The 57,671-nt window shown below is 59.7% G+C and carries 46 protein-coding genes and 1 tRNA gene (1 of these 47 only partly in view); 28 read left to right on the top strand and 19 right to left on the bottom strand.

Annotation, left to right across the window (positions count from 1 at the left end; translation table 11 throughout):
- Positions 1 to 29: 29 nt before the first annotated feature.
- The 13 genes from WA225_RS27275 (at position 30) to WA225_RS27215 (ending at position 16,110) form a co-directional block, all read left to right on the top strand.
- The gene (locus tag WA225_RS27275; protein ID WP_422610345.1) at positions 30 to 3,776 is read left to right on the top strand and encodes a bifunctional diguanylate cyclase/phosphodiesterase; all 3,747 of its coding nucleotides are present in this window, start codon (positions 30 to 32) and stop codon (positions 3,774 to 3,776) included.
- A 15-nt stretch (positions 3,777 to 3,791) separates the two neighbouring features.
- Positions 3,792 to 3,868: transfer RNA gene (locus WA225_RS27270), tRNA-Ile, on the top strand.
- 145 nt (positions 3,869 to 4,013) lie between these two features.
- Entirely contained in the window at positions 4,014 to 5,090 is a 1,077-nt protein-coding gene (locus tag WA225_RS27265) for an acyltransferase family protein (protein ID WP_422610344.1), read from the top strand.
- Between the two features lie 119 nt (positions 5,091 to 5,209).
- The gene (locus WA225_RS27260) at positions 5,210 to 5,671 is read left to right on the top strand and encodes an Lrp/AsnC family transcriptional regulator (protein ID WP_422610343.1); all 462 of its coding nucleotides are present in this window, start codon (positions 5,210 to 5,212) and stop codon (positions 5,669 to 5,671) included.
- Positions 5,672 to 5,877: 206 nt separating this feature from the next.
- A complete protein-coding gene (locus WA225_RS27255; RefSeq protein ID WP_422610342.1) occupies positions 5,878 to 7,560 on the top strand; it encodes a flavin monoamine oxidase family protein in 1,683 nt (560 codons plus the stop codon).
- A gap of 12 nt (positions 7,561 to 7,572) precedes the next feature.
- Positions 7,573 to 8,367, top strand: coding sequence for a carbon-nitrogen hydrolase family protein (locus WA225_RS27250; protein ID WP_422610341.1), 795 nt, complete (start codon positions 7,573 to 7,575; stop codon positions 8,365 to 8,367).
- 38 nt (positions 8,368 to 8,405) lie between these two features.
- Positions 8,406 to 10,805: a pyrroloquinoline quinone biosynthesis protein PqqF gene (pqqF, locus tag WA225_RS27245; RefSeq protein WP_422610340.1), complete on the top strand. Its 2,400-nt coding sequence runs from the start codon at positions 8,406 to 8,408 to the stop codon at positions 10,803 to 10,805.
- Between the two features lie 170 nt (positions 10,806 to 10,975).
- Positions 10,976 to 11,050, top strand: coding sequence for a pyrroloquinoline quinone precursor peptide PqqA (gene pqqA / locus WA225_RS27240; protein ID WP_003422658.1), 75 nt, complete (start codon positions 10,976 to 10,978; stop codon positions 11,048 to 11,050).
- A gap of 80 nt (positions 11,051 to 11,130) precedes the next feature.
- Positions 11,131 to 12,042, top strand: coding sequence for a pyrroloquinoline quinone biosynthesis protein PqqB (gene pqqB / locus WA225_RS27235; protein WP_123594031.1), 912 nt, complete (start codon positions 11,131 to 11,133; stop codon positions 12,040 to 12,042).
- A 134-nt stretch (positions 12,043 to 12,176) separates the two neighbouring features.
- Positions 12,177 to 12,929: a pyrroloquinoline-quinone synthase PqqC gene (gene pqqC / locus WA225_RS27230; RefSeq protein ID WP_422610339.1), complete on the top strand. Its 753-nt coding sequence runs from the start codon at positions 12,177 to 12,179 to the stop codon at positions 12,927 to 12,929.
- Positions 12,926 to 13,201, top strand: coding sequence for a pyrroloquinoline quinone biosynthesis peptide chaperone PqqD (gene pqqD, locus WA225_RS27225; RefSeq protein WP_422610338.1), 276 nt, complete (start codon positions 12,926 to 12,928; stop codon positions 13,199 to 13,201). The genes pqqC and pqqD overlap by 4 nt, the downstream gene beginning before the upstream one ends.
- Positions 13,173 to 14,333 carry a pyrroloquinoline quinone biosynthesis protein PqqE gene (gene pqqE, locus WA225_RS27220; protein WP_422610337.1) on the top strand — a complete coding sequence of 387 codons (1,161 nt, stop codon included), beginning with the start codon at positions 13,173 to 13,175 and terminating at the stop codon, positions 14,331 to 14,333. Before pqqD ends, pqqE begins: the two co-directional genes overlap by 29 nt.
- A complete protein-coding gene (locus WA225_RS27215; RefSeq protein WP_422610336.1) occupies positions 14,299 to 16,110 on the top strand; it encodes a prolyl oligopeptidase family serine peptidase in 1,812 nt (603 codons plus the stop codon). Before pqqE ends, WA225_RS27215 begins: the two co-directional genes overlap by 35 nt.
- Before the next feature lie 117 nt (positions 16,111 to 16,227).
- On the opposite strand, the gene WA225_RS27210 is transcribed toward WA225_RS27215, so the two are convergent.
- The 3 genes from WA225_RS27210 to WA225_RS27200 all read right to left on the bottom strand — a co-directional run bounded on the left by WA225_RS27210 (position 16,228) and on the right by WA225_RS27200 (position 18,127).
- Positions 16,228 to 16,386, bottom strand: a complete 159-nt coding sequence (locus WA225_RS27210) for a YqaE/Pmp3 family membrane protein (RefSeq protein ID WP_003228885.1) — start codon at positions 16,384 to 16,386, stop codon at positions 16,228 to 16,230.
- 65 nt (positions 16,387 to 16,451) lie between these two features.
- Entirely contained in the window at positions 16,452 to 16,634 is a 183-nt protein-coding gene (locus tag WA225_RS27205; RefSeq protein WP_141126658.1) for a DNA-binding protein, read from the bottom strand.
- A gap of 209 nt (positions 16,635 to 16,843) precedes the next feature.
- The gene (locus WA225_RS27200) at positions 16,844 to 18,127 is read right to left on the bottom strand and encodes an aspartate aminotransferase family protein (RefSeq protein WP_422610335.1); all 1,284 of its coding nucleotides are present in this window, start codon (positions 18,125 to 18,127) and stop codon (positions 16,844 to 16,846) included.
- A gap of 169 nt (positions 18,128 to 18,296) precedes the next feature.
- Here WA225_RS27200 and WA225_RS27195 point away from each other — a divergent pair, with 169 nt between their 5' ends.
- Entirely contained in the window at positions 18,297 to 19,211 is a 915-nt protein-coding gene (locus WA225_RS27195) for a LysR family transcriptional regulator (protein ID WP_422610334.1), read from the top strand.
- A 227-nt stretch (positions 19,212 to 19,438) separates the two neighbouring features.
- On the opposite strand, the gene WA225_RS27190 is transcribed toward WA225_RS27195, so the two are convergent.
- From WA225_RS27190 to bioB, 11 genes are all read right to left on the bottom strand, one after another.
- On the bottom strand, positions 19,439 to 21,217 hold the full coding sequence (locus WA225_RS27190) for an acyl-CoA dehydrogenase C-terminal domain-containing protein (RefSeq protein ID WP_242208967.1): 1,779 nt from the start codon (positions 21,215 to 21,217) through the stop codon (positions 19,439 to 19,441).
- Positions 21,218 to 21,429: 212 nt separating this feature from the next.
- Complete coding sequence (locus WA225_RS27185) at positions 21,430 to 23,226, bottom strand: acyl-CoA dehydrogenase C-terminal domain-containing protein (protein ID WP_422610333.1); 1,797 nt, start codon at positions 23,224 to 23,226, stop codon at positions 21,430 to 21,432.
- A gap of 89 nt (positions 23,227 to 23,315) precedes the next feature.
- Positions 23,316 to 24,605, bottom strand: a complete 1,290-nt coding sequence (locus WA225_RS27180; protein WP_422610332.1) for a GGDEF domain-containing protein — start codon at positions 24,603 to 24,605, stop codon at positions 23,316 to 23,318.
- Positions 24,606 to 24,803: 198 nt separating this feature from the next.
- Complete coding sequence (locus tag WA225_RS27175; RefSeq protein ID WP_422610331.1) at positions 24,804 to 26,906, bottom strand: cytochrome-c peroxidase; 2,103 nt, start codon at positions 26,904 to 26,906, stop codon at positions 24,804 to 24,806.
- 273 nt (positions 26,907 to 27,179) lie between these two features.
- Positions 27,180 to 28,985 (bottom strand): phenylacyl-CoA dehydrogenase, encoded by a 1,806-nt coding sequence (locus tag WA225_RS27170; RefSeq protein WP_110720737.1) that lies wholly within the window; start codon positions 28,983 to 28,985, stop codon positions 27,180 to 27,182.
- A 275-nt stretch (positions 28,986 to 29,260) separates the two neighbouring features.
- Positions 29,261 to 29,557 (bottom strand): pyrroloquinoline quinone biosynthesis protein PqqE, encoded by a 297-nt coding sequence (locus WA225_RS27165; protein WP_422610330.1) that lies wholly within the window; start codon positions 29,555 to 29,557, stop codon positions 29,261 to 29,263.
- Positions 29,558 to 29,664: 107 nt separating this feature from the next.
- Entirely contained in the window at positions 29,665 to 30,345 is a 681-nt protein-coding gene (gene bioD, locus WA225_RS27160; protein ID WP_422610329.1) for a dethiobiotin synthase, read from the bottom strand.
- The gene (bioC, locus tag WA225_RS27155) at positions 30,342 to 31,151 is read right to left on the bottom strand and encodes a malonyl-ACP O-methyltransferase BioC (protein WP_422610328.1); all 810 of its coding nucleotides are present in this window, start codon (positions 31,149 to 31,151) and stop codon (positions 30,342 to 30,344) included. Before bioC ends, bioD begins: the two co-directional genes overlap by 4 nt.
- Positions 31,144 to 31,875 (bottom strand): alpha/beta fold hydrolase, encoded by a 732-nt coding sequence (locus WA225_RS27150; protein ID WP_422610327.1) that lies wholly within the window; start codon positions 31,873 to 31,875, stop codon positions 31,144 to 31,146. The genes bioC and WA225_RS27150 overlap by 8 nt, the downstream gene beginning before the upstream one ends.
- Entirely contained in the window at positions 31,868 to 33,046 is a 1,179-nt protein-coding gene (gene bioF / locus WA225_RS27145; RefSeq protein ID WP_422610326.1) for an 8-amino-7-oxononanoate synthase, read from the bottom strand. Before bioF ends, WA225_RS27150 begins: the two co-directional genes overlap by 8 nt.
- A 161-nt stretch (positions 33,047 to 33,207) precedes the next feature.
- Complete coding sequence (gene bioB, locus WA225_RS27140; RefSeq protein WP_422610325.1) at positions 33,208 to 34,263, bottom strand: biotin synthase BioB; 1,056 nt, start codon at positions 34,261 to 34,263, stop codon at positions 33,208 to 33,210.
- Between the two features lie 91 nt (positions 34,264 to 34,354).
- Between bioB and WA225_RS27135 the strand changes: the two genes are divergently transcribed.
- The 5 genes from WA225_RS27135 to rarD all read left to right on the top strand — a co-directional run bounded on the left by WA225_RS27135 (position 34,355) and on the right by rarD (position 40,231).
- Entirely contained in the window at positions 34,355 to 35,089 is a 735-nt protein-coding gene (locus WA225_RS27135) for a ComF family protein (protein ID WP_422610324.1), read from the top strand.
- Between the two features lie 184 nt (positions 35,090 to 35,273).
- Positions 35,274 to 36,038, top strand: coding sequence for a TOBE domain-containing protein (locus tag WA225_RS27130; protein WP_422610323.1), 765 nt, complete (start codon positions 35,274 to 35,276; stop codon positions 36,036 to 36,038).
- 70 nt (positions 36,039 to 36,108) lie between these two features.
- Positions 36,109 to 38,010 (top strand): PhoX family protein, encoded by a 1,902-nt coding sequence (locus WA225_RS27125; protein ID WP_422610322.1) that lies wholly within the window; start codon positions 36,109 to 36,111, stop codon positions 38,008 to 38,010.
- 166 nt (positions 38,011 to 38,176) lie between these two features.
- Positions 38,177 to 39,151, top strand: coding sequence for a serine/threonine protein kinase (locus WA225_RS27120; protein ID WP_016983182.1), 975 nt, complete (start codon positions 38,177 to 38,179; stop codon positions 39,149 to 39,151).
- Positions 39,152 to 39,343: 192 nt separating this feature from the next.
- On the top strand, positions 39,344 to 40,231 hold the full coding sequence (rarD, locus tag WA225_RS27115; RefSeq protein ID WP_158960502.1) for an EamA family transporter RarD: 888 nt from the start codon (positions 39,344 to 39,346) through the stop codon (positions 40,229 to 40,231).
- 223 nt (positions 40,232 to 40,454) lie between these two features.
- On the opposite strand, the gene WA225_RS27110 is transcribed toward rarD, so the two are convergent.
- Entirely contained in the window at positions 40,455 to 40,973 is a 519-nt protein-coding gene (locus WA225_RS27110; RefSeq protein WP_016983184.1) for a glycine cleavage system protein R, read from the bottom strand.
- Between the two features lie 509 nt (positions 40,974 to 41,482).
- Between WA225_RS27110 and WA225_RS27105 the strand changes: the two genes are divergently transcribed.
- Positions 41,483 to 43,660 (top strand): malate synthase G, encoded by a 2,178-nt coding sequence (locus tag WA225_RS27105; RefSeq protein WP_422610321.1) that lies wholly within the window; start codon positions 41,483 to 41,485, stop codon positions 43,658 to 43,660.
- 391 nt (positions 43,661 to 44,051) lie between these two features.
- Here WA225_RS27105 and WA225_RS27100 read toward each other — a convergent pair whose 3' ends face one another.
- Positions 44,052 to 44,498 (bottom strand): response regulator, encoded by a 447-nt coding sequence (locus WA225_RS27100; protein WP_422610320.1) that lies wholly within the window; start codon positions 44,496 to 44,498, stop codon positions 44,052 to 44,054.
- Positions 44,499 to 44,756: 258 nt separating this feature from the next.
- Here WA225_RS27100 and WA225_RS27095 point away from each other — a divergent pair, with 258 nt between their 5' ends.
- The 8 genes from WA225_RS27095 (at position 44,757) to WA225_RS27060 (ending at position 53,981) form a co-directional block, all read left to right on the top strand.
- Positions 44,757 to 46,691 (top strand): DUF294 nucleotidyltransferase-like domain-containing protein, encoded by a 1,935-nt coding sequence (locus WA225_RS27095; RefSeq protein WP_422610319.1) that lies wholly within the window; start codon positions 44,757 to 44,759, stop codon positions 46,689 to 46,691.
- Positions 46,688 to 47,395, top strand: a complete 708-nt coding sequence (locus tag WA225_RS27090) for a PolC-type DNA polymerase III (RefSeq protein ID WP_422610318.1) — start codon at positions 46,688 to 46,690, stop codon at positions 47,393 to 47,395. Before WA225_RS27095 ends, WA225_RS27090 begins: the two co-directional genes overlap by 4 nt.
- 336 nt (positions 47,396 to 47,731) lie before the next feature.
- On the top strand, positions 47,732 to 48,208 hold the full coding sequence (locus WA225_RS27085; RefSeq protein WP_253756929.1) for an RNA polymerase sigma factor: 477 nt from the start codon (positions 47,732 to 47,734) through the stop codon (positions 48,206 to 48,208).
- Positions 48,205 to 49,179: a FecR domain-containing protein gene (locus WA225_RS27080; RefSeq protein ID WP_422610317.1), complete on the top strand. Its 975-nt coding sequence runs from the start codon at positions 48,205 to 48,207 to the stop codon at positions 49,177 to 49,179. The genes WA225_RS27085 and WA225_RS27080 overlap by 4 nt, the downstream gene beginning before the upstream one ends.
- A gap of 156 nt (positions 49,180 to 49,335) precedes the next feature.
- Entirely contained in the window at positions 49,336 to 51,762 is a 2,427-nt protein-coding gene (locus WA225_RS27075) for a TonB-dependent siderophore receptor (RefSeq protein WP_422610316.1), read from the top strand.
- Positions 51,763 to 51,836: 74 nt separating this feature from the next.
- Positions 51,837 to 52,967 (top strand): PepSY-associated TM helix domain-containing protein, encoded by a 1,131-nt coding sequence (locus WA225_RS27070; RefSeq protein WP_422610315.1) that lies wholly within the window; start codon positions 51,837 to 51,839, stop codon positions 52,965 to 52,967.
- Positions 52,964 to 53,143, top strand: a complete 180-nt coding sequence (locus tag WA225_RS27065; RefSeq protein ID WP_311883871.1) for a hypothetical protein — start codon at positions 52,964 to 52,966, stop codon at positions 53,141 to 53,143. The genes WA225_RS27070 and WA225_RS27065 overlap by 4 nt, the downstream gene beginning before the upstream one ends.
- A 208-nt stretch (positions 53,144 to 53,351) precedes the next feature.
- Entirely contained in the window at positions 53,352 to 53,981 is a 630-nt protein-coding gene (locus WA225_RS27060) for a glutathione S-transferase (RefSeq protein ID WP_422610314.1), read from the top strand.
- A gap of 208 nt (positions 53,982 to 54,189) precedes the next feature.
- Here WA225_RS27060 and creD read toward each other — a convergent pair whose 3' ends face one another.
- The 3 genes from creD to creB all read right to left on the bottom strand — a co-directional run.
- A complete protein-coding gene (gene creD, locus WA225_RS27055; protein ID WP_422610313.1) occupies positions 54,190 to 55,560 on the bottom strand; it encodes a cell envelope integrity protein CreD in 1,371 nt (456 codons plus the stop codon).
- A 114-nt stretch (positions 55,561 to 55,674) separates the two neighbouring features.
- Entirely contained in the window at positions 55,675 to 57,093 is a 1,419-nt protein-coding gene (creC, locus tag WA225_RS27050; RefSeq protein WP_422610312.1) for a two-component system sensor histidine kinase CreC, read from the bottom strand.
- Positions 57,093 to 57,671, bottom strand: partial view of a two-component system response regulator CreB gene (gene creB / locus WA225_RS27045; protein WP_064119220.1) — the 3' portion only. Its footprint extends 102 nt past the window's final position; 579 of the gene's 681 nt are visible here — the last part of the coding sequence; its start codon lies off the right edge, out of view — the gene reads right to left on this strand; the stop codon is at positions 57,093 to 57,095. The genes creC and creB overlap by 1 nt, the downstream gene beginning before the upstream one ends.

Below are 57,671 nucleotides of genomic sequence, written 5' to 3'. Positions count from 1 at the left end.
AATCATCCCCGAGCCATAACGAGAGCGTTATGCCCAGATTGGCGTCCGTGCTTTTTTTGCTGTCACTGATGATCTGGACCGCAACGGCTGACGCGCTGACTCTGACCGATGAAGAACGTAGCTGGCTGGCGGCTCACCCGGACTTGCGTCTGGGTGTAGACGCGTCGTGGCCGCCCTTTGAGTTTCGCGACGATCAGAGCCGCTATCAGGGCCTGGCTGCCGACTATATCGACGTGATCCGCCAACGTCTGGCGGTCAAACTCACACCGATCGAGCCGGTGAGCTGGACGGTGGTTCTGGAACAAGTCAAACAGGGAAAAATCGACCTGCTGCCAGGCATCATGTCGACACCGGAGCGTCAGAACTATCTGGCATTTACCCGGCCTTATCTCGACTTCCCGATCGTTATCCTTGCCCACGTCGGCGGTGCACAGCCGCGCAAACTCGAAGATCTCTACGGCCTGAAGATTGCTGTAGTGGAAAACTACGCGCCGCATGAGCTCTTGCGCACCCACCATCCGGACCTGAATCTGGTCGCCATGCCCAATGTCAGCTCGGCTTTGCAAGCGCTGGCGACCGACGAAGTGGACGCCGTCGTTGGCGATCTCGCTTCCAGCGTCTGGAGCCTGCGCCAGCTCAAACTCGACGGTTTGTATGTCAGTGGCGAAACTCCGTACCGCTACCAACTGGCAATGGGCGTGCCGCGCGACAACAAGATGCTGGTGGGTATTCTGGATAAAGTCCTCGCCGACATGAGCCCGGATGAAATCAGCAGTATTCAGGAACATTGGGTCGGCAATGTCCTTGATCATCGGACATTCTGGTCAGATCTTTTGGTGTATGGATTGCCCGGCCTGACTCTGTTGGTGATCGTGCTGGCCGTGGTGATCCGCATCAACCGCCGTCTGAGCTCGGAAATCGCCCGACGTATTGATCTTGAACAGGAACTGCGCAGCAGCGAATACCACTACCGCGGGCTGGTGGAAAGCTTGTCGGCGATTGCCTGGGAAGCGCGGATGAGCGACTTCACCTACAGCTACGTGTCACCGCACGCTGAAGACTTGCTCGGCTATCCCCTTTCGCATTGGTTGATCCCGGGGTTCTGGCGCAACATCATCCACCCGGCCGATCTGACCCGCGCGCAAAGCTTCTGCGACCACGAAGTGCTGGCCGGGCGCGATCACAGCCTCGATTACCGGGTGATCACCGCCGATGGCCGCTGCCTGTGGGTACGCGACATCGTCAGCCTGATCGAACACGGCCATGAACCGGTGATGCGCGGATTGATGATCGACATCAGCGAAACCAAGCGCACCGAAGAAGCACTGCGCCTGTCCGAGCAGAAATTCGCCTCGGTATTCCAGCAATGCCCGGACATTCTGGTGATCGCGCGACTGTCCGATGGCTGCCTGCTGGAGGTTAACGAAGCCTTCGAAGAACAGATCGGACTGAAGGCCGAAGAAGTCGTCGGGCAAACCGCCACCGACCTGAATATCTGGGGCATCCCCGGCGTCGGGCCCGGGCTGTTGCAGCGTTTGCAGGCCGGCAGTATCCGCAACCTCGAAATGCCCTTTCGGCGCAACAACGGCCAACTGTTCACCGGCCTGATTTCCGCTGAGCCATTCGACCTCGATACCACACCGGCGCTGGTGGTCGTGGTGCGCGACATCACCCAGCTCAAGGAGACCCAGCAACAACTGCAAACCTCCGAAGAAAAATTCGCCAAGGCCTTTCATGCGTCCCCGGATGGCTTGTTGCTGTCGCGTCAGAGCGATGGCTTGCTGTTGGAAGTCAACGAAGGCTTCAGCCGTATCACCGGTTTCAACAGCGCCATGTCGGTGGATCGCTCGGCACTGGATCTGGGCATCTGGGTGAATCTCAACGAGCGCAAGCAGATGCTCGACCTGCTGCACCGCGATGGTTTCGTCCGCGACTTCACCTGCCACATCCGCCGCAGCGACGGGCAGATTCGCCTTTGCGAAGTGTCCAGCCGACCACTGCCGATCGGCGATGAGGACTGCATGCTGACCATCGCCCGCGATATCACCGAACGCCATCTGATGCAGGAAAAACTGCAACAAGCCGCGACCGTATTCGAAAGCACCGCCGAAGGCGTATTAATCACCGACACGCAACAGCACATCAGCGCGGTCAACCGTGCCTTTACCGAGATTACCGGTTACAGCGAAAGCGAAGCGCTCGGCCATACGCCGCGTCTGCTCGCCTCCGGCCTGCATGACAGCGCTTTTTATGCGGCGATGTGGCACCAATTGACCGACGAAGGTCACTGGCAGGGCGAGATCTCCAACCGGCGCAAGAACGGCGAACTGTACCCAAGCTGGTTGACCATCAGCGCCGTGCGTAACCGCGACAAATTCATCACGCACTTTGTCGCGGTGTTCGCCGACATCTCCAGCCTCAAACATGCGCAGGCGAAACTCGATTATCAGGCGCACCACGACCCGCTCACCGGCCTGCCCAACCGTACGCTGTTCGAAAGTCGCTTGCTGATGGCGCTGACCAGTCAGCAAGAAAATGGCGGTCAGGGCGCCGTGTTGTTCCTCGATCTCGACCGCTTCAAACACATCAACGACAGCCTCGGTCATCCGGTCGGCGACTTGCTGCTCAAGGGCATTGCGGTGCGTTTGAAAGAACAATTGCGTGACATCGACACCGTCGCGCGCCTGGGGGGTGATGAGTTCATCATCCTGCTGCCCGGCCTGCAGCAAGCCAGCGATGCCGACAATATCGCCACCAAGCTGCTCAATTGCTTTGGCGCGCCCTTCCAGGCGGGCGAGCATGAGTTTTTTATCAGCGCCAGCATCGGCACCAGCCTCTATCCGCGCGACGGATGCGACGTGGCCACGCTGGTAAAAAACGCCGACGCCGCGATGTATCGCTCAAAGGCCAAGGGTCGCAACCGTGTCGAAAGCTACACCCGCGACCTCACCGCCCAAGCCAGCGAACGCGTGGCTCTGGAGCACGAACTGCGTCGGGCCATCGAGCGCGATGAGTTGTTCCTCTACTACCAGCCGAAAATCAGCCTGGAGGACCACAGCCTGGTCGGTGCCGAAGCACTGATTCGCTGGCGCCACCCAACGTTTGGCGATGTGCCGCCGGAGCACTTCATTCCGCTGGCCGAAGAGAACGGCATGATCCTGCAAATCGGCGATTGGGTGCTGGAAACCGCTTGCCGGCAGATGTTTGAGTGGAGTCAGGTCTACGACAGCCTCGGCCCGCTCTCGGTGAACCTCGCCGGCGCGCAACTGCGCCAGCCGAATCTGCTCGGACGCATCGAACAACTGCTCAACGACAACGGCCTGATGCCGGATTTACTGCAACTGGAAATTACCGAGAATTTCATCATGAGTCAGGCCGAAGAGGCGCTGGCCGTGCTGCACCAACTCAAACACCTCGGCGTGCAACTGGCGATCGACGACTTCGGCACCGGCTATTCCTCACTCAGCTACCTCAAACGCCTGCCGCTGGACATCCTCAAAATCGACCAGTCATTCGTCCGCGGACTGCCCGATGACCCCCACGATGCGGCCATCGTCCGGGCCATCATCGCCCTCGGCCGGAGCATGCAATTCACCGTCATCGCCGAAGGCGTGGAAACCCAGGCACAACAGCAATTTCTCGCCGCCGAAGGCTGCGAACAGATCCAGGGCTACATCGTCAGCCTGCCGCTGCCACCGGAAGAATTCGCCGCGACGTTTCTTCGTGTAACCGTATCGGATTATTCGGATAGCACAGCCGAGAAACCGTCGCTATAATCCGCGGCCTACTGAGGGCCTATAGCTCAGTTGGTTAGAGCAGAGGACTCATAATCCTTTGGTCCACGGTTCAAGTCCGTGTGGGCCCACCAAATTGAAAGCCGCGCATTGCGCGGCTTTCGCGTTTCTGGCATTTGAAAGTAACTAGCCAACCACACCCTGCCGTACTTGCGCCCGTGAAGCGTAACTTCCAAAATGCCGGCACAGGATGTCTGTCGGCATTAGGGATAAATAACGGTGTACAAACTCTCCTCACTACAAGCTGCCAGAGGTCTGGCGGCGCTTTTTGTCGTAGCGTTTCACTCACTCTTCATCAATGCCAAATATGTGCAAGGCGAAAGCCTGTTACCGGAGCTATTTGTTTTTGGTCAAACCGGCGTGGATCTGTTTTTCGTCATCAGTGGTTTTGTGATGGTTCTGGCTTTTCGCAACAAGTTTGGTCTGAAAGGCCAGGTCGCTGGCTTTCTCAAAGGGCGATTCCTGCGAATTTATCCGACCTACTGGGTTTATTTTCTCGCCCTCTTCTTTGTCGCTCAGTTCAAGCCTGAACTGGTCAGCGGTTACAAAAATGGGGATGTCGACATGACGTCGTCATTTTTCCTGCTCCCGGATTCAGCGTTACCGCTATTGATGGTTGCCTGGTCGCTTATCCATGAAGTTTGGTTTTATCTTGTGTTTGCCTTGATCCTGATACTGCCGGCCAAGTGGATGACTCATGCATTTGCGTTCTGGCTGATCACGATCATCGGCGTTTCGATCTTCACCCATACGTCAGACAATCCCTATCTTCGAGTGATGTTCCATGAGTTCTCCATTGAATTCATCTTCGGCGCCTTGGCCGGAATCGCATATCTACGGCTTTCGTTGGTTACCCCGCCCCTTTTCAGCATTCTCCTGATGGTATTGGCGGGTCTGGCCGGCCTCGTTTACGCACTTGCTTCAGACGTAGTCGGCGACGCCGATGTCATTCAATCGATAACCCTGGAGCGTGCATTTGCGGTCGGAGGCGGTTACACGCTTTTACTGTTGGCATTTGCACTGCAGGAAGCAAAAGGTAAATGGATGGCATTCGGTCTGCTCAGATCGGTGGGAGATATGTCCTATTCGCTATACCTGTCGCATGTTCTGACACTGAGCGTATGTGGACGCATCTGGGTCATGACGGGACTTAACGGTAACAGCGTCTGGCATGCGCTATTATTTTGGGCGGTGTCCTACACCGCAGTGCTTGTGGTGGCTTACTTCAGTTATCAGCTAATAGAGCGCAAATTGTTAAACCTCTCGCACCACTTTCGACTACCTGTACGCACGTAAAAAAACCGCGCATTTGCGCGGTTTTCACATGTCCGGGTTCAGCTTCATCACCTGCAAGCGGCCTGCTGACTGAGCCTGTAACATGCGCAGGCCAACTATCCGCGCCAATGGAGCCGACCTTGCCCGACATCCGCCCGCCTGCGCTCGATGAAATCGACCGTCAGCTGATCGCCGCCCTGCAAATCAACGCCCGCGAAAGTGTTGCCATGCTCGCCCGGCAATTGGGCATTGCGCGCACCACGGTAACCTCACGATTGGCACGCCTGGAAAAAGCCAAAGTGATCACCGGTTATGGCGTGCGCCTCGGGCAACGCGTGGTCGATGGCGGATTGCAGGCCTATGTCGGGATCAAGGTGCAGCCGCGTTCCGGTAAAGAGGTGGTGCGTCGGTTGAGTGCGATGGCGCAGGTACAGCAGTTGTGTGCAGTGAGTGGCGAATTTGATTATGTGGCGTGGTTGCGCACGGATTCGCCGGAGCAGTTGGATCAGTTGCTCGATCAGATTGGTAGCGTGGATGGGGTGGAGAAGACCACGACATCGATCATTTTGAGTAGCAAGATTGATCGGGGGCAACCGGTTTGAAATGTGTTGGGTAAAGGGCCTCTTCGCGAGCAGGCTCGCTCCCACATTTGGTCGGTGTGCAGGCTCCAATCGTCATATTGTTCGCTAATCTGGCAAAACGACGACACATTGCGTCTTATTAACGTGTTCTACGCTCCCTAGAATGGCTGGCATCTTTTCCTATACTCAGACGCGCATCCCGCGTCGGGTCGCCAGCAAGGTCAGCCATGAACAAGAACAATCGCCATCCTGCAGACGGTAAGAAACCAGTCACCATTTTCGGTCCGGACTTTCCGTTCGCTTTTGACGACTGGATCGAACACCCGGCCGGTCTCGGCACTATTCCTGAACACAATCACGGCGCAGAAGTGGCAATCGTTGGGGCAGGTATTGCCGGTCTGGTCGCCGCTTACGAGCTGATGAAGCTCGGCTTGAAACCCGTGGTTTACGAAGCATCGAAACTGGGTGGACGTCTGCGTTCGCAGGCCTTCAACGGCACTGACGGCATCGTCGCGGAACTTGGCGGCATGCGTTTCCCGGTGTCCTCCACGGCTTTCTATCACTACGTCGACAAGCTCGGCCTCGAAACCAAACCTTTCCCGAACCCGCTGACGCCGGCCTCCGGCAGCACCGTGATCGACCTGGAAGGCAAAACCCATTACGCACAGAAACTGGCGGATCTTCCTGCACTGTTTCAGGAAGTGGCTGACGCCTGGGCGGATGCGCTGGAAGCGGGTTCGCAGTTCGCAGACATCCAGCAGGCCATTCGCGATCGCGATGTGCCCCGCCTGAAAGAGCTGTGGAACACGCTTGTACCGTTGTGGGACGACCGCACCTTCTACGACTTCGTCGCCACTTCCGAAGCCTTCGCCAAACTGTCGTTCCATCACCGCGAAGTGTTCGGTCAGGTCGGATTCGGCACCGGCGGCTGGGATTCGGATTTCCCCAACTCGATGCTGGAAATCTTCCGCGTGGTGATGACCAACTGCGACGATCACCAACACCTGGTGGTCGGCGGCGTCGAGCAAGTCCCACAAGGCATCTGGCGGCATGTGCCGGAGCGCTGCGTGCACTGGCCTGAAGGCACCAGCCTGAAATCCCTGCACCGTGGCGCACCGCGTTCCGGCGTGAAGAAAATCGCCCATGCACCAGATGGCCGTTTTGCTGTCACCGACAATAACGGCGACACCCGCGAATACGCCGCTGTGCTGACCACGTGCCAGAGCTGGCTGCTGACCACGCAGATCGAATGCGACGAAAGCCTGTTCTCGCAAAAGATGTGGATGGCCCTCGACCGCACCCGCTACATGCAGTCGTCGAAAACCTTTGTGATGGTCGACCGGCCATTCTGGAAGGACAAGGATCCGGAAACCGGCCGCGACTTGATGAGCATGACCCTCACCGATCGCCTGACCCGTGGCACTTATCTGTTCGACAACGGCGACGACAAACCGGGGGTGATCTGCCTGTCGTATTCGTGGATGAGTGACGCACTGAAGATGCTCCCGCACCCGGTGGAAAAGCGCGTTGAACTGGCCTTGAACGCGTTGAAAAAGATCTACCCGAAAGTCGACATCGCCGCGCGGATCATTGGCGACCCGATCACTGTGTCGTGGGAAGCCGACCCGCACTTCCTCGGCGCCTTCAAAGGTGCCCTGCCCGGCCACTATCGCTACAACCAGCGCATGTACGCGCACTTCATGCAGGACGAGATGCCGGCCGAACAGCGCGGGATTTTTATCGCTGGCGACGACGTTTCGTGGACACCGGCATGGGTCGAAGGCGCTGTGCAGACCTCGCTCAACGCGGTGTGGGGGATCATGAAGCATTTCGGCGGTTCGACACATAAAGCGAACCCGGGCCCGGGTGATGTGTTCAAAGACATCGGCCCTATCGCCCTGCCCGAGTAAGAGGAATCACTGATGCGTGTAGCCCTTTACCAATGTCCACCGCTGCCCCTGGAGCCCGCCGCCAACCTGCAACGCCTGCATCAAGTGGCGATGGAGGCCAGGGGCGCCGACCTGCTGGTGCTGCCGGAAATGTTCATGACCGGCTACAACATCGGCGCCGAGGCGGTCAGCACTTTGGCCGAGGTCTACAACGGTGAATGGGCGCAGCAGATCGGGCGGATCGCCAAGGCTGCGGGGCTGGCGATTGCTTACGGTTATCCCGAACGCACCGCCGACGGGCAGATTTACAACGCTGTGCAGTTGATCGATTCAAACGGTGAGCGCCGGTGCAATTACCGCAAGACGCATCTGTTTGGTGATCTGGATCGCTCGATGTTCAGCCCCGGCGATGATGATTTACCCATCGTCGAACTCAACGGCTGGAAGCTCGGTTTCCTGATCTGCTACGACCTGGAGTTCCCGGAAAACACCCGTCGTCTGGCACTCGCCGGCGCCGAGCTGATTCTGGTGCCGACGGCGAACATGATTCCGTTCGATTTCGTCGCTGATGTCACCGTGCGTTCGCGTGCTTTCGAAAACCAGTGCTACGTGGCCTACGCCAACTATTGCGGCAGCGAAGGCGAGATCCATTATTGCGGGCAAAGCAGCCTCGCCGCGCCGGATGGCAGCCGCATCGCTCAGGCCGGACTCGACGAAGCGTTGATCATCGGCGAGCTGGATCGGCAGTTGATGCTCGACTCCCGCGCCGCCAATCGCTACCTCAGCGATCGCCGCCCGGAGCTTTACGGCGCGCTCAATCAGCGCTAATCCGCTAGCATTGGCACTTCACTGTTCTGGAAGTGCCCATGCCTGCGCCGACTCACCCCCGCCCCCACTCCGAAACCCTGGCCAACGGCTTGCGCGTGACCCTGCGTCATGTGCCCGGCTTGAAGCGTAGCGCCGCCGCTTTGCGCGTGGCTGCCGGTAGTCATGACGTGCCGTTGGCGTGGCCGGGGCTGGCGCATTTTCTGGAGCATTTGCTGTTTCTCGGCACGGAGCGTTTTCCCACGGGCGAAGGGCTGATGGCCTACGTGCAAAGTCACGGTGGCCAAGTCAATGCCAGCACCCGCGAACGTACCACTGACTTTTTCTTTGAGTTGCCGAGGCATTCATTCAGCGACGGGCTGACGCGTCTGTCAGACATGCTCGCCAAGCCGCGTATGAATCTGCACGATCAGTTGCGCGAACGAGAGGTGTTGCAGGCGGAGTTTGTCGCGTGGTCGCAGGATCCTGCAGCGCAGCAGCAGTTTGCCGCGTACGAAGGTTTGCCGGCAGAGCATCCATTGCGCGGCTTTCATGCGGGGAATCGGGACAGCCTGCACGTTGAGCACGCCGAGTTTCAACAGGCGTTGAAAGATTTCCACCAGCAGTTTTATCGGACCGGGCAGATGACCTTGAGCCTGGTCGGACCGCAGAGCCTTGAACAACTCAAAGTGCTGGCGCAAGCATTCGCAGCGGCTTTGCCGGTTGGGGATAAAGTGGCCCAGGCGGCAACCGTGCCGCTGGCGGTGAAAAGTTATCAACAGGCCGGCGAGCAGCGCGGCAACCTGATATTTGCGTTTGATGCCCTGCCTGAATCGTCCGATGAGGCTTTGGCCTTTCTCTGTCATTGGCTGAACAGCAGCAAGCCCGGCGGATTGCCGGCGTATTTGCAGCAACAGAAACTCGCTGAAGGCTTGAACGCAGCGCCGGTGTATCAGTTTGCCGGACAGGCGTTGCTGCATCTTGAGTTCACCGCTCCCAACGCATCGTTAAACGCCATTCGCGAACAACTGCTCGATTGGCTGAGCTTCTTTGCTCAGCAGGATTGGACGCCATTGCGCAAGGAATACGCCGCCCTGCGGCAACGCCAGCTACAAGTCAGTGGCGCACTGCAACTGGCGAAGCTCGACAGTGAGCAGCTGCAGAACGGCCTGTCCGAGGCGGGTGTAGCTGCCCTCACCCAGATCCTCGGCGAAATCGGCACTGTGGATAACTTCAGCGAGCACTGGCAACTGCCTGCCGCCAATCCATTTCTTCGCTCCAGCGAATCACTGGCCAACGCCGGACTGATTCGCGGCCAGACCAGCGCCCACCGCGGCCTGCGAACGTTCGCTCAGGATCGCTCGCGCGGCCGTCGCGAACGTTCGCCGATGCAATTCAGCGAGAATTTGCCGGACAGCGGCGATGAAGGGGCGATTTATCTGCGTTGGCAGGTGGAATCTGCAGCCAGCACTGATCTGCACTCGAGATTGCAACGCAGTCTGCGCCAAACGCAGCAAGACGCGCGCGAGGCTGGCGTTGAGTTGTCTTTCTGCGCCACTGGCAATCAATGGCTGCTGAAACTCACCGGTCTGCAGGAGCCAATGCCCAGCATCCTCGAGCACGCGCTGAAATGTCTGACGCAAGTTGACGCGGATTCCCCACAGAGTGAGCCAGAAACGCCGCTGATCGCCATTCGCCAATTGCTTAAAGCGTTGCCGGAACATGTGCTGCAGTCAGGCAACACCAGCGACGACGCCAGACACCTGTGGACAACTTCGCGCTGGGACGGCCTCGCCTTGGGTCTGAGCCCACAGACGCAAGCCGCGATGGGCCTGGCCCTGAGCCGCACTCCCGGAATCCCGGACACTCAGTTGCCCGCGCCTGCGGCGCTCACAGCGCAAAAACACTGGCGTCACATCGATACCGCGTCCAGTGAACACGCCTTGCTGCTCTGCTGCCCATCTGGCAGCCGCGACATGGCTGACGAAGCCGCTTGGCGACTGCTCGCGCAGCTTTGCCAGACGCCGTTTTATCAGCGCCTGCGGGTCGAGTTGCAACTGGGTTACGCGGTGTTCAGTGCGTTGCGCCAGATTCAGGGCCAGACCGTGATCCTGTTCGGTGTGCAATCGCCGAGTGCCCGACCTGCAGAGTTGCTTGAGCACATTCAACAGTTCCTCAACGGCATTCCCGCGCTGATTGAACAGCTGGATGACACTAGCCTCAGCCAACAACGGAAAAACCTGACTGATCAATTCGACGAGGCCAATCTGTCCAGCAAAGACGCCGCCGAACTGCGCTGGCAGGCCAGGCTCGCAGGCCACTCGTCGGATTATCTGGAACAACTGACTGCCGCCATCGGCCAATTGAATCAGCAGGCACTGCTCCGCGCTGCGCAGCGTTTGATCAACGCCGAAAGCGGCTGGCTCTGCCTCGTCAGCGATCCAGCATCCAAAACCCCATGACAATTGGCAAATTGATCATTACCGAGGCTGCAAGGAGCTTTCTCAAAGATTCACGGGCAATCGCGGTGAAATTTTGAGTAACATAGCAGCCTAACTATTTGGAACATCTTTGCGCTGCCGTGGACTATACCTATGGACAGCGCTATCCCACCAACCTGAAGGAGACACCCATGTCCTGGACAAAACCTGCTTACACCGACCTGCGTATCGGCTTCGAAGTCACCATGTACTTCGCCAGCCGCTGAGTTCTGCTTACGTAGAATGCAGTGCAACGCCTCGGCTCGCCGGGGCGTTTTATTTTCCGCGTTGAAATGATGGAGTGTTCATGTTCGTCCAGATTCTGGGTTCGGCCGCTGGCGGCGGTTTTCCGCAGTGGAACTGCAACTGCGTCAACTGCGCAGGCTTTCGCGACGGCAGCCTGAATGCCAAGGCCCGCACCCAATCGTCGATCGCGATTTCCGATGACGGCGTGAACTGGGTGCTGTGCAACGCCTCGCCGGACATCCGCGCGCAGCTGCAAAGCTTCGCCCCGATGCAACCGGGCCGGGCGCTGCGTGACACCGGCATCAGCGCGATCATCCTGATGGACAGCCAGATCGACCACACCACCGGCCTGCTCAGCCTGCGCGAAGGCTGCCCGCATCAGGTCTGGTGCACGGACATGGTTCATGAAGATCTGAGCACCGGTTTTCCGCTGTTCAAGATGCTCACCCACTGGAACGGCGGGCTGGACTGGAACCGCATCGAACTCGACCAGAGTTTCACCGTGGCCGCGTGCCCGAACCTGCGTTTCACGCCGTTGCCATTGCGCAGCGCCGCACCGCCGTACTCGCCGCACCGCTTCGATCCGCACCCGGGCGACAACATTGGCTTGATCGTCGAAGACCTGAACACTGGCGGTAAATTGTTCTACGCGCCGGGGCTGGGCAAGGTCGATGCGCCGTTGCTGGAGATCATGGCCGGCAGCGATTGCCTGCTGGTCGACGGCACGATGTGGGATGACGATGAAATGCAGCGTCGTGGCGTTGGCACTCGCACTGGTCGTGAGATGGGTCATCTGGCGCAAAACGGCCCTGGCGGCATGCTCGAAGTGCTGGAACAACTGCCCGAGCAGCGCAAAGTGCTTATCCACATCAACAACACCAATCCGATTCTCGATGAAGATTCGCCGGAGCGTGCCGAACTGGCCCGGCGTAATGTTGAAGTGGCGTATGACGGCATGAGTATTGTGCTGTAACTGATGGCCCCATCGCTGGCAAGCCAGCTCCCACAAGGTTCTGCGGCGTGCACAAAACCTGTGGGAGCTGGCTTGCCAGCGATGACGTCCTGACAGACACCACAGAATCCAACGGTTGTTCCCGGAGAACCGCAATGACCGACACCCCGCTGTCCCCCGCCGAATTCGAAGCGGCCCTGCGCGCCAAAGGCGCCTATTACCACATCTACCACCCGTATCACGTGGCAATGTATGAAGGCCGCGCCACTCGCGAGCAGATTCAGGGCTGGGTCGCCAACCGCTTCTATTATCAGGTGAACATCCCCCTGAAAGACGCGGCGATCCTCGCTAACTGCCCGGACCGGGAAATCCGCCGCGAGTGGATCCAGCGCCTGCTCGACCACGACGGCGCCCCCGGTGAAGACGGCGGCATCGAAGCCTGGTTGCGTCTGGGCCAGGCCGTCGGTCTCGACCCGGATCAACTGCGCTCCCAGGAATTGGTATTGCCCGGCGTGCGTTTTGCCGTCGACGCCTACGTCAACTTTGCCCGCCGCGCCAGTTGGCAAGAAGCCGCCAGCAGCTCGCTGACTGAACTGTTCGCGCCGCAGATCCACCAATCGCGCCTCGACAGTTGGCCGCAGCATTACCCGTGGATTGACCCGGCCGGTTACGAATATTTCCGCACCCGCCTCGGTCAGGCGCGGCGCGATGTCGAGCACGGTCTGGCGATCACTCTTGAGCACTACAAGACCCGCGAAGGTCAGGAACGCATGCTGGAAATTCTCCAGTTCAAACTGGACATTCTTTGGAGCATGCTCGATGCCATGAGCATGGCCTACGAACTGAACCGCCCGCCGTATCACAGCGTCACCGCAGAACGGGTCTGGCACAAAGGAATCACCTTATGAGTTTCGATCGCAGCAAAGTCCCGACCTGGCGTCCCGGCTACCGCTTCCAGTACGAACCGGCACAGAAAGGCCACGTGCTGCTCTACCCTGAAGGCATGATCAAGCTCAATGAAACGGCCGCACTGATCGGCGGTTTGATTGACGGTGAACGCGATGTCGCGGCGATCATTGCCAAACTCGATGAGCAGTTCCCCGGCGTGGCTGAGCTCGGTGACGACATCGAGCAATTCATGGAGGTTGCCCGTGCACAGCACTGGATCACCCTTGGCTGATCTGCCGGCAAAACCTGAAATCGGCCTGCCGCTATGGCTGCTCGCCGAGTTGACGTATCGCTGCCCGCTGCAATGCCCGTACTGCTCCAATCCGCTGGATTTCGCCGAGCAAGGCAAAGAGCTGACCACCGAGCAGTGGATCAAGGTGTTCCGCGAGGCGCGGGAGATGGGCGCAGCGCAACTGGGCTTTTCCGGTGGCGAACCGCTGGTGCGGCAGGATCTCGCCGAGCTGATTCATGAAGCGCGGCAGTTGGGTTTCTACACCAACCTGATCACCTCCGGCATCGGCCTGACCGAGCAGAAGATCAGCGATTTCAAGAAGGCCGGCCTGGATCACATCCAGATCAGTTTTCAGGCCAGCGACGAGCAAGTGAACAACCTGCTCGCCGGCTCGAAAAAAGCTTTCGCGCAGAAGCTGGAAATGGCCCGCGCAGTGAAAGCCCACGGTTATCCGATGGTGCTGAACTTCGTCACCCATCGGCACAACATCGACAAGATCGACCGCATCATCGAGCTGTGTATCGCGCTGGAAGCGGACTTCGTCGAACTCGCCACCTGCCAGTTTTACGGTTGGGCGCAGCTCAATCGTGTCGGCCTGTTGCCGACCAAGGAACAACTGGTGCGCGCCGAACGCATCACTAACGAATACCGGGCAAAACTGGAAGCCGAAGGGCATCCGTGCAAGCTGATTTTCGTCACCCCGGATTACTACGAAGAACGCCCGAAAGCCTGCATGAACGGCTGGGGCAGTATCTTTCTGACGGTCACACCGGACGGCACCGCCCTGCCCTGCCATGGCGCCCGGCAGCTGCCGGTGCAATTTCCCAATGTGCGCGATCACAGCATGCAGCACATCTGGTACGACTCGTTCGGCTTTAACCGCTTCCGCGGTTACGACTGGATGCCCGAGCCGTGCCGCTCCTGCGATGAAAAAGAAAAGGACTTCGGCGGCTGCCGCTGCCAGGCGTTCATGCTCACCGGCGATGCGAGCAATGCTGACCCGGTGTGCAGCAAGTCCGAACACCACGGCGTGATCCTCAAGGCCCGCGAAGAAGCCGAGAGCGCCACCCAAACCATCGAACAATTGGCCTTTCGCAATGAACGAAACTCACGCCTCATCGCCAAGGGCTGAGCCTTTCAGCGCTTCGCAAGCCGTCGCTGCCGGCATGGACTTCGCCGAGTTGCAGCTCGGCGCCAATGGACTGTTCTGGAACGAATATCGTCCGGAAGATGCCGCGTGCCGGATCTGGCATTGGCGCGATGGCGTGGCGAAATGTCTGACGCCGGATGGCTTCAGTGTGCGCAGTCGCGTGTACGAATATGGCGGTGGTGCGTTTTGTCTGACGCCGGATGGGGTGGTTTTCGTTGCTGAGGCGGATCAGCAGTTGTACCGGCAGACGCTCGATGGAGCGCCTGTGGCGCTGACTTCGGGTGACTGTCGGTTTGGCGATTTGCATTTTGCCAATGGCCAGGTGCTGGCGGTGGAAGAACAGGTAGATCAGCATCGGTTAGTGGCGATTGATCTGGCTGACGCCGCGCGGCATTTGTTGGTTGAGGGCGCGGATTTTTATGCTGCGCCAATTATCAGCTCGGATGGCCAGCGTTTAGCGTGGATCGAGTGGAGTCGACCACATCAGCCGTGGACGTCGACCCGTTTGATGGTGGCCGAACGCTTGGCTGACGGCGCTTTTGGTTCGCCGCGCTGCGTTGCTGGCGATGAGGTTGAAGAGTCCATTCAACAACCACGATTTGATGCTGAAGGTCGACTGTATTGCCTGACTGATCGGGGTGGATTCTGGCAGCCGTGGGCTGAGACTTCGGACGGTTTGGCGCCACTGCCTGCCGCGCCGGCCGATCATGCGCCGGCGCCTTGGCAGTTGGGCGGCTGCACCTGGTTGCCTGTAGAAGATTCGGTTTTAGCCAGTTGGAGTGAAGGTGGTTTTGGTCGCCTGACTTTGGGCGATGTAGATTTCACCGGTGACTACAGCCGCTTCCGTCATCTGGCTTTGGATTCGCGATTTATTTACTGCATCGCCGCCTCGCCGATCAGTCCTTCGGCGGTTATTGCCATTGATCGAGCAACGCGTGAAGTCAAAGTGCTGGCCGGTGGCGTGGCGCCCCTGCCCGCCGAGCGCATCAGTCGTCCGCAAACGTTGCGTTATCCAAGCGGATCGGGCGAAGCGCATGGGTTTTTCTATCCGGCTATGAGCGGCGAGACAAAACCGCCGCTGGTGGTGTTCATCCACGGCGGCCCGACATCGGCCTGCTACCCGATGCTCGACCCGCGCATTCAATACTGGACGCAACGCGGCTTCGCCGTCGCTGATCTCAACTATCGCGGCAGCAGTGGTTATGGCCGGGCATATCGCCAGGCGTTGCACCTGAGCTGGGGCGAGGTGGATGTCGAGGATGCTTGCGCAGTCGTCGCGTATCTCGCCGAACAAGCCTTGATCGACGGTGAGCGCGCGTTCATTCGTGGCGGCAGCGCGGGCGGCTACACCACGTTGTGTGCACTGGCGTTCAAGCAGGAATTCCGCGCTGGCGCCAGCCTTTACGGGGTTAGCGACCCGGTGGCGTTGGCTCGGGCGACGCACAAGTTTGAAGGGGATTATCTGGACTGGCTGATCGGCGATCCCGAGCAAGACGCCGAACGCTACGCCGCCCGCACGCCGTTACTGCACGCGAGCAACATCCGCGTGCCGGTGATTTTCTTTCAGGGTGAACTGGACGCCGTCGTCGTCCCGCAACAAACCCGCGACATGGTCACGGCGCTGGAGCAGAACGGTATCCCGGTCGAAGCCCATTACTACCCCGACGAACGCCACGGCTTCCGCCGCGCGGCCAATCAGGCGCATGCGCTGGAGCAGGAATGGAAGTTTTATCGGCGGGTGATGGGGCTCTCGGACTGAAATACCGAGTTGCCCCATTCGCGAGCAAGCTCGCTCCCACAGGGTTTTGCGTTGATAACACAATCAAATGTGGGAGCGAGCTTGCTCGCGAAGCCTATCTATAGAGCACCGCCACACTCAACGCTTGGCGATGATATACACCGCATGCACGATCCCCGGAATATAGCCGCACAACGTCAGCAGAATGTTCAACCAGAACGCCCCGCCAAACCCGACCTGCAGAAACACACCCAGTGGTGGCAACAGAATAGCGATGATGATGCGAATGAAATCCATGGGGCAGCTCCTGAATGGGGGTTGGCTCACTTGAGCCATACAAGCTAATCGACCTGCGCCGTTTGTCAGGGTTCAGTACCATGTTCCGTGTCAGCATCAGATTGACGCCGAGCCGCGTCAGAAATTGCAGCTAGGCACGACTCATCAAACTCCCGCATCGTTGCCTTGCTGATGGCACCGACATCAAGCAGAGCAATGGCTGACTCGTGTATCAATTCAGAAACTTCACTTTTGAATTTTTCACCCATGAGATGGCTCCTCCATTTCCTTGGTCGAGAGGTTCTCGATTTGTCGTAGCAACGGCTGAGCTTAAAAACATGAGCTGCTCCATCGTTCAAGCATTAATTGCCATTTGCAAAAGCCGGCCACAAAAAAAACGCCCCACGCCAAAAGAATCAGGCGTGGGGCGTGCGTTATACCGCGAGACGGTTCTTTAATTCGGGCAGGACAATTCAGCTCAAACGGCAATCCCTTTGCGGCATTGCAGTTGTGCGGTGCGCACTCGCGAGAAGGCGCGGCCCAGGCGCAGGAGCATTTCGTCGATGTTCGCTTTGCTGATCGTGAGCGCCGGGGTGAAGCGCAGGCAATTGGCTTGCGGGGCGTTGAGCAGCAGGCCTTCGTGCAGGGCGGCGTGGACCACGGCGTCGGCGCAATCGTCTGACAGGGTCAATCCGTAGAACAGGCCTTGTCCACGTAAGCCACCGTGGTCATAGCGGTGAGCCAAACGAGCCAGGCCTTCGCGCAAATGCTGACCGGTGTCGTTGACCTGTTCGAGAAAACTGCGGTCGTGCACGCTGTCGAGCACTACCAGACCGGCCGCCGTCATCAATGCATTGCCGTGATGCGTGCCGCCCAACTCACCCGGCTCGAAACAGCAAGCCTTGCCCCGCGCCAGCAGCGCTGCCAGCGGCACACCACCGCCAAGCCCTTTGCCGAGCACGACGATATCGGCGCGCACGCCGTAGGATTGTTCGGCGAGCAAAGTACCGCAGCGGCCGATGCCGGTTTGCACTTCGTCGAGGATCAGTAGAATGCCCAACTCACGGCACAGCCGTTCGACACCTTTGAGGTAATGTTCGGTGGCTGGAACGACGCCGGCATCACTCTGGATCGGCTCAAGCATGATCGCCACGGTCTGCGCATCAACCGCCGCGTGCAGCGCCGGCAAATCGTTGAACGGCACTCGATCGAAACCAGGCAGCAGTGGCGCGAAACGGTTGTGCAGGTTGCAACTGTCCGAGGCGGAAATCGTTGCCAGGCTGCGGCCATGACAACCCTGCTCCGCGACAATAATCTGCGAGGCGCCGCCGCGATGCAGTTGGCCCCACTTGCGAGCGAGTTTGATCGCCGCCTCACAGGCTTCGCTACCGCTGTTGAGCAGGTAAGCCTGATCGCTGGAGGTAGCGGCGCACAGGCGTTCAGCAAGGCTGAGCATGCCGCGATTATGCAGGTTGAAACCGGGATTGATCAGCGCCTGCGCCTGACTGCTGATGGCTTTGACCAGCGCTGATGGGCTGTGCCCGAGGCTGTTGGCGCCGCCGGCCTGAGAAAAGTCGAGATACGCGCGGTCGTTACTGTCCCATAGCCAGGAACCCTGACCACGGACGAACACCTGCTGCGGCCGTTCGACGCTGGGCATCAGCCGCTCGGCACTGAGATTTTCATTGTTGTCGCAACGATTGGCCTCGAAAGCGAGGTCATCAAGACTCGGCGTCTGGCGCCGCAAATTGAACAGATTCATGGAAAAACACCTCGTTTGAGGTGTTTTGAACTGCCTATGCAAACACTGTCGAAGCGAACGCTATTCATCGCGCTTTCTGGCCCTGTAAGCCTTGTGAATGCGGTTAGACTAGGCCCACTGACGGCTTCGGGCCATTTCGATTTCCCAGCATTTTCGATAAGCATTACTTATGGATTTCAAACAACTGCGTTATTTCGTCGCGGTCTACGAAGAAGGCCATGTCGGCCGGGCGGCAGAACGCCTGTCGATCTCGCAACCGGCGCTGTCGCAGCAGATCCGCCAACTTGAGCAGAACCTCGACGTCACCCTGTTCGAACGCAGTAGCAAACGCCTGCTGCCGACACTCGCCGCGCACACCTTGTACAACCACGCGGTTCCGTTACTTGACGGACTGCAACGGGCGCGCGAAGCGCTAGGCAACTTCAAGGGCCAGGCCCTGCGCACGCTGGCGATTGGCGTGCTGCAAACGGTGCACACCAGCCTGGTACCGCAAATGCTTGAGCGGGTGCGTAAGGCGCAGCCGCATCTGGTCGTGCAGATTTATGAGTTGACTGGACTTGAGATCGAGCGGCGACTGCTAAATGGTTCTTTGGACATTGGCATCAGTTATCTACCGCCGCGCCAACCGGGCCTGCATGGCGTGATGTTGTACGAAGATGAACTGACGCTGGTGATCCCGGCGGATCATCCATTGCGTGAATTCAAGAAAGTCTCGATGCGCCAGGCTGCCGAGCTGCCGATGTTGCTACTCGGTGAAGAATTCCAGATCCGCCAGATCTGGCAGGCGCAATTGACCGCCCTCGGACGACGCCCGCAAGTGCAAGCCGAGCTGAACAATATGGTGGGGATTCTCGACAGTCTGCCGCACACCAAACTGGCGACGGTGTTGCCGGGGCGTTCGCAGAAGGAGCACGACGATCAGGATCTGCTGTGGAAACCGCTGAGCGAACCCCGGGTGCCGCTGAAAGTTGGGTTGGTGTGTCGCGATGTGCAACGCCAGCAGGCCTCTTTGGCATTGTTGCGGACATTGCTCGAAGAAGTGATGGAACGAGAAGTAAAGCCGCCGCTCGACCCTTTGGTCTGAGCACTTTTCTTCAGGCAAAAGAAAACCCCGCCGAAGCGGGGCTTTGCAGACTGTTTCCCTGACATCCATTTCACTCCGCCACCCTGGCAGAATCCTACGTGTCCGTGTTGTTGCTTTGCGCTTCCTGCGCGACGTCCATGAGTTGTAGATTAGCTGTGGATCCAATCCATGCCTATGGGAGAACAGCAGCACGTCATGTAAGAGAATGCTTACATGACGTTACATCATCAGAATTGCGCTGCATCCAGCAGAAACAGCGACTCGCTACCGGCCTTCACCGACGCGCTCAACGAGTGAATACGCGGCAGCAGACGGGCGAAGTAGAAGCGCGCGGTGCCGAGCTTGCTGGCATAGAAATCGTCCTGCGCTTCTTTGCCCAATGAGGCTTTGGCCATCAGTGCCCACATGTAGGCGTAGGAAACGTATCCGAACGCTTGCAGATATTCGACCGAAGCCGCGCCGATTTCGTTCGGGTTGTTTTTCGCCCGATCCAGCAGCCACGACGTCAGTTCGTCGAGGGTGTCGACTGCATCGTTCAGTGGCTTGGTGAACTCGCCCAGATCGGCACTGGCGGTCGCGGTGAAGTGGCGGATCTCGTCGGCGAACAGCTTGTAGAACGCGCCGCCGCTACCGACGATCTTGCGCCCGACGAGGTCCAGCGCCTGAATGCCGTTGGTGCCTTCGTAGATCTGGGTGATGCGTACGTCACGCACCAGTTGTTCCTGGCCCCACTCGCGGATGTAGCCGTGGCCGCCGAAAATCTGCTGGCCGTGCACGGTGGTCTCCAGACCCAGATCGGTGAGGAATGCCTTGGCCACCGGCGTCAGCAATGCGACCAGATCTTCCGCACGCTTGCGCGTGGTCGCGTCCTCGCTGAACTTGGCGGTGTCGAGTTGCATCGCCACGTAGGTGGAAAACGCACGGCCGCCCTCGTTCGAGGCTTTCATGGTCAACAGCATGCGCCGCACGTCCGGGTGGACGATGATCGGGTCTGCGACTTTGTCTTTGTTCTGCGCGCCGGTTGGCGAACGGCTTTGCAGACGGTCGCGGGCGTATTCAACGGCGTTCTGGTACGAGCGCTCGCCAGTCGCCAGGCCTTGAATGCCGACGCCCAGACGCTCGTAGTTCATCATGGTGAACATCGCGGCCAGGCCTTTGTTCGGCTCGCCGACCAGATAACCCACGGCTTCGTCGAAGTTCATCACGCAGGTCGCGGAGGCCTGGATGCCCATCTTGTGTTCGATCGAACCGCAGGTCGCCGGGTTGCGTGCGCCCAGGCTGCCATCGGCATTGACCATGAATTTCGGCACGAGGAACAGCGAGATGCCCTTCGGGCCCGCCGGGGCGTCCGGCAGTTTCGCCAATACCAGATGGATGATGTTTTCGGTGAGGTCGTGTTCGCCACCGGTAATGAAGATCTTCGTGCCGCTGACCTTGTAGGAACCATCAGCCTGAGGCTCGGCCTTGGTACGAATGATCCCAAGGTCGGTGCCGGCGTGCGGCTCGGTCAGGCACATCGAACCTGCCCAGACGCCGGCGTACATGTTCGGCAGGTACGCGGCTTTCAGCTCTTCGCTGGCGTGGGCGTTGATCGACAGGCAAGCGCCAGCAGTCAGCATCGGGTACAGGCCGAAGGACAGGCTGGCGGAGTTGACCATTTCTTCGACCTGGGCCGACACGGCTTTGGGCATGCCCATGCCGCCGTAGGCCGGATCACCGCCAACGCCGACCCAGCCGCCTTCAGCGTAAGTCTGATAGGCCTGTGGAAAACCGGCCGGCGTGGTCACGGCACCGTCGGCCCAATGGCAACCTTCTTCGTCAGCGGCGCGGCTCAGTGGCGCGATGCTTTTGCTGGTGACCTTGCCGGCCTCTTCGAGAATGGCTTCAACGGTTTCGGCGTCGACGGTCTCGGCCAGCGCCGGCAGTTCGGCCCAGAGTTTGGCGACTTCGAACACTTCATTGAGGACGAAGCGCATATCGCGCAGCGGCGCTTTGTAGTCAGCCATGGCAAACCTCGCAAGATCTAAACAGGTGATTCGTGGAATGATGTTTTCTGTGACTGAGTGTACCCCAACAACTTTTGCGACACATAGGGTCAACCGGTGACCGATTTGTTATTTTTAGTCACCACAAAAAAGATCGCAGCCTGCGGCAGGTCCTACAGATAAAACTCGATCTCGTGTAGGAGCTGCCGCAGGCTGCGATCTTTTGATCTTCCTTAAAGCGCAAACATTTCGGCAGGTAGTTTCATCAAGCAATCACTCCCCGCTTCGACCGCCGCCCGATGCGCCGCCGTACGCGGCAACAAGCGCTTGAAATAGAACTCGCAGGTCGCCAATTTGCCACGCAGGTAATCCACCTCACCTTCGCCCGCCTCCAGTTGCGCCTGCGCCACCAATGCCATGCGCAACCACAGATACCCAAGAATGATGTAACCGCTGTACATCAGGTAATCCACCGATGCTGCGCCCACTTCATCCGGATTCTTCATCGCCGCCATGCCGACCTTCATCGTCAGGTCGCCCCATTGCTGATTCAGCTCATTGAGCTGCGCAACGAAACCGCCCAGTTGCGGGTGTTCGACGTTGGCCGCGCAAAACTTGTGGACGATTTTGGTAAATCCGCGCAGCAACTTGCCTTGACTGCCGAGCACCTTGCGTCCGAGCAGATCCAGCGCCTGAATGCCATTAGTGCCTTCGTAGATCGGGGCAATCCGACAGTCACGAACCAACTGCTCCATGCCCCATTCGCGAATAAACCCGTGGCCGCCGAATACCTGCATGCCGTGGTTGGTCACTTCCAGGCCGGTGTCGGTCATGAACGCTTTGCAGATCGGCGTGAGGAACGCCAACAGGTCTTCGGCCTCCTGACGTGCCTCGGCATCGCTGCTCAGGTGCGCGACATCGAGCAACTGTGCGGTGAAGTAGGTCAGCGCGCGGTTGCCTTCGTTGAAGGCTTTCATCGTCAGCAACATGCGCCGCACATCCGGGTGGACGATGATCGGGTCGGCCGCTTTTTCCGGAGCTTTGGCGCCGGTAAGCGAGCGCATCTGCAAGCGGTCGTTGGCGTATTTGATCGCGCCCTGAAAGCTCGCCTCGCCCAGACACAACCCCTGCATGCCGGTGCCGAGCCGCGCGTGGTTCATCATGGTGAACATGCAGTTCAGACCCTTGTTCGGCTCGCCGATCAGGTAGCCCTTGGCGCCGTCGAAGTTGAGCACGCAAGTGGCCGAGGCCTTGATACCCATCTTGTGTTCGATCGAACCGCAGGACACGCCATTGCGCGCACCCGCCTCGCCTGCAGCATCCGGCAAGAACTTCGGCACGATAAACAGCGAAATCCCTTTGGTCCCGGCCGGCGCGTCGGGCAATTTGGCCAACACCAGATGGATGATGTTGTCGCTCATGTCGTGCTCGCCGGCAGAGATGAAAATCTTGCTGCCGGTAACCGCGTAACTGCCATCAACCTGAGGCACGGCGCGGGTCTTGATGATGCCCAGGTCGGTGCCGCAGTGGGCTTCGGTCAGGCACATGGTGCCGGTCCATTGCCCGGCGGTGAGTTTGCTCAGGTAGGTTTCTTTCTGCTCGGCGCTGCCGTGGGCATGGATCGCCGACATCGCGCCGTGGGTCAGGCCCGGGTACATGCCCCAGGACGTGTTGCTGGAGCCGACCATCTCGCTGATCACCAGCCCCAGCGAACTCGGCAGGCCTTGGCCGCCGTAAACCGGATCCGCCGCCAGACCGTGCCAGCCGCCTTCGACGTATTGTGCGAAGGCTTGCTTGAAGCCTGTAGGCGTTGTCACCACACCGTTGTCGAAATGGCAGCCCTCTTCGTCGCCGCTGCGATTGAGCGGTGCGAGTACGTTCTCGCAGAACTTCGCGCCCTCTTCGAGGATCGCGCTGATCATGTCCGGGCTGGCGTCGTGCGCGCCGAGAGCGGCGTAATTGGCGTGGAAGTCGAAGACGTGGTCGATCAGAAAGCGCATGTCGCGCAGGGGAGCTTTGTACTCAGGCATGGTGGCTTCTCCGTCAGCAGATTCCTCAACCTACTGCCGGCCACCACGCCCCACAATCACTGTGCAGACGCTGAATGCGCCGTCATCACTCAACCTGCGGCCGTGTCCATGCGCACCGCACCGCGGCGGTTCTGGCCGAACGCAACCACACAGTTACGCCCCGCGCCTTTGGCGGCGTACAGGGCCTCGTCGGCGGATTTGAGCACTTGTTCCGGGTTGCGCTGTTCCACTCGTTCGGCGACGCCAATGCTCACCGTCACCGAAACGCTTGAGGCCCCGGAGCCGGCGCGGCGTTGCCGACCTTGCTGATCGTCCTGCGGGCGGTTTTCCTGATTGCGCAGCTGGATGCTGTAAGAGGCTATCGACTCGCGGATCACCTCAAGATGCGGCATGCACTCTTCAAGGGTTTTGCCTGCGAACACCAGGGCAAATTCCTCACCGCCATAGCGATACGCCCTACCGCCACCGCTGATTTTTGACAATTTGCTGGCGACCAGGCGCAACACCTGGTCACCGACATCGTGGCCGTGGGTGTCGTTGAATTTCTTGAAGTGATCGACGTCGCTCATCGCCAGCACATAGTTGCGCCCGAGACGCTGCATGCGTTCGTTGAGTGCGCGGCGTCCCGGCAAACCGGTAAGTTCGTCGCGAAAGGCCATTTGATAAGCCTCATGTGCAACGGCGGCGGCGATCATCAACATCACTTGGCTGCACATGATGTTCAGGGTAAACGGCAAGATGAAGGTTTTCGGCAGCATCCAGAACACACCGAGCAAACCCACCAACTGCGCCGCATGCAAAGGCCGCGGATTGCGCCAGTACTGCCAGGCCAGCAGCAGGAACGCCGAGATGAACACCGGATACGACAGCTGGATCAGGCTCATCCACGCGCCGTGCAGCGCCGGCCAACGGATTTCCGAGAGCCACATCAGCAACGCCTGGGGATAACTTTGCTCAAGCCCCAGCGCCACACTGCCAAAGGCCAGCAACACGGCGAAGCGCGCGACCATGTCCTGGAACAGATGCGTACGTTCCTGCCACGCCGCAAACAGGCCGAATAACAAAGGCAGCAGCAAACACACGAGATGAAAGACCACGGCAGCGTCTTCACGCACCTTGCCGTTGTCGCGGTAATAGTCGGTCTGGGTGTCGAGCAAAAAGTAGGCGATGTACACCGTGAGCATCAGAAACAGTTCGCGCTGACGTCGGTAAACCGCGCAATAAGCGCCGCCCAGCAACAGCACCAACGTTGGCAGCACGTTGAACAGCGACGTGAAGAACACGTTGAGGTCTTTGACGTACGCAGCCGCCAACCCCGCGAGTAACAACAGCAGTGAAGGTAGAAAATGACTGAAACGTACAGCGGAAGAACGCGGCAAGGGTAAAGCTCCGACCCGTCATATCAAAGAGATGGCATTGTGCCTGCAATGTGGCCAGTTAAGCACACACAATGTGATCCAGATCACACGCAGTCTCTTTAACGGCAGAAAACCTGACTATCTGAGCGATTTGCCAAGTTTTTTGCCCGATTTGCCATGCTGGCCACCATCACTGATGGCCAGGCCTGGAAATATCCCTCACAAATCGTTGTAGAACGGCAGCAATGGCCCCTCCGCCGTGCTTCGCCCCTCGGCGCCGTAGGGCTTGAGATTGAGCGAAGCATCCGCCGCTTGCCGCGTCGTAACCTTCGGACTGGCCGGACGCTGAGTCACGGCATTTTCATCGCCGACGTGGCCCTGCGGGATCACCAGCGACGGATGATCGAACGGCGCCCGCTCCCAGGCCACGCGCGGATCGGTCAGGCCGACTTCCATGAATTTCACCAGCGCGTCGATTTCTTCAGGCGTCAGGTTGAGATTGGTCATGTCCGGATCAAGGTTCGAGGTGTTGTGCTGATTGGCCGACGGGTGTTCGAAACCGCTGGTGTTGTTGGCGTCCTCGCCGCGACGGTCGCCGCCACGGTTGTAGAACTCCATCACCTGTTTGAGCGTGGCGCGGCTGCCGTTGTGGAAGTACGGGCCGGTCAGCGCGATGTTGCGCAGGGTCGGCGTCTTGAAGGCGCCGTCGACCGAATCACGGAAGTTGACGTTGGGTTTGAGCGTGGCGTCGCAGGGAATCGCTGCGCTCAGCGGCGCCTCGAAGGTGCAGACATCGACGTCCAGCGGATCGGGAATGCTGCCACCTTGCAACAGCTTGTTGTACTGGCGGCTGAACGACCATGGATTACCCCAGGCATCCGAGCCACCGAGCGCGAGGTCTTCTGAGGTCGGACGCACGCCGGTGTTGTAGAAACCGTTGTCGTAAAGGGTGATCAGGTTATCGGCCATGACCATGCGTTCGATGCGTTCACGCGGGTGCATCAGCAGGCGGCTGGCCGCGTTGGTCAGCTCCGCGCCGCCGTGGCAATTGACGCATTTGCCCTTGCCGAGGAACAGATTCATGCCCTGAACCTGCTGCGCGTTCATGGCGGTTGAATCGCCTTGCAGATAGGCATCAATCGGCGCCTGGTCAGAGATCAGGGTGGATTCGTACATCTGAATCGCCAGCCCGAAGAACAGCGGGAAGTTGGCTTCCATCTGCGTATACGGCGCACCGCCCACCAGCACATTTTGCGTGGCGTTCCACAGGCGTGGCTGGAAGGCGTTTTTGATCAATTCGCGATAAGTCGGACGCCGCGCGCCGGATACCGAAGCGAGCACGGAGTCGCTGGAAGAAATCCGCTGTTGCTTGAGCATCAACTGATCAAGCATGCGCCGGCCGATGTCGGCGAAAGTGCGGCCGCCGCAGGACATTTCCACCCCGCTCCCGGGCGGACCTACGGCTTGCGACGCCGCAGAAGCATCGTTGAGCGCCAGACGGACTTTGCTTGCCACGGTGCTGCGCTCGCTGGTCACGTAAATCGCCGCATCAGGGTCGCGATTGCCGAACGGCGAGAAGCCGTTAAACACGTTATTCGCCCGGCCGTCCCAAAAGTTGCGCACATTGAACGCTGCGTTGATCACCGACGGCGCGTTGCGTCCGGTGCTGCGGCGCACATTGATGCCGCCGACCTGAAAAATGCCGTCGGGCTGCTGGGTGCATTTGTCGAAACGCGGCTGGTTGGGTTTGACGAAATTGGCGTCGAACACGCCTTGGGAGCCGATCACGTCGTCCGTCGAGTACACAATCGGCGAGTTGCGCTCCAGTGGATTACTCAGCACATGGGTCGGGAAGTCGGTTTTCTTCAGTGTGTAGTTCGGCCCGCCCTTGCCGCCGGACAAGGTCGCGTAGGACGCCACGTCACCGGGGATGTCCGAGGCCACGAAAGGTTTGTTGAAAATCGAGGCGACGTTGGTGTTGGTATGCGCCTGGCCGGGGTTGAGCTGGTTGGTGATGCGGTGATCGACGCCGGCGTGGTAGTGGCAGGACGCACAGGCCGTGGCGCCGTCGCTGCCGACTTCCATGTCCCAGAACAGCGCTTTGCCCAGCAGGATTGCGGCGGACCGGTTGAGCACGTAGTCGGTCATCAGGTCGACCTTGCGCCCGCCTTCTGTCCCCGACGGATCGGGCGGCAGCATGCCACGCAGCGATTGCAGGCTCGGCACTTGCGGCACCGGCGGATCCACTTCCACAGGATCAGCCGCCATGGCGCCGCAGGTACTAAGCGTGAGGGTTAACCCGACAAGTCGACAGATGTTCATATGCTTCACCCTGACGTTGTTGTTATGAGTTCGCCGGGCGAGAGGCGTCGTGGAACAGCACAGGATTTCTCGTGAGCGCCGGTTAATCTGCGCAGTGCAATTAATTGGCCAGCCTTCCGAGAAACATTTTGAATCAATAAACGCTGGGGCCGCGCGCTGTCAGCTCACCGTTTCTGCTGGGGAAACGTCCCCGGTATTGGGGGTAAATCCAGCGCAAAAAAAAAACCGCCGCCCCCGAAGGAGCAGCGGTTTTTCAAAAGACCGCGTTAAGGCTTAGTAGCCCAGTGCGAAGTCTTCTTCTTTCATGTCCATCAGGTTGTTGGCGCCCGACAGCATGGTGGCCACGTGCGTACGGGTACGCGGCAGGATGCGCTGGAAGTAGAAGCGCGCGGTTTGCAGCTTGGCGGTGTAGAACGCTGCGTCGCCGCTGCCTTCTGCCAGCTTTTCAGCCGCCAGACGCGCCATGTCGGCCCAGAAGTAAGCCAGGCAGGCATAACCGGAGTACATCAGGTAGTCCACCGAGGCGGCGCCGACTTCTTCGCGATCTTTCATGGCAGCCATACCGACCTTCATGGTCAGCTCGCCCCACTCCTTGTTGATCGCGGCCAGCGGTGCGACGAATTCTGCAACGGCTTCGTTGCCTTCGTTGTTCTGGCAGAACTTGTGGACGATCTTGGTGAAGCCCTTCAGCGCTTCGCCTTGAGTCATCAGCACTTTACGGCCCAGCAGGTCGAGTGCCTGGATACCGGTGGTGCCTTCGTACAGCATCGAAATGCGGCTGTCGCGGACGTTCTGCTCCATGCCCCACTCGGCGATGAAGCCGTGGCCGCCGTAGATCTGTACGCCGTGGTTGGCGGACTCGAAACCGACTTCGGTCATGAACGCCTTGGCGATCGGGGTCATGAAGGCCAGCAGTGCGTCGGCTTTCTTTTTCTCTTCTTCATCGACGCCGTATTTGACGATGTCGACTTGTTTGGCGGTGAAATACACCATCGCACGGTTACCTTCGGCGAATGCCTTCATGGTCAACAGCATGCGACGTACGTCAGGGTGCACGATGATCGGGTCAGCGGCTTTTTCCGGCGCTTTCGGGCCAGTCAGCGAGCGCATTTGCAGACGGTCGCGAGCGTATTTCAGACCGCCCTGGAAACCGATTTCGGCATGGGCCAGACCTTGCAGAGCGGTACCCAGACGTGCGGTGTTCATAAAGGTGAACATGCAGTTCAGGCCTTTGTTCGCCGGGCCGATCAGGTAACCGGTAGCGCCGTCGAAGTTCATCACGCAAGTGGCGTTGCCGTGGATGCCCATCTTGTGTTCCAGCGAACCGCAGGTCACCGCGTTGCGTGCACCGACGGTGCCATCAGCATTGGGCATGAACTTTGGAACGATAAACAGCGAGATGCCTTTGGTGCCAGCCGGTGCGTCCGGCAGGCGGGCCAGTACGATGTGGACGATGTTGTCGGCCATGTCGTGTTCACCGGCCGAGATGAAGATCTTGGTACCGGAAACTTTGTAGGAACCGTCGGCCTGAGGTTCGGCCTTGGTACGCAGCATGCCCAGGTCGGTGCCGCAGTGCGGTTCGGTCAGGCACATGGTGCCGGTCCATTCGCCGGAAACCAGTTTGGTCAGATAGGCTTCTTGCTGCTCAGGGGTGCCGTGCTCGGAGATGGTGTTCATCGCGCCGTGCGACAGGCCCGGGTACATGCCCCACGACCAGTTGGCTTCGCCAACCATTTCGCTCACTGCCAGACCCAGCGACTCTGGCAGACCTTGGCCGCCGTGCTCAACGTCGTGAGCGAGGCTTGGCCAGCCGCCTTCAACGAATTGCTTGTAAGCCTCTTTGAAGCCCGTCGGGGTTTTCACACCGGACTCGCTCCAGGTGCAACCTTCGAGGTCGCCCACGCGGTTCAGCGGTGCCAGTACCTGCTCACAAAACTTGGCGCCTTCTTCGAGAATGGCGTCAACCATGTCCGGAGTTGCGTCTGCGCAAGCCGGAAGGCTCTGATAGTGCGCTTCGTAGCCGAGCAGCTCGTCACGAACGAAGCGAATATCACGCAAGGGGGCCTTGTAGTCAGGCATAGCGATAAACCTCTGCTGATGTAACCGGGAATGAACGACCGTGTTGATTTGTTGTGACGGTCAAACAGTTGTTTGAAACATACGTTTACGCCGAAATCTTGTCAAGCATCGATCTTTTGCCGTTCGTCATCGGATTTTTCAAACACCGCACACAGCAAACCGTCATGAGCTCGAACGAGTCATGGGCGCTGAAAAAAGATTAGTTGAGGGAGAAGGACTTACAACGAAAAACGCCGCGACAAGGCGCGGCGTTCAGCAGGTTAGCGATGGGGAAATCAGGCAAACGTATCGATGATCGTGCCGAGCACTTCGTCGGATGCCTTGGCGACTTTCGCCCCCAGTTCCACTTGGAATTTGCCCTGGGCCATCTGAACCATGTCACTGCCCAGATCCATTTGCTGGCTGCGATCCACACCACGCAGACGATCGATCTGCGCTTCCGAAGACTGGCTGGTGACCGAACGCTCGATGGTGTTGTTGGCGATCTGGCTGGCAGCCTGATCGACGCGGTTCTGCCCGCTCTGAATCGAGCTCAGACCTGCATAAAAAGCTGTGTTACCGGAGATTTCCATAACGGTTCTCATCCTTGGGAAGGATCAATGGCGTCATTGAAGCAGAGGCGCCAGAAAAACACCCGTCAAAAACACTAATGGCACAGTGCCTGCCCATAGAGAAAAACTTAGTCGAGCAGATCCAGCTGCAAATGATCGGCTACCGCTTCTGCGCTCAAAACCTTCAGTTTCGGCACGCGTCCCAGACACGGCGCCGGAATCCGCTCAGCCAATGTCGCGAGGTTTTCCTCCAGCCGCGACGTCTTCGGATCGATGATATTCGCCACCCACCCGGCCAGTTGCAGGCCATCACGGGCAATCGCCTCGGCCGTCAGCAGCGCATGACTGATGCAGCCCAGGCGCACACCCACCACCAGAATCACCGGCAGCTTCAACGCAATCGCCAAGTCCGACAGATTGTCCTGATCGGCCAGCGGCACGCGCCAGCCACCCGCGCCCTCGATCAGGGTGAAATCGGCGTTCATCGCGAGAATCTCGCGCATCGGTGCCAGCAGCGATTGCACCGTCAGCGCCACGCCCGCCTCGCGCGCCGCCAGATGCGGAGCAATCGCCGGCTCGAACGCCACCGGATTGACCTGTTGATAACTCAGCGGCAACGAACACTCGGCCAGCAATGCCAACGCGTCGGCGTTACGCAGCCCCTTCGGCGTCACTTCGCACCCGGAAGCTACCGGCTTGCCCGCCGCCGTACTCAATCCCGCCGAACGCGCCGCATGCAGCAATCCGGCGGCGACGGTGGTCTTGCCGACATCGGTGTCCGTTCCGGTAATGAAATAGGCTGCGCTCATACGGGTTTCTCCAACACGGCGTAGACCACCTGATAAGTCGCCGGCAATCCCGACGCCTCACGGAACTGCTCATAAGCGTCGACCAGCCCGAGAATCCGCGCCCGCCCAGTCAAACCGCCCGGCCGCCCCGGATTCAGATTGTGCGCACCCAAAGCTTTCAATTCATGGGTCAGGCTGCGCACATCCGGGTAATGCAGCACGTGAGGCTGATTTTCCAGGCTCAACGTACGCAAGCCACTGGCTGCACACAATTGCTCATAGCGAGCGAACTCGCGAAAGCGATTGACGTGCACCAGCCCATCGACCTGCCGCCAACTATCACGCAGCTCAAACAGCGTCCCTACACAAAGACTAGCAAACGCAAAAATCCCACCCGGTTTCAGCACACGAAAGGCTTCACTGAGCACCGCCTCGAAATCCGCACACCACTGCACCGCCAGGCTCGAAAAAATCAGGTCGCAGGTCGAATCCTGCAACGGCAGCCGCTCGGCATCGCCAGCAATGAAATGCTCGGCGCCGCCCAAGGGCCGTGCGTGATTGAGCATGCCTTCGGCGATGTCCAGCGCCAAACCGTGGCCCTGAGTAAAACGCGAGGCCAGTGCTCGGGTGAAATAACCGGTACCGCAACCCAGATCCAGCCAACGTGCGGGTGTGAAACCCAGCGGCAAGCGCTGCAGCAACTGTGTACCGACATCACGTTGCAACTCGGCGACGCTGTCGTAACTGGCCGCCGCGCGAGAAAAAGACGCCGCGACCTGACGCTTGTCAGGCAAGCCGCCAGGCAGCACAAGAGACAAATCAGTCATCACCGCACTCATGTAAAAAAGCCTGGATCGCACCCGCTACTCCGTGTGGGTCTTCCAGAAGAAACGCATGACAGGCCTGTTCGATCAGACCTATTTCGATATCCGGCAACAGGGCGAACAACGCCCCTGCCGCTTCCGCCGGGACCAGACCGTCCTGCCCGCCGAACAAATGAAACTGCGGGCCACGAAACGCCTGCAATGCTTCACGGATGTCCAGTTGCGCGAGCAGTTCCAGTCCCGCCATCAGCGCCGCCGGCGCGGTGTTCGGCGCCCCGCCCAACAGCAATCGCGACAAGCCGCGCGGATCCTGCGCGCCTTGAGCACAAAGCAGCGAGAACCGTTTGAGAGTTGTGCGCGGATCGCTTTGGCAACCGGCGAGAAACGCGTCGAAGGTCTCTCCCGGCATCGCACTCGGCCACTGCTCATCGGCAACAAAGCAAGGATTGCTCGCCAGCGTCAGCAAACCGCAGCAGCGCTCGCCGCGACGTGCCGCCAGTTCGGAGGCGAGCATGCCGCCCAGCGACCAGCCACCGAGCCAGACATCCTGGGGAATATTTTCATCGAGTTCGTCGAGCCACATTTGCAGATCGCTGGAGTCCAGCTCCGGCAGCGGCTCGATGTCGACCTTCAGGTGTTCGTCGAGTCCCTGCAATGCGGCGGCCAGAGGCTCCATCGGCGACACGCCGAGGCCCCAGCCGGGCAGCAGAATCAGGCGATTACGCATGGCTTGGCTCCGACGTCAGTTGGGCAAAGCAATCGGCCAGTCCTTCTAACAATAGCTGCACCTGCGCCTCACTGTGGGCAGCGGTCAGGGTCACCCGCAGTCGTGCGCTGCCAGCGGGCACGGTCGGCGGGCGGATCGCGGTGACCATCAGCCCGCGCTCGCGGAGCATTTGCGAAAGACGTACCGCACGGCCGGCATCGCCAACCATGATCGGCTGGATCGGCGTGAAGCTGTCCATCAACTCCAGGCCGATCTGCTCGGCGCCATGGCGGAACTGGCGGATCAGCGTTTGCAGATGCTCACGGCGCCAGTGTTCAGTGCGCAGCAGTTCGAGACTTTGCAGCGTTGCACACGCCAGCGCCGGCGGCTGGCTGGTGGTGTAGATGTAGGGGCGGGCGAACTGGATCAGGCTTTCGATCAGCTCTTCGCTGCCCGCGACGAAGGCGCCAGCGGTGCCGAAGGCTTTACCGAGGGTGCCGACCAGAACCGGCACATCCTCCTGACTCAAACCAAAATGCTCGACGATGCCGCCGCCATTCGCACCCAGCGGCCCGAAACCGTGAGCGTCATCGACCATCAACCACGCGCCTTTGGCTTTGGCTTCACGGGCCAGTGCCGGTAGGTCAGCAAGGTCGCCGTCCATGCTGAACACACCGTCGGTGACCACCAATGTGTTGCCGGTGGCTTTCTCCAGACGCTTGGCCAGACTTGCGGCATCGTTGTGCAGATAACGATTGAAACGCGCGCCGGACAGCAGCCCGGCATCCAGCAACGAGGCATGATTGAGGCGATCTTCCAGCACCGTATCGCCCTGCCCGACCAGCGCTGTGACTGCGCCGAGATTGGCCATGTAACCGGTGGTGAACAGCAGCGCACGCGGGCGCCCGGTGAGGTCAGCCAATGCTTCTTCCAGTGCGTGATGCGGGCCGCTGTGGCCGATCACCAGATGCGATGCGCCGCCCCCGACGCCCCAGCGTTCAGCACCGGCGCGCCAGGCTTCGATCACTTGCGGATGATTGGCCAGGCCGAGGTAATCGTTGTTGCAGAAGGCGAGCAACGGTTTGCCGTCGACCACCACTTGCGGCCCCTGCGGCGACTCGAGCAGCGGGCGCTGGCGATAGAGGTTTTCGGCACGACGGGCAGCAAGGCGTGCGGCGAGATTGAAAGACATGCAGGCCTCGACAGTCAGATGACATGAATCACGATGGACACAGACCCTGTGGGAGCTGGCTTGCCAGCGATGGCGGCGGCACCTTCAACACAGATGTCGACAGTTAGTCCGCTATCGCTGGCAAGCCAGCTCCCACAGTGTTTTGTATCGCATCAAAAAAATCAGACGGCAGCGTTGTAGAACTGCTCGCTGCTCTTCTGCTCAACCAATGCCTGCTCGATCGCAGCCTGATGCACTTCATCGGAATGCTCTTCGCGAGCTTCTGGTGCGATGCCCAGGCGTGCAAACAACTGCATGTCTTTGTCCGCCTGCGGGTTGGCAGTGGTCAGCAGTTTGTCACCGTAGAAAATCGAGTTGGCACCGGCGAAGAACGCCAGGGCCTGCATCTGCTCGTTCATCGCTTCACGGCCCGCGGACAGGCGCACGTGGGATTGCGGCATGAGGATACGCGCCACGGCGAGCATGCGGATGAAGTCGAACGGGTCGATGTCTTCGGCGCTTTCCAGCGGCGTGCCGGCGACTTTCACCAGCATGTTGATCGGCACCGATTCCGGATGCTCTGGCAGGTTGGCCAACTGGATCAGCAGATTGGCGCGGTCGTCCAGCGACTCGCCCATGCCGAGAATGCCGCCGGAGCAGATCTTCATCCCCGATTCACGCACGTAGGCCAGCGTCTGCAGACGCTCGCTGTAAGTGCGGGTGGTGATGATGCTGCCGTAGAACTCAGGCGACGTGTCGAGGTTGTGGTTGTAGTAATCGAGGCCGGCCTTGGCCAGCGCTTCGGTCTGATCCTGATCGAGACGCCCCAGTGTCATGCAGGTTTCCAGGCCCATGGCTTTCACGCCTTCGACCATTTGCAGCACGTACGGCATATCTTTGGCCGAGGGGTGCTTCCATGCCGCGCCCATGCAGAACCGCGTCGAGCCGATGGCCTTGGCGCGCGCCGCCTCTTCGAGGACCTTTTGCACTTCCATCAGTTTTTCTTTTTCAAGGCCGGTGTTGTAGTGACCGGACTGCGGGCAGTACTTGCAGTCTTCCGGGCAGGCCCCGGTCTTGATCGACAACAGGGTCGAGACCTGAACGCGATTGGCGTTGAAATGCGCGCGGTGCACCGTTTGCGCCTGGAACAGCAAGTCGTTGAAGGGCTGTACGAAGAGTGCTTTGACTTCGGCCAGAGACCAGTCGTGACGCAGGGTGGCGGTGGTGCTCGCGCTCATGGGTAATTCCTTGGTTATGCTTGGCTTGCGGCTGGGGAAACGGAATACCCACAGGCGCTACACGGATGTTCGGCATATTTAAGGAAGAGTCATGCGCTGTCAACCACGATACAAAGAGTCGGTTTACATCTGTTTAAAAAACGTACAGACCTGCCTGTTGTGCGATGAGCCGACAGACACGGAATTCCCTCTCTGCGTTGCCTGCGAAACTGATCTGCCTTGGCTTGGCGACCACTGTATTACCTGCGCTTTGCCGCAGATGGCGGCGGGCCTGACTTGTGGCGAGTGCCTGCTAGAGCCTCCGGCGTTCGAGCAGGTGGTGGTGCCGTGGCTTTATGCCTTCCCGCTGGACAGCTTGATTACGCGCTTTAAACACAACGCGAAATGGCCGTTTGGTCGACTTCTCGCAGACGTTCTCGGACAATACCTGCAACATCGCTTCGACGACGGTTTGCCAAGACCCGATGCGTTGTTGCCGGTGCCACTGGCGAGCAAGCGTCTGCGTCAACGCGGCTTCAACCAGGCGGCGATGCTGGCGCGATGGTTGAGTCCAACGCTGGACCTGCCTTGCGAGGAAACGGTGCTGCGCCGCGTCAAAGACACCGATGCCCAGCAGGATCTCGACGCCAAAGCGCGTAAGCGCAATCTGCGCGATGCCTTCGACATTGCACCGGATGCGCGGATAAAAGGCCGGCATCTGGCGCTGGTTGATGATGTGCTGACCACAGGCGCCACTGCGCAGGCGCTTGCGCGTCTATTGATGAACGCTGGCGCCGCGCGGGTCGACGTCTATTGCCTGGCGCGAACGCCGAAACCCGGAAGTTGAAGCCAACACATACTCCCTGTGGGAGCGAGCTTGCTCGCGAAGGGGCCAGCACATTCAAAATCAATGTTGACTGACACGCCGCTTTCGCGAGCAAGCTCGCTCCCACAGGGTTCTGTGTCGGGCTTGACTCTGGCGTCGCTAGCGGCCAACTTCCACGTCCACCGCCACAAAAAAGCACCCATCCATGTCCATGCCTTCCCTGTTGTCACAGCACATCGTCCGCCGTCCGCAGCGCATCGCCCTGCTGCAGCACATCGCCGAGCAGGGCTCGATCACCCGCGCGGCAAAAAGCGCAGGCCTGAGTTACAAAGCGGCGTGGGACGCCATCGATGAGCTGAACAACCTGGCGCAGAAACCGCTGGTTGAACGCGCTGTCGGCGGCAAGGGCGGTGGCGGGGCGAAATTGTCCAGTGAAGGCGAGCGCGTTCTGCGCTTGTATCAAAAGCTGCAAGCCTTGCAGGCGCAAGTGCTGGAAGCGGCCGAAGACGCCAGCGATCTCGACCTGCTCGGTCGGCTGATGCTCAGAACCAGCGCGCGCAATCAGTTGCACGGCAAGGTCGTGGCGATTGAAAGTCAGGGCCGCAATGACCTGATTCGCCTCGAACTGGCTGAGGGCCTGCACCTTGACGCGCAGATCACCCACGACAGCACCGTGCATCTGGAACTGCAAACCGGTACCGAAGTGGTGGCGCTGATCAAGGCCGGCTGGCTGGAGTTGCTCAGCACCGATCAATCTGCAACGTCTGGTCACAATCTTCTCAACGGCAGCATCGAAGAAATTCTCGACGCCGAGGACGGCCCCAGCGAAGTGCGTATCTCCCTGTCCAACGGCCATACCCTCTGCGCGCTGGCTGAGCCGCTGGACTTGCGCACTCGCGGGCTGACGGTCGAGCAACCGGTGCAGGTGCAGTTTTCGCCCTCCAACGTGCTGATCGGCACGCCGCTCTAGTCAGGTTCTGCAACGAAAGCGTCATCGACGCTCATTAAGGTGGCTGCCAAAACCAAGCAGGGAGCCTGATGTGAGCCTATTAGAAGAAAACCAATCCACTGACCTGGAAAAAATGGTCGGCCTCAGCCGTCGCGGTTTTATCGGCGCCGGTGCGCTGTGCGGTGCGGCGATGTTCCTCGGTGGCAGTCTATTGAGCCGCAGCGCGCTGGCCACCGGTGTCAGCGCCGGCAACAGCCGCCTGCTCGGTTTCGAGAGCATTGCCGCCGCGACCACCGACGTCATCACGCTGCCCAAAGGCTACAAGTCTTCGGTATTGATCAGTTGGGGTCAGCCCCTGCAAAAGAACGGCCCGGCGTTCGACCCGAGCGGCAACGGCACCGCGGCGGCACAGGAAGTGCAGTTCGGCGACAACAACGACGGCATGAGCCTGTTCGCCTTCCCCGACGACCGTAATCGCGCGCTGATGGCGATCAACAACGAATACACCAACTACCGCTACCTCTACCCGCACGGCGGCATGCCGCAATCGGCCGAAGACGTGCGCAAGGCACTGGCCTGCGAAGGCGTGTCGGTGATCGAAGTGCAACGCAAGAACGGTCAGTGGCAGTTCGTCCAGGGCTCGCGCTACAACCGGCGCATCCACGGCAACTCGCCGCTGCGCATCAGCGGCCCGGCAGCCGGTCACGATCTGCTGAAAACCGCCGCCGACAAGCACGGCAAGAAAGTCCTTGGCACCTTCCAGAACTGCGCCAACGGTAAAACCCCGTGGGGCACTTACCTGACTTGCGAAGAAAACTTCACCGACTGCTTCGGCAGCAGCAACGCCCAGCAGCAGTTCGACCCGGCGCAGAAGCGCTACGGCGTGTCGGTTGCCAGCCGCGAGATCAACTGGCACCCGTACGACCCGCGCTTCGACATGGCGAAGAACCCCAACGAACTCAACCGTCATGGCTGGGTGGTCGAGATCGATCCGTTCGATCCGCAATCGACCCCGGTCAAGCGCACCGCGCTCGGCCGCTTCAAACATGAAAACGCCGCACTGGCCGAGACCGATGACGGTCGCGCCGTGGTGTACATGGGCGACGACGAGCGAGGCGAATTCATCTACAAATTCGTCAGCCGTGACCGCATCAACCATCGCAACGCCAAGGCCAACCGCGACATCCTCGATCACGGCACCTTGTACGTGGCCAAGTTCGATAATGGCGACAGCAACCCCGATCACCCGAAAGGCCAGGGCCAGTGGATCGAACTGACCCACGGCAAAAACGGCATCGACGCCAGCAGCGGTTTCGCCGACCAGGCCGAAGTGCTGATCCACGCTCGCCTCGCCGCCAGTGTTGTTGGTGCGACGCGCATGGACCGCCCGGAATGGATCGTCGTCAGCCCCAAGGACGGCCAGGTTTATTGCACGCTGACCAACAACGCCAAGCGTGGCGAAGATGGCCAACCCGTCGGCGGGCCGAATCCGCGCGAGAAGAACGTCTACGGGCAGATCCTGCGCTGGCGCACCGACCGCGATGATCACGCTTCGAAGACGTTTGCCTGGGATCTGTTTGTGGTCGCTGGCAACCCGGGCGTACACGCCGGGACGCCGAAGGGCGGCTCGAAGAACATCACCCCGCAAAACATGTTCAACAGCCCGGACGGTTTGGGTTTCGACAAGGCCGGGCGCTTGTGGATTCTCACCGACGGCGACTCGAGCAATGCCGGCGACTTTGCCGGGATGGGCAACAACCAGATGCTCTGCGCCGATCCCAAGACCGGTGAGATTCGCCGCTTCATGGTTGGGCCGATTGGTTGCGAAGTAACGGGGATCAGCTTCTCGCCGGATCAGAAAACCCTGTTTGTCGGGATTCAGCATCCGGGGGAGAACGGCGGGTCGACCTTCCCTGAGCATTTGCCGAATGGCAAGCCGCGGTCGTCGGTGATGGCGATTACTCGGGAGGACGGCGGGATCGTCGGCGCCTGATATGGCCTCATCGCTGGCAAGCCAGCTCCCACAGGGACACGCATTTCTAATGTGGGAGCTGGCTTGCCAGCGATAGCGTCAGCGCAGACACCAACCCCCTAATGGCCTGCCATCTGCGCTACCATGCTGGGCCGGACGCGGCAGCCTGCTGCGCGCAGGAGTCAGCATGGCCCACCCGTTTGAAACCCTCACCCCCGACCTCGTCCTCGATGCCGTTGAAAGCATCGGCTTCCTCAGTGATGCGCGCATTCTGGCGCTCAACAGCTACGAGAACCGCGTCTATCAGGTCGGCATCGAAGACTCCGAACCGCTGATCGCCAAGTTCTATCGTCCGCAGCGCTGGACCAATGAAGCCATTCTCGAAGAACACAAATTCACCTTCGAACTGGCTGACGTCGAGATCCCTGTCGTGGCGCCGTTGATCCACAACGGCGAAACCCTGCACGAACATGCCGGTTTCCGCTTCACCCTGTTCCCCCGTCGCGGCGGTCGTGCGCCGGAGCCGGGCAATCTCGACCAGCTGTATCGCCTCGGCCAGTTGCTCGGGCGCATTCATGCGGTCGGCGCGACCAAGCCGTTCGAACATCGCGAAGCGCTCGCGGTGCAGAACTTCGGCCACGCCTCGCTGAACACCTTGCTCGAAGGCAACTTCATTCCGAAAAGCCTGCTGCCGGCCTATGAGTCCGTCGCCCGTGACCTGCTCAAGCGCGTGGAAGATGCCTATGCCAACACGCCGCACCAGAACATCCGCATGCACGGCGACTGCCACCCCGGCAACATGATGTGCCGCGACGAGATGTTCCACATCGTCGATCTCGACGATTGCCGCATGGGCCCGGCGGTGCAGGACATCTGGATGATGCTCGCCGGCGACCGTCAGGAATGCCTCGGGCAGTTATCGGAATTGATGGATGGCTACAACGAGTTCCACGATTTCGATCCGCGTGAACTGGCGCTGATCGAACCGCTGCGCGCCTTGCGCCTGATGCATTACAGCGCCTGGCTGGCACGGCGTTGGGACGACCCGGCGTTCCCGCACAGCTTTCCATGGTTCGGCACCGAGCGTTATTGGGGTGATCAGGTGTTGGCCTTGCGTGAGCAACTGTCGGCGCTCAACGAAGAACCGCTGAAACTCTTCTGATTCACAGCTGAATCCTGTGGGAGCGAGCTTGCTCGCGAAGGCGTCATTTCAGTCAGCATAATGTTGAATGTCAGTCCGTATTCGCTCCCACATGGGTTGTGTGTTCACACATTTCTGACCAATCAGCTACGGCATTCGTAGACAAATCTCCTTACAATCCCCCTTTGTCAGCTGCCTGAGCAAGGATTCTGCATGCAAGCCGCCAACCCGCGTCGCGGGTACATTCTGGGCCTGAGTGCCTACATCATCTGGGGCCTGTTCCCGATCTACTTCAAAGCCATCGCCGAAGTGCCTGCCGTCGAGATCATCATCCACCGGGTGCTGTGGTCAGCGCTGTTTGGTGCGCTGCTGCTAATGGTGTGGAAACACCCGGGCTGGTTGCGCGAACTGCTCGATAATCCTAAACGTCTGGCGATTCTGGCGTTGAGCGGGACGTTGATCGCGGCCAACTGGTTGACCTATGTATGGTCGGTGAACAACGGACGCATGCTTGAGGCCAGTCTCGGTTACTACATCAACCCGCTGGTAAACGTGCTCTTGGGGATGTTGATTCTCGGCGAGCGCTTGCGGCGCATGCAGTGGGTCGCAGTGGGGTTGGCCGCCGTCGGTGTGGCGCAGCAGGTCTGGCAAGTCGGCAGTCTGCCGTGGGTATCGCTGGTGCTCGCGTTGACCTTTGGCTTCTACGGTTTGATCCGCAAACAAGCACCGGTGAAAGCATTGCCGGGGCTGGTGGTGGAAACCTGGATGCTGGTGCCGATCGCCATTGCCTGGTTGCTGTTCAATCAGACTGCGACAAGCGCTCAGCCGGAGTTCTGGACCACCTCGCAAGCGTGGTGGCTGGTGGCCGCCGGACCGGTGACTTTGGTACCGTTGGTGTGCTTTAACGCCGCCACGCGACACTTGCCCTACACCACGATCGGTTTCCTGCAATACCTGGCGCCGACCCTCGTGCTGTTGCAAGCGGTGTTGCTGTTCGGTGAGCATCTATCGTCCAGCACACTGGTGGCGTTTATCTTCATCTGGGCCGGTCTGGCCGTTTATAGCGTCGATGCGGTGATCAGTTTGCGTCGGCGCAGCTGATCAAAAAACGCACAAACCTTCGCAGGCCACGGTTCTCGTGGCCTGCAACGTTCCTTCCCAAGGTTATCCACAACGTGATCCCCGCCGTTTGTGTGCAAGTCACTGAATGTTGGCGGTTTTTTGATCAGTTCCCTGCAAGCCCCGGCCGGCTTGACGCTGCGCCCGGTCTCTACAGGTTATCCACAGGCAGGTGCACGTTAAAACTGGATAACCGCAGCAGCGGTTAAACGTCTGTGCGTAACACCAACTCCACCATCAAATCATCGGCCAGGGTTTCCAGGCGCGACTGCAGGACATCGAGCGACAAGGTCAACGGCACCGCGAGAATCGCCTCGGCGTGGAACAGCGGCTCACTGCTCATCGGCGCCGGACGCACTTCGGTCACCAGCCGTTCGAGGTTGACGCCCTGCTCGCTCAACAACCGGGTGATATCGCGCACAATCCCCGGGCGGTCATTGCCCACCAGGTCCATGGCGATCGGTTTCCAGGTGCAGGACTGCTCGATCCCGCTTTCGGCAATCAGCACGCGAATGCCATGTGTCGACAGTGCTTGTAAGGCATCGACTAATTCGTCGTAAGCCTCCGCCGGCACGCCCACCCGCAGAATCCCGGCAAACTGCCCGGCCATCCGCGACATGCGGCTTTCCAGCCAGTTACCACCGTGTTCGGCGATGCATTGGGCGATGCGCTCGACCTGCCCGGGTTTGTCCGGGGCAAAAACGGTGAGTACGAGATGGTCCATGGCGCAGCCCTCTTGTCATGACTTTTGTTATAGAAGGGCAAGTATAGGCAAGCATGTTGATTCAGCCCGACCCCACATAGTTTGATGATGCACCGTGGCGAGGGAGCAGCCCCATAGCAGCTAATCGGGAGGGCCATAGTATTTATGTGTACAACTTTTGATATTTAGCTGGAACAATCCAATGGTTTTTTGAGAACATCCCGTTCCGCGATGTGACCGCAATGCGACATGAGGTCGCAGAACGACGTAATTAGTCTGATTTTCACAAGCGCAACTCATCATGTAGTATGCCGCAGCGCGCACTACATAACGCCGGATCGATGTCTGCCCAAGGCATGTTCGCAACCCTGAAAGCCCCGTCAGCAAGGCCCCAAGCCGTTGATTGGTCCCAGCCCAGCCGCCAGCAATGGCATGTACTGGTCGGCAGGTTTGTGGTTTAAATGGCCAGAGGCTTCATTGTCAAATTGAAGAGCTGAAAAGCGAAATAGCTGAGCAGAGTGAGGCAAGCAATGACTGAACACGTTCAAGTCGGTGGCCTGCAGGTCGCCAAAGTCCTGTTCGACTTCGTGAACAACGAAGCCATTCCCGGTACCGGCCTCACCGCCGACAAATTCTGGGAAGGTGCCGACAAGGTCATTCATGACCTGGCGCCGAAGAACAAAGCCCTACTCGCCAAACGCGATGACTTCCAGGCACGCATTGACGCCTGGCATCAGGAACGCAACGGTCAGGCGCACGACGCCGTGGCCTATAAAGCCTTCCTGCAAGAAATCGGTTATCTGCTGCCAGAAGCGGCTGATTTCCAGGCAACGACGCAAAATGTCGATGATGAAATCGCCCGCACCGCCGGTCCGCAACTCGTTGTGCCGGTGATGAACGCCCGCTTCGCTCTCAATGCCTCGAACGCCCGCTGGGGTTCGCTGTATGACGCCCTCTACGGCACCGACGCGATCAGCGAAGAAGGTGGCGCGGAAAAAGGCAAAGGCTACAACAAGGTGCGTGGCGACAAAGTCATCGCCTTCGCCCGAGCCTTTCTCGACGAAGCCGCGCCATTGGCCGCTGGCTCCCACGTCGACTCGACCGGCTACAAAATCGCTGACGGCAAACTGCTGGTCACCCTCAAGGGCGGCAGCAACACTGGCCTGCGCGATGACGCTCAACTGATCGGTTTCCAGGGTGACGCCAACGCGCCAATCGCGATCCTGCTGAAACACAACGGTCTGCACTTCGAAATCCAGGTCGACGCCAGCACCCCGGTTGGCCAGACCGACGCTGCCGGCGTCAAAGACATCCTGATGGAAGCGGCACTGACCACCATCATGGACTGCGAAGACTCCGTGGCGGCCGTCGATGCTGACGACAAAGTGGTGATCTACCGCAACTGGCTCGGCCTGATGAAGGGCGACCTGGCGGAATCCGTGTCCAAGGGCGGCCAGACTTTCACCCGCACCATGAACCCGGATCGCACCTACGCCGCGCCGAATGGCGGTGAGGTGACCCTGCACGGCCGTTCGCTGTTGTTCGTGCGTAACGTTGGTCACCTGATGACCATCGACGCGATCCTCGACAAGAACGGCAATGAAGTGCCGGAAGGCATCCTCGACGGTCTGGTCACTTGCCTGGCGGCGATGCACAACCTCAATGGCAACACCTCGCGTCGCAACACCCGCACCGGTTCCGTGTACATCGTTAAACCGAAGATGCACGGCCCGGAAGAAGCAGCGTTCACCAACGAGCTGTTCGGCCGCATCGAAGACGTCCTGGGCCTTACGCGCAACACGCTGAAAGTCGGGATCATGGACGAGGAGCGCCGCACCACGATCAACCTCAAGGCCTGCATCAAGGCTGCCAGTGAGCGCGTGGTGTTCATCAACACCGGTTTCCTCGACCGCACCGGCGACGAAATCCACACCTCCATGGAAGCCGGCCCGGTTGTGCGCAAGGCTGACATGAAGGCTGAGAAGTGGATCGGCGCCTACGAAAACTGGAACGTCGATATCGGTCTGAGCACCGGCCTGCAAGGTCGCGCGCAAATCGGTAAAGGCATGTGGGCAATGCCGGATCTGATGGCGGCGATGCTCGAGCAGAAAATCGCTCACCCTCTGGCTGGCGCCAACACCGCTTGGGTGCCGTCGCCGACCGCCGCTGCACTGCACGCGCTGCACTACCACAAGGTTGACGTGTTCGCCCGTCAGGCCGAACTGGCCAAACGTGCTCGCGCGTCCGTCGACGACATCCTGACCATCCCGTTGGCGGTGAATCCGAACTGGACGCCAGAGCAGATCAAGAACGAACTGGACAACAATTCCCAGGGCATTCTTGGTTATGTAGTGCGCTGGATCGACCAGGGTGTCGGCTGTTCGAAAGTGCCGGACATCAATGACGTCGGCCTGATGGAAGACCGTGCCACGCTGCGTATTTCCAGCCAGCACATCGCCAACTGGCTGCGCCACGGTGTGGTCACCGAAGCGCAAGTGATGGAAAGCCTCAAGCGCATGGCGCCGGTGGTTGACCGTCAGAACGCCAACGACCCGCTGTACCGCCCGCTGGCACCGGACTTCGACAGCAACATCGCCTTCCAGGCGGCGGTCGAACTGGTGATCGAAGGCACCAAACAGCCGAACGGCTACACCGAACCGGTGCTGCACCGTCGTCGTCGCGAGTTCAAGGCTGCCAATGGCCTGTAACCTGCGCTGAATGCTGGACATGAAAAAGCCCTGATCGAAAGATCAGGGCTTTTTTTTTGTTTGCGGTTTGGGCTGATATTTGTGGTGGGCTTGAGATCGATCCCCTCACCCCAGCCCTCTCCCCACGGGGGCGAGGGGGAAAGGGAGCCGATTTATATGCTTTTCAAAATCTGAGCTCGGCTCAGGAATTGCCAAGGGTAGAGGGGTAAGGGGGCAGATCTGTATGCTTTTCAAAATCTGAGCTCGGCTCAGGAATTGCCAAGGGTTGAGGGGCCGATATTGGTGCTTTTCAAAACCGGAGTTCGACTGAGGAGTTTCAAGTCGGTGTACCTCGAACAGCCACCGCGGTCAGTCCCCTCTCCCCCCGGGAGAGGGCTAGGGTGAGGGGCTTCTAAGGCTCGATACCCAATTCATGCTTCACCAACGCCAACAACTTGCCCGTATCAATCGGCTTGAGCAGAAAATCCACCACGCTCAAATGCATCGCCGCAATCGCATCCTTCACATCGGCATCGCCCGAGACAATGATGATCGGCATCGCCGCCCGCTCCGATTCGCGTACCTGCCGAATCAACTCAAGCCCACCGACATGGCCCATGCGCAGATCGGTAATGACCAGGCCGATCGAGGGTTTCTCCTCCAGCATCTTCAGCGCCGTCTCACCACTGGCTGCCGTCAAGCAACGAATGCCATCCAACGCGAGAATCTCCGACAACAGCTCCCGGGCGTCCTTGTCGTCATCAACGATCAATACACGCTGAGGTGGAAGATCAGGTTCGAGCATGACTGCACTGAGCGCTTCTCGCTCGGCATCGCTCAAAATATCGTGGTCGGACATGGCGTTCTCTAAGTATTCAAAACAGTCCCTTGGCAAGTGGTCAGACATCGCTGGGCAGAGCTTCAATGTGCACTTCGTCGGATTTTTTTCCAAGGGGGTAGGCCAAGGAATTTCCGACTGTTTGCGTAGGGCATCTCCGAAACTGCGCCAATGGTGGCAAAACCTAGACTTACGTCCAATGGGCACCCTGTCCGTAGGGGTCGACCATGGCCGCAACGATCCGACAACAACAATTCGAAAAAGACTGCGGTAATGGTTATGAGTAAAGCGGACGCCTTCACCCAGGCAGGGAAAACCGCGGTATTGCAGAACATTCAGGGCACCCTGCAATTCCTCCAGCGCTTCCCGCCCTTCAATCAGATGGAACACGCCCACCTGGCTTATCTGGTGGAGCAATGCCAGCTGCGTTTCTACGGTCAGGGCGAGAGCATCATCAAACCCGCCGACGGCCCGGTCGAACACTTCTACATCGTCAAGCAAGGTCGGGTGATCGGCGAGCGACAGCACATCACCAAACCCGGCACTGAAACCACCTTCGAGATCACCACCGGCGAATGCTTTCCGCTGGCAGCATTGCTGGGCGAACGGGCGACCCGCACCGAACATCTGGCCGGCGAAGACACCTTCTGCCTGCAACTGAACAAACTGGCGTTCATCAAACTGTTCGCCCTTTCCAATACCTTCCGCGACTTCGCCCTGCGCGGGGTCAGCAGCCTGCTCGACCAGATCAACCAGCAAGTGCAGCAGAAAGCCGTGGAAACCCTGGGCACGCAATATTCGCTGAACACGCGGCTTGGCGAACTGGCGATGCGGCACCCGGTGACTTGCGGTGCCGAGACGCCGCTGCGTGAAGCGGTGAAGCTGATGCACGAACAACAGGTCGGCAGCATCGTCGCGGTGGACGAATTCAAGGCGCCGCTGGGGATTTTCACCCTGCGTGACTTGCGCCATGTGGTGGCTGAAGGCGTGGCGGATTTCAGTGAGGCCATCGAGCGCCACATGACGCGCGCGCCCTTTTACCTTTCCCCGGATCACAGCGCGTTCGATGCGGCGATTGCGATGACCGAACGGCACATCGCTCACGTCTGTCTGGTCAAGGATCAGCGCCTGTGCGGCGTGGTCTCCGAGCGCGATTTGTTTTCCCTGCAACGGGTCGATCTGGTGCATCTGGCGCGGACGATTCGCAGCGCTCAGCGTGTCGAACAACTGGTGAGCCTGCGCGGCGAGATCGGCCAACTGGTCGAACGCATGCTCGCTCACGGCGCGTCTTCGACGCAGATCACCCACATCATTACTCTGCTCAACGACCACACCGTGTGCCGGGTGATCGAACTGACTCTCGCCGAAAAAGGCGATCCCGGCGTGCCATTCAGCTGGCTGTGTTTCGGCAGCGAAGGCCGCCGCGAGCAGACGCTGCACACCGATCAGGACAACGGCATTTTGTTTGACGCCCGCGATGCCGCGCATGCGGCGGAGATTCGCGGCAAGCTGCTGCCAATTGCCCAGCAGATCAACCAGAGCCTGGCGCAATGCGGCTTCACCCTGTGCAAGGGCAACATCATGGCCGGCAACCCCGAGTTGTGTTTGTCACGAGCAGAATGGGCACGACGCTTCGCGGCATTTATCCGTGAGGCGACGCCGGAGAATCTGCTCGGCTCGAGCATCTATTTCGACTTGCGGGTGGTCTGGGGCGATGAAAAAGGCTGCGAGCAATTGCGCCGGGGCATTCTCGATCAAGTCGCCGACAACCGTTTGTTCCAGCGCATGATGGCCGAGAACGCCCTGCGCAATCGTCCGCCGGTGGGGCGTTTCCGTGAGTTTGTGCTGGCACGCAAGAATGGCGAGAAAGCCACGCTGGATTTGAAAGTCCAGGGGCTGACACCGTTCGTGGACGGCGCGCGCTTGCTGGCGCTGGCCAACGGTATCGACACCAACAACACCCTTGAGCGCTTTCGTCAGCTCGTCGATAAACAAATCATCGAGCCGCTGGACGGCGCGGCGTATGAAGAGGCTTATCACTTCATTCAACAGACGCGCATGCAACAACATCAACTGCAGACCCGGGAGAATCTGCCCTACTCCAACCGCGTCGACCCCGACAGCCTCAACCATCTGGACCGGCGCATCCTGCGCGAATCCCTGCGCCAGGCGCAACGCCTGCAAAACAGCCTGACGCTGCGGTATCAGCTATGAGTCTGTTTTCGTGGCTGCGCCCGGCGAGCCCGGTTTTATCGATGGATCTGCAGCAGCGTCTGGCGAAGCTGGCAGCCGTCAGTGAGCTGAGCGAATGCAGCCTGCGCGAGCAGCGCTGGGTGGTGCTGGATCTGGAAACCACCGGGCTCAACCTGAACAAGGATCGCGTGCTGTCGATTGGCGCGGTGGTGATCGAAGACGGCGCCATCGACTTCAGCCAACAGTTCGAACGCACGCTGCAATGTCGCGAGCTGAAGCTCAGTCCCAGCGTGCTGATTCATGGCTTGGGGCCGAATGCGATTGCCGCTGGCAGCGATCCGGCCGAGGCATTGCTGGAGTTGCTGGAATTTGTCGGTGACTGCCCGGTGCTGGCGTTTCATGCGCCGTTTGATCAGCACATGCTCGGGCGCGCATTGAAGGAACATCTGGGGCACAAGCTGCAGCAAGTGTTTCTCGATGTCGCGGACATCGCCCCGCTGGTTTGCCCGCAGGCGAACATCCGCGAGGCCGGGCTGGATGAGTGGATCGACTGGTTCAAGCTTGAGGTGTTCGAGCGGCATAACGCGAGCGCCGATGCGCTGGCGACGGCGGAGTTGGCGTTGATTCTGTTCAGCCGGGCGCGGGGGCAGCAGATTCATAGTCCGTTGAACTTGCAGCAGCGGTTGAGTCAGTGGAAGCGTAGGCAGCAGGCGCCTTCGTTTTAAATCAAAAGCCCCTCACCCCAGCCCTCTCCCCGAGGGAGAGGGAGCCGACCGCGTCGCCTGAAGACTTGCATCGACCTGAAAAAACGAGTCGATTATGGATTCACTAAAGATCGCTCAGGTCGGTGTATCTCCTGAATATCCCCCAATCGGTCCCCTCTCCCTCCGGGAGAGGGTTAGGGTGAGGGCAGCTCTTCAACGGCCCACCTGACCAGTGGCCAATTGCTAACCATTCCCACCTCTGCCACAATCGCGAACAATTCGCGTTAGTTAACATTTCCCAATCGGTGATGTCCGGTGTCGTCAGTCCCAAGCCCTCACAGTGAGCTCGTCGGTGCGATGTATCGCGACCATCGCGGTTGGCTGCTGGCGTGGCTGCGGCGCAATGTGGCCTGCCCGCAACGTGCCGAAGACCTCAGCCAGGACACGTTTGTGCGCCTGCTCGGTCGCGACGAACTGCTGACACCGCGCGAGCCGCGGGCCTTTCTGGTGGCGATCGCCAAAGGCCTGTTGTTCGACTACTTCCGTCGCGCGGCGCTGGAGCAGGCCTACCTCACCGAGTTGATGCTGATCCCCGAGGGCGAACAACCTTCGGTGGAAGAACAGCAAATGATCCTCGAAGACCTCAAAGCCATCGACCGCTTGCTGGGCAAACTGTCGACCAAGGCCCGCGCCGCTTTCCTTTATAACCGCCTCGACGGTCTCAGCCATGCCGAGATCGCCGACAAGCTCGGCGTCTCGGTGCCGCGTGTGCGTCAGTACCTCGCGCAAGGCATTCGTCAGTGCTACATCGCCCTGTACGGTGAGCCAACGTGAGCCCGGCCAGTTCCAGCCCCGTACCGGCGCACGTGCTGGATGCGGCGATTGCCTGGCAGTTGACCCTCGATTCGAGCAGTCCGCTGGAGCGCGAAGAGTTCGCCAAATGGCACGCGGCCAATGAAGAACACGCCCGTGCCTGGCGCCAGTTGGGCATGCTTGATCAGCGTTTCAGCGTGGCCAAGGGCCCGGCCCGCAGTGCCTTGCTGCAATCGCGCGAAGGCATTCGCCGACGGGTGCGCAAGCTCGGCAGTGGGCTGGCCAGCGTTGTCGTGCTGGTCGGTGTGGGGCTGTTTGCCAGTGAGCGTTATCTACCGCTGGATTACTGGCTCGCCGATCAACGCACCGCCACGGGTGAGCAACGCACCGTGCGCCTGTCCGACGGCACCGTGTTGAATCTCAACACTCACAGTGCGGTGGATGTGCGTTTCGATGAGACGCGCCGGCTGATCGTCTTGCAGGAAGGCGAAATTCTCGTCGAGACCGGTCATGGCGATGCGCGGCCATTTATTGTCGAAACCCGCGAAGGCAGCATGCGCGCGTTGGGTACGCGGTTTTTGGTCAAGCGTGAAGACGAAGGCACACGTCTGAGTGTGTTGCAGTCGGCCGTGGCCGCCCATGCGCAAACGAATCCCGAAGAACAGATTCTCCATGAAGGCCAACAGGTGTTCATGCGCAGCGACGGGCTCGATTCAATTGTCGCGCTCAATCCCGGCGCCGATGCCTGGACCCGCGGCATGCTGGTGGTCGATAACGCACGACTCGGCGATCTGGTGCATGAGCTGGGACGTTATCGGCGCGGGTACCTGGGCGTGGCGCCAGAAGTGGCGGACCTGCGCATTACCGGCAGCTTCCCCCTGCATGACACCGATAAAGCCTTGAGCGCCCTGCTGCCGACCCTGCCGGTGCAGATCGAGCGGCATACGCCGTATTGGGTGACCGTGGCGAAGGCTGAGCCCTCCTCCCCTTGACCTGATCGTTCCCACGCGGAGCGTGGGAACGATCAAGCCCGCAGAAATGTGGCTGTTTTCCAGCTAATCGAAATTATTTTCATCCCGCCCTATCACTTTTTGATTTTCATCCGGCACACAGGCAATTGAGAAATATTTCCATTCAGGAGCCGCCGTATGTCCCGTTCGCTAGACACCTTGTTGCGCCCCAGTCTGCTGGCCGTCGCCATCGCACTCAGCGCGCCGCTGATCAGCAGTCCGTTGCTCGCCGCTGAACAAGCGTCCAGCGTGCGCGCCTACAACCTGCCGGCGGCGCCATTGGCGACCACGCTGAACCAGATCGCCAGCCAGGGCGGCCTCGCGCTGTCGTTGAACCCGTCGCTGGCGGCAGGCAAAACGTCGGCGCCAGTCAGCGGCCAATACGATGCGGCCGGCGCTCTGCGCGCGGCCCTGCGCGGCACCGGTCTGCAACTGGAACAAAGCAGCAGCGGCACCTACAGCCTGGTCGCCGTGCCTGAAGGGACGTTGGCCCTGCCGGAAACTTCCGTCATCGGCGTAGAAAACCTCGAAAGCGCCTGGGGCCCGGTCGAAGGCTACACCGCCACCCGCACCGCCGCCGGCACCAAGACCGACACCGCACTGGTCGAAGCACCGCGTTCAATCTCCGTCGCCACTCGCCAGCAAATGGACGACCGCAGCGTGCACAGCCTCGATGACGCCGTGCGCTACATGCCTGGCATCACCGCCAGCAGCTACGGCAGCGACACCCGCGCCGACTGGCTGCGTGTGCGCGGTTTCGAGCCGACCCAGTTCCTCGATGGCCTGCCACTGCCCAAAGGCGTGTACGCCAACCCGAAACAGGAAACCTGGAACCTCGACCGCCTCGCCCTGCTGCGCGGCCCGGCCTCTTCGGTTTACGGCCAGACCCCACCGGGCGGCCTGCTCGACATGGTCAGCCGTCGCCCAAGCGCCGAGGCCAGCAGCGAAATCCAACTGCAGTACGGCAGCGACAACCACCGTCAGATCAACTTCGCCAGCACCGGCAAGATCGATGACGCCGGCCAGTTTCTCTATGGCCTCAGCGGTGTGGTGCGCGACAGCGGCACGCAGGTCGATCACGTCGACAACAAGCGCTACAACATCGCGCCGAGCCTGACCTGGAACATCGACGACGACACCAAGTTCACCCTGCTGAGCCAGTTCACCCGCGACGATACCGGCATCACCAGCCAGTTCCTGCCGGTGCAGGGCACCAAGATCAAGTCGCCGTTCGGCGATATCTCCCATCACAAGAATCTGGGTGATCCGGACTGGGAATATTACGACCGCACCTACTACGCGCTGGGCTATGCCTTCGAACATCGTCTGAACGATGTCTGGCAGTTCAAGCAGAACCTGCGTTACACCAAGTCGGATCTGTCGTTCCAGTCGCTGACGCCGGGTTCCTATCCGTTTGCGCAAGTTGACGATCAGGGCAACGTAAACCGCACCAGCACCAGCGTCGACGAAGACATCAGCCAGTTCGCCGTGGACAACAACTTCCAGGCCGACTTCGCCACCGGTGACATCCGCCACACCCTGCTGCTGGGCCTTGATCACCAGCGCAGCAACACCAACTACACCTCGATCTTCGGTGATGGCCTGCCAACCAACGTCATCACGCCGATCTACGGTCAGCCGATCGTGCGCCCGGCGCGCTCGACGGCGTTTTACGACTACAACCAGAAGACCTACCAGACCGGCCTGTACATCCAGGACCAGATGGCCCTCGACCAGTGGCGCCTGACCCTCGGCGGCCGTGAAGACTGGGTGCACACCAGCACAAAATTCATCAACAAGGGCGATGCCACCAACACTCAGCGTGACAAAGCCTTCAGCGGCAACGCAGCGCTCAGCTACGTGTTCGACAACGGTTTCGTGCCGTACCTGTCGTACGCCGAATCCTTCCAGCCGACCACGGGCGCCGACGCCACCTCGACCGGTTCGCTCAAACCAACCGAAGGCAAACAGTGGGAACTGGGCATCAAGTACCAGCCTCCGGGCAGCAAAACCCTGCTGACTGCCGCCGTGTATGACCTCACCCAGAAGAACGTCTCGGTCAACACCTTCGTCAACAACGTCTCGATCACCAGCCAGACTGGCGAAGTGAAAGTCAAAGGCCTGGAGCTGGAAGCGGTTTCCGACGTCACCGACAACCTGAAAGTCATCGCTGCCTACACCCTGGCCAAATCCGAAGTGCAAAATGGCGTCGACAAGGGCAATCGCCTGCAACTGATGCCGAACCAGCAAGCGTCGTTGTGGACCGATTACACCTGGCACGCCGGCGTGCTCGACGGCTTCGGCATTGGCGGTGGCGTGCGTTACACCGGCAACACCTACGGCGACAAGGCCAACACCTGGCTGGGCAAGGCGGATGCCTACACCGTGTTCGACGCGAGCGTGCATTACGATCTCGGTCGTCTGGACAACAGCCTCAAAGGCGCGTCGCTGGCACTCAATGCGACCAACCTGTTCGACAAGGACTACATTTCCACCTGCGACAGCTTCTACTGCTACTACGGCGACCAGCGCAGCGTCGTCGCCAGCGCCACTTACAAGTGGTAAGCAACTGAGCTGAAACAGGCCCTGTGACCAGGCCGTCCTTCGTGGACGGCTTTGGTGTTTTTGAAGGTCATGAAATGAAAAGTAAAACAATTCGTCGCTGGTCGTTCGTCCACACCTGGACCAGCCTGGTTTGCACCGTGTTTTTGCTGCTGCTGGCACTGACCGGTTTGCCGTTGATCTTCCATCACGAGATCGAACATCTGCTCGGCGATGCACCCGAAGTGCGCGAGATGCCGGCAGACACGCCGCGGCTGAATCTGGCGCAACTGGTCGAGGCCGCCGAAAAACATCGCCCCGATGAAGTCGTGCAGTACTTCGGTTTCGATGACGATGAGCCGAATGCCGTGCTGACGATCATGGCGAAAACCGCCGGCACCGAACCCAACTCATCACACACCTTCATGCTCGATGCGCGCACCGGTGAAGCGCTGGAAACCCCGTCGGCCAACGGTGGCTTGATGCTGTTCATCCTGCGCCTGCACGTCGATATGTTCGCCGGGCTGCCGGGCAAATTACTGCTGGCGTTCATGGGGCTGCTGTTTGTCGTGGCGATTGTTTCGGGGACGGTGCTGTATCTGCCGTTCATGCGCCGTTTGAAGTTCGGCACCGTACGCCAGGACAAGTCGACCCGGCTGCGCTGGCTCGACCTGCACAACCTGATCGGCGTAGTCACCCTGACCTGGGCACTGGTGGTCGGCGTAACCGGTGTGATCAGCGCCTGCGCCGACTTGTTGATCGCGGCTTGGCGCAACGATGCGCTGACTGCGTTGATCGAGCCTTACCGCGACGCCCCGCCGCTGACGCATCTGGCGCCGGCCACTCGCTTGCTCGACATCGCCGCTGAAGTGGCACCGGGCATGAAGCCGGATTTCATTGCCTTCCCCGGCACACGCTTTTCCAGCGAGCACCACTACTCGGTGTTCATGAAGGGCGGCACGCATTTGACCTCGCACTTGCTGACGCCGGTGCTGATCGATGCCACCACGCTGCAGGTCACTGCGGTGGCCGAACGGCCGTGGTACATGGACGCCATGGGCATGTCGCAGCCGCTGCACTTTGGTGATTATGGCGGCATGCCGATGAAGATTCTCTGGGCCACACTCGATGTGCTGACGATCATTGTGCTCGGCAGTGGCGTGTACCTGTGGCTGGTGCGGCGCAAAGCGGCCAAGCCTGTGCTGGAAACGGCGGAGGCCTCTGCATGAAGCCGCGTCAGTCGAATTTCTGGAAGGTGTTCAGCACACCGATCGTGATTGCGTTGCTCAGTGCGGCGGGGTTGTTTGCGGCGTTGTTGGGGGATGGGATCTGGGATGCGCTGAGTTGGGTGGGGTTGGGTGTTCCGGCATTTCTGGCCATAAGAGGATTGCTGCAGCGCAGGTAGTTTTTGTGTTGTCGGTGAAGGCCTCATCGCTGGCAAGCCAGCTCCCACAAGGATCTCTGCTGGGTCTAAATGTGTGTTCACTGCAAAAACCTGTGGGAGCTGGCTTGCCAGCGATGGCGGCCGGATGGGCGCCATGAATTTCCTCGCCAGCAACAGCGGTTCTGGCTAGGCTAACCACCTGCTCTTCGATGATCACCGAGGTTTGCCAATGTCCGCCCCCAGCATGACCCTGTACCACAACACGCTCTCCCCGTTCGTGCGCAAAGTGATGGTGCTGCTGCACGAAACCGGCCAGCAGGATCGCGTCGCGCTGCAAGATTGCGTGCTCAGCCCGGTCAGCCCGAGTGCCGAGCTCAATATCGACAACCCACTGGGCAAGATCCCCGCACTGCGTCTGGCCGACGGCCATGTCATCCATGACAGCCGGGTGATCCTCGAATACCTCGATCAACAGCACGTCGGCAACCCGCTGATCCCCCGCGAAGGCGCGGCCCGCTGGCGCCGCCTGACCCTGGCCTCGATGGCTGACGGGATCATGGATGCGTCGGTGATGGTGCGTTATGAATTGGTCCTGCGCGCCCCGGAAAAGCATTGGGACGAATGGCTCGAAGCCCAGCGCGACAAGATCCGCCGCGCCCTCGCTGTACTGGAAAAGGAGGCGATTGCCGAGCTGACCAGCCATTTCGATGTGGCGGCGATCAGCGTGGCGTGTGCGCTGGGTTATCTCGATTTGCGCTTCCCGGATCTGGTCTGGCGTGAGGCGAACCCGCAATTGGCCCACTGGTTTTTTGAAGTGAGTCAGCGACCTTCCATGATCGCCACGATGCCCAAGCCTTAAATCGGCGGCGCTTGTTCCGGCCTCTTCGCGAGCAAGCTCGCTCCCACAGTTGTATTGTGTTGTTCATGCCATGGATGCAACGACATAAATCCAATGTGGGAGCGAGCTTGCTCGCGAATGAACCACCTCGGTTCCGATGGTAGCGCTGCAAAAATCAGCGTCACCAAAACCTCCGCCTCTCGCTGATCTTCACGCAATCCCACCCGGCTCATTGCATCGCCCCCACATCAAACTCCAACGGTTTGCCCGGCTTCTGCCCAATGCCGTACCAGTCCAGTTTGCGCGTCAGCACCATGAACACACCGAGCAGGCCGAACAGCAACAACGAGCCCATCAGCAACGCGTAATCCTCGGCACTCAGCAAGCCATAAAGCAGGCCATACAACGCCGCCAGCCCTGCCGAAAAGCTCAAACCGTGACGCACACTGCGCAACACATGGCAGACATAAAACCCGATCAACAACACACAAGCACTGGCCGACAACAGATACGCCAAGGCGAAACCGATGTGTTCCGACAGCGACAGCAACAACAGATAAAAGAACGCCAGCGCCACACCCACCAATGCGTATTGCACCGGGTGCACGGCCAGACTCTTGAGCACTTCGAACAGGAAGAAACCAGCAAACGTCAGAACGATAAACAGCAGCGCATATTTGATCGCCCGGTCGCTCTTGAGGTATTGATCCACCGGGTCGATGAAACTCACGCCAAAGCTGCGACCGTTGAACGCCTCGCAATCATTGCCGCTGACGCAACGGCTCATGGCGTCTTGCAGGTTGGTGGAGAAAAACGTGGTCTGCCAATCGGCGCTGAAACCCTGATCGTTGATCTCACGCTTGGCCGGCAGGAAATTGCCGATGAAACTTGGGTGCGGCCAGTTGGCGTTGAGGCTGACACTGCTGGTTTTACCCACCGGCAGCACTTGCAACGAACCGGTGCCTTGCAGGCGCAAATCGAAACCGAAGCTCAGCTCGGTGGTTTTACTGGTGTCGAGCAGCGGCAGCGTCACTCGCACGCCTTCGCCAAGCCAACCGACTTGCGTGCCGGGAACGAAGTCCAGGCGCTGGCCGTCGAGTTCCAGCTTCAGCGCGTTTTCGATGCCGCGAATGTCGCTGATACCCACCGCGAGAAACGGTGCATCGAACTGGTAATCGGTGAAATCTTCCTTGATGCCCAATTGCGCTGGGAGCGAGAAATGGCCATTGATGCGGTTGTCGGCGTGGAATAACCGCGCCTCATAAATACCCCGCGCACGCAGTTCGGTTTGCACCTGACCATCGAGTTCGAAACGCTCCGGCAGGAAATACAGACGACCGCGCTCTTCGCTCGGCTCGTCGTAGCGCTGGTTGGTTTTGTCGTTGGTTTTCCAGTTGTGAATCACTTTGCGATACGGCACCACCATCACCGGCCCGCTCAGTTGCTGGCTGTAGCTGGAACTGCGGGCGATGTCTTCAAGCACGCCGTCGCGCAGCTGTTGGCGGTCGTCGATGACGCCGTCGATCATCAGCAGCGGGATCAGCAACAGCAGGATCAGCACGGCGATGGCGCCGAGCTTGATGGTCAGATTCTTGTTCATGGGACTCTCCCTGTTTGGATGGCGAGAGTCTGGTGGTGTTGTATGAGGGGAATGTGGGGGGAATATAGAGATTGTGTGGAGACTTCACCTGCTCGCGAAGGCCGCGCCTCGGTATCAAGGCAAGCGCAATGTCACTTCAACCCCGCTTTCGACATTGCGAATCCGCAGCGCCCCGCCATGCAACTTGACCACTTCTTCAACGAAGTTAAGCCCCAACCCGGTGCTTTTGCGCCCACTGTCCGGTCGCGGCAACGAGTAGAAACGCTCGGTCAAACGCGGCAAGGCGTAGTCAGGAATCGGCGCCGTTTCATTGAACAATCGAAATTCGGTCTGCTCGCCAACCCGCTCGGCACTGAACCGCAGCAGCCCCTCAACCGGGGTGAAATCCAGCGCATTCTCCAGCAAATTACCCAACGCCTGACGCAGCAGAAACGGCTCGCCGATCAACAGCAGATCCGCTGCAATCACCTGCTCGACCCGCAATTGCTTGCCTTCGATCCGCGCTGCCTGACCTTGCAATAACTCATCGACCAAGATCGTTAACGGCACGGCGACCCGTTCTTCAAGACCCTGACGCTGTTCCACCTGCGCCAGATTGAGCAAGCGTTCGATCAACTGCTGCATCCGCGCGCTTTCGCTGTCGATGTTGCCGACAAAGCGCAGGCGCTGCACCGGCGGCATGTCGCCTTGCAGCAACTCCGCCGCGCCACGAATCGCCGCCAGCGGACTTTTCAGTTCATGGGTCAGCGTGTGCACATAGCGCTCGACGTAGGCCTTGCCTTCCAGCTGTGTGCGCATCTGCTCCACGGCGGTGGCGAGCTGTTCCAGTTCACCGCCGCGGTAATGCGGCACTTCCACCCGCCGGCCTTCGCTCACTGCCTGGGCATAACCGGTCAGTCGGTGCAGCGCGCGGCTCAGCCACCACGACAGCAAGGCGCCGAACAACAATCCGAGGCCAATCAAACCCGCGCCGTAAAACAACAAACGCCGTTCGGTGCGATCGACATACGGCTGCAATGAGCTGTTGGGCTTGGCCACGGTGACCACACCGATGATCTTGCCGTTATCGCGGATCGGCGCGCCGACGTGCATCACCGATGAGTTCGCGTCATCCGGATCGCTGCGGGTCGAACGCGCGCCGTACTCGCCACGCAGAGTCAGGTAGACGTCGTTCCAGCGCGAGTAATCCTGCCCGACCGCGACGCCACTGGAATCGAGCACGACGATGCCTTTGGCGTCGGTGACGTAGATGCGGTGGTTGACCTGATTTTTCGGCAAGCCCCAAATCGTTGCTTGCGGCTGACGCTCGCCATAGGCGCGCAGCAATTCGGGCCAGCGGTTCTCGCTGAGGGTGCCGGCCTTGAAATCGTCGCGAAGGATTTCCGCCATCAAGTTAGCGGTATCGACCAGGGTTTCTTCGGTGGATTGGCGCACGCCGGGGCGGATTTCTTCCATCACTGTGTTGAGCACGAAATAGCCGGTCAGGCCGACAAACAGCACGTACACCAGAAAGATCCGCAGCCCCAGCGACATCAGCTGTGCCCCGGGCTGTAGCTGTAACCGAGGCCGCGATGGGTCTGGATCGGCTCGGCGTCGGCACGCACCAGACGCAGTTTGGCGCGTACGCTTTTGATATGGCTGTCGATGCTGCGCTCGTAACCGGCGTCGGCCGCTACACCCAGCGCATCGAGCAATTGCTCGCGGCTGAACACCCGCTCGGGTTGTTCGAGCAGGCATTGCAACAGGCGGAATTCGTGACGGGTCAGGCTCAACGTCTGACCGCGATAAATGATTTGAATCCGTTCCGGATCAATTCGAAATAGCGCCGAAGTGGCTTCAATCGCCGGGCGCGGTGCCATGCGTTTGAGAATGGCTTTGACCCGCGCCGCGACCTCGCGCGGACTGAACGGCTTGACCACGTAATCGTCGGCGCCGATCTCAAGTCCCACCACGCGATCGATCTCGGCATCGCGGGCGCTGAGGAACAGCACCGGCACTTCGCTGAAACGCCGCAGTTGCTTGCAGGTTTCGAAGCCGCTGATGTCCGGCAGGCCGATGTCGAGGATGATCAGATCGGCCGGGGTCTGCCGCTGATGCTCCAGCGCCGCCGC

It is taken from the genome of Pseudomonas sp. (genome assembly GCF_049300855.1).
In the GTDB taxonomy this organism is placed as follows: Bacteria; Pseudomonadota; Gammaproteobacteria; order Pseudomonadales; family Pseudomonadaceae; genus Aquipseudomonas.
This window is presented reverse-complemented; position numbering and strand designations above follow the sequence as displayed.

What these genes read in the sequence shown, in the direction of transcription:
- WA225_RS27275 (WP_422610345.1), top strand. Translation starts at nt 30, where the DNA reads ATGCCCAGATTGGCGTCCGTGCTTTTTTTGCTGTCACTGATGATCTGG.
- rarD (WP_158960502.1), top strand. Translation starts at nt 39,344, where the DNA reads ATGCAAGCCGCCAACCCGCGTCGCGGGTACATTCTGGGCCTGAGTGCC.
- WA225_RS27120 (WP_016983182.1), top strand. Translation starts at nt 38,177, where the DNA reads ATGGCCCACCCGTTTGAAACCCTCACCCCCGACCTCGTCCTCGATGCC.
- WA225_RS27130 (WP_422610323.1), top strand. Translation starts at nt 35,274, where the DNA reads ATGTCCATGCCTTCCCTGTTGTCACAGCACATCGTCCGCCGTCCGCAG.
- bioC (WP_422610328.1), bottom strand. Translation starts at nt 31,151, where the DNA reads ATGACTGATTTGTCTCTTGTGCTGCCTGGCGGCTTGCCTGACAAGCGT.
- WA225_RS27200 (WP_422610335.1), bottom strand. Translation starts at nt 18,127, where the DNA reads ATGAATCTGTTCAATTTGCGGCGCCAGACGCCGAGTCTTGATGACCTC.
- creC (WP_422610312.1), bottom strand. Translation starts at nt 57,093, where the DNA reads ATGTCGCTGGGGCTGCGGATCTTTCTGGTGTACGTGCTGTTTGTCGGC.
- WA225_RS27085 (WP_253756929.1), top strand. Translation starts at nt 47,732, where the DNA reads ATGTATCGCGACCATCGCGGTTGGCTGCTGGCGTGGCTGCGGCGCAAT.
- WA225_RS27250 (WP_422610341.1), top strand. Translation starts at nt 7,573, where the DNA reads ATGCGTGTAGCCCTTTACCAATGTCCACCGCTGCCCCTGGAGCCCGCC.
- WA225_RS27170 (WP_110720737.1), bottom strand. Translation starts at nt 28,985, where the DNA reads ATGCCTGACTACAAGGCCCCCTTGCGTGATATTCGCTTCGTTCGTGAC.
- WA225_RS27185 (WP_422610333.1), bottom strand. Translation starts at nt 23,226, where the DNA reads ATGCCTGAGTACAAAGCTCCCCTGCGCGACATGCGCTTTCTGATCGAC.
- WA225_RS27060 (WP_422610314.1), top strand. Translation starts at nt 53,352, where the DNA reads ATGTCCGCCCCCAGCATGACCCTGTACCACAACACGCTCTCCCCGTTC.
- WA225_RS27135 (WP_422610324.1), top strand. Translation starts at nt 34,355, where the DNA reads ATGCGCTGTCAACCACGATACAAAGAGTCGGTTTACATCTGTTTAAAA.
- bioB (WP_422610325.1), bottom strand. Translation starts at nt 34,263, where the DNA reads ATGAGCGCGAGCACCACCGCCACCCTGCGTCACGACTGGTCTCTGGCC.
- WA225_RS27095 (WP_422610319.1), top strand. Translation starts at nt 44,757, where the DNA reads ATGAGTAAAGCGGACGCCTTCACCCAGGCAGGGAAAACCGCGGTATTG.
- pqqC (WP_422610339.1), top strand. Translation starts at nt 12,177, where the DNA reads ATGACCGACACCCCGCTGTCCCCCGCCGAATTCGAAGCGGCCCTGCGC.
- WA225_RS27150 (WP_422610327.1), bottom strand. Translation starts at nt 31,875, where the DNA reads ATGCGTAATCGCCTGATTCTGCTGCCCGGCTGGGGCCTCGGCGTGTCG.
- WA225_RS27070 (WP_422610315.1), top strand. Translation starts at nt 51,837, where the DNA reads ATGAAAAGTAAAACAATTCGTCGCTGGTCGTTCGTCCACACCTGGACC.
- WA225_RS27105 (WP_422610321.1), top strand. Translation starts at nt 41,483, where the DNA reads ATGACTGAACACGTTCAAGTCGGTGGCCTGCAGGTCGCCAAAGTCCTG.
- bioD (WP_422610329.1), bottom strand. Translation starts at nt 30,345, where the DNA reads ATGAGCGCAGCCTATTTCATTACCGGAACGGACACCGATGTCGGCAAG.
- WA225_RS27190 (WP_242208967.1), bottom strand. Translation starts at nt 21,217, where the DNA reads ATGGCTGACTACAAAGCGCCGCTGCGCGATATGCGCTTCGTCCTCAAT.
- pqqF (WP_422610340.1), top strand. Translation starts at nt 8,406, where the DNA reads ATGCCTGCGCCGACTCACCCCCGCCCCCACTCCGAAACCCTGGCCAAC.
- WA225_RS27195 (WP_422610334.1), top strand. Translation starts at nt 18,297, where the DNA reads ATGGATTTCAAACAACTGCGTTATTTCGTCGCGGTCTACGAAGAAGGC.
- WA225_RS27175 (WP_422610331.1), bottom strand. Translation starts at nt 26,906, where the DNA reads ATGAACATCTGTCGACTTGTCGGGTTAACCCTCACGCTTAGTACCTGC.
- WA225_RS27205 (WP_141126658.1), bottom strand. Translation starts at nt 16,634, where the DNA reads ATGGGTGAAAAATTCAAAAGTGAAGTTTCTGAATTGATACACGAGTCA.
- pqqB (WP_123594031.1), top strand. Translation starts at nt 11,131, where the DNA reads ATGTTCGTCCAGATTCTGGGTTCGGCCGCTGGCGGCGGTTTTCCGCAG.
- WA225_RS27075 (WP_422610316.1), top strand. Translation starts at nt 49,336, where the DNA reads ATGTCCCGTTCGCTAGACACCTTGTTGCGCCCCAGTCTGCTGGCCGTC.
- WA225_RS27165 (WP_422610330.1), bottom strand. Translation starts at nt 29,557, where the DNA reads ATGGAAATCTCCGGTAACACAGCTTTTTATGCAGGTCTGAGCTCGATT.
- WA225_RS27110 (WP_016983184.1), bottom strand. Translation starts at nt 40,973, where the DNA reads ATGGACCATCTCGTACTCACCGTTTTTGCCCCGGACAAACCCGGGCAG.
- WA225_RS27065 (WP_311883871.1), top strand. Translation starts at nt 52,964, where the DNA reads ATGAAGCCGCGTCAGTCGAATTTCTGGAAGGTGTTCAGCACACCGATC.
- WA225_RS27090 (WP_422610318.1), top strand. Translation starts at nt 46,688, where the DNA reads ATGAGTCTGTTTTCGTGGCTGCGCCCGGCGAGCCCGGTTTTATCGATG.
- WA225_RS27210 (WP_003228885.1), bottom strand. Translation starts at nt 16,386, where the DNA reads ATGGATTTCATTCGCATCATCATCGCTATTCTGTTGCCACCACTGGGT.
- bioF (WP_422610326.1), bottom strand. Translation starts at nt 33,046, where the DNA reads ATGTCTTTCAATCTCGCCGCACGCCTTGCTGCCCGTCGTGCCGAAAAC.
- pqqD (WP_422610338.1), top strand. Translation starts at nt 12,926, where the DNA reads ATGAGTTTCGATCGCAGCAAAGTCCCGACCTGGCGTCCCGGCTACCGC.
- WA225_RS27255 (WP_422610342.1), top strand. Translation starts at nt 5,878, where the DNA reads ATGAACAAGAACAATCGCCATCCTGCAGACGGTAAGAAACCAGTCACC.
- WA225_RS27215 (WP_422610336.1), top strand. Translation starts at nt 14,299, where the DNA reads ATGAACGAAACTCACGCCTCATCGCCAAGGGCTGAGCCTTTCAGCGCT.
- WA225_RS27100 (WP_422610320.1), bottom strand. Translation starts at nt 44,498, where the DNA reads ATGTCCGACCACGATATTTTGAGCGATGCCGAGCGAGAAGCGCTCAGT.
- creD (WP_422610313.1), bottom strand. Translation starts at nt 55,560, where the DNA reads ATGAACAAGAATCTGACCATCAAGCTCGGCGCCATCGCCGTGCTGATC.